A 57671-nucleotide genomic window follows, 5' to 3' on the forward strand; every position below is an offset into this window, starting at 1 on the left:
GGCGCAGCCGCGAGTCTCGAGGGCTGAACGGCGGGACCTTCGGGGGCCTCGACCCCGCGCCGCCGAAGGCGGCGCCAGAAGCACAGCACACAACAGTGGCCCGGTCCGAGGACCGGGCCACCGTTGTCCGTCGGGAACTAACCTGCCGGGACCGGGACCCAGCGCGGCCAGACGATCGACGGACGCGGGCGGTGAGCGGCGAGACTGTGGCGGGGTGCGATGGTGAAAAGGCTCAGCCAGGGGCGGCGGTTCTTCGCCAGATACGCCGCCACGGCCGGAATGGTGAGACAGTGCACTCGCCCCGGCGCCCCCAGCCGGTGCCGGCCTGTGCGGTGGTACCTGATGCGCATGCTCGTTCCTTTGCTATCCGTAACAGAAGCGGTGAATCGGGGCGTGCACTCAGGCCGAACACTAACGCAGTCGCTGGCGTAATCAGGACATTTGCGCCGTTCCACCACGCCTGGGCGTGTCGAGCGGGTAATGCGCGAAACCTCGTCGCCGCGCCGGTACGGGCGGATGCGAGACTGGGCGAATGTTACGAATCGGCCTCACCGGCGGTATGGGAGCGGGCAAATCGACGGTCGCGCGAGCGCTCGTGGAACGGGGCGCGGTGCTCATCGACTCCGATGTCATCGCACGGGAAGTGGTCGCGGTCGGAACGCCGGGGCTCGCCGCCCTGGTCGAGGCGTTCGGCTCGGATATCCTGGCCGCGGACGGCAGCCTGGATCGTCCGGCGTTGGCGGCCAAGGCGTTTCGTGACGACGAAGCACGCACCACCTTGAACTCCATCACTCATCCGCTGGTCGGGCAGCGCACGGCCGAACTCTTCGCCGCCGCCGCACCGGACGCCATTGTGGTCCAGGATGTTCCGTTGCTGGTGGAGAACCATATGGCGCCTTTCATGAATCTGGTGCTGGTGGTGGATGTCGCCGCGGAGACCCGGATCCGGCGCCTGGTCGAACTCCGCGGGGTGGCCGAGGACGATGCGCGGGCGCGGATCGCGGCGCAGGCGACCGACGAGCAGCGCCGGGCCGTCGCCGATGTGCTGCTGGACAACAACGGCCCCGCCGGCGAGGTCGAAGCCGCTGTGGCGCGGCTGTGGAACGAGCGGTTGATCCCATTCGAGGCGAATATGCGTTCCGGCAGCGCGGTGCGGCCGGCGCCCCGGCTCGCGGACCCGGACCCGGAATGGCCCGCGCAGGCGCAGCGGCTGATCGCGCGGCTGCGAGTGGCCGCCGGTGCCGCCGCGGTGCGGATCGACCATATCGGTTCCACCGCGGTGCCCGGTCTGCCCGCGAAAGATCTGCTCGACCTGCAGATCACCGTGCCGGACCTCGCCGCGGCCGACGGTATCCGCGACGCGCTGGCCGCCGCCGGATTCCCGGTGATCCCACAGCACATCCACGACAACCCGAAGCCGGGCGCCGGGGCCGAGATGGATCCGGGGCGCTGGGAGAAACGTGTGCACGGTAGCGCCGATCCCGGGCGCCCGGCCTATGTCCATCTGCGGGTCGCCGGTGGGCCCGGGCAGGTGTTCGCGCTCGCCTTCCGCGACTGGCTGCGCGCCGAACCGGCCGCGCGGGCGGAATACGTCGAGGTGAAGCGGAAGGCGGCGGCTGCGGCCGACGGGCTCGGCCGCGAGGAAGCCGTCGCCGCCTACCTGACGGTCAAGGAACCCTGGTTCGATGCGGTGTACCAGCGGGTGCTCACCTGGCGGGCCGCGCATCCGGAGTAGCCGTAGCGGACGTGCCCGGGCTGCGCGCCCGCTCCGTGGAACGGGCGGGCCGGGTCCCGTCGCGCCGGACGGTGGGTTACAGCCAGGTGAGCGGCATATCCAGCGAGGCCGTCCAGGCCAGGAAGTCGTGGCCGTGGGCGGCGATACCGTCGATGGCCCGGGTGGCCGTGGCCACCGCCCGCTCCGCGGCGCGGGCGTCCAGCAGGCCCACGGTGTGCGCGGCCAGGAGTTCGTCGATGTCGAGGAGTTCGGTCTCCCGTCCCGTGCGGACCACCAGGTCGAGATAATGGTCTACCGAGCGCCATTTCTTCGGCCCGACCTCGCCGAATTCGCCGATATCGAGGTAATAGTCCTGATCGCGCCGATGGGCCGGATGGAAATGGAACACCGTCGAGCGCAGGTTCAATTCGGGGAGCAGCCAGGACTCGATGTAGTGGAATTGCGGGTGGTCGGCGGTCCGCGCCATATAGAGCCCCCAGGGCTCGAGGTGGTAGCGCTCCACATCGCGGACGAAACCCTTCGGATCGGTGTTCGTCAGTTCCGCGATATCGAAGTACTCCACCTTCGGCCGGTGGACGTCCACGCTCGGTGCCTGTGTCACAGCTGCTGAATCTACCCACTGGGCGGCCCGGGCGAGTAGGGGCCGCCGCTCGTCCCACCGGGCCCGGCCGCGGGACGTGGGCTCCGGCACAGGTAGCGGGCGGGATTCTGTCGGTGTCCGCGCTTAGTCTTGGGGAATGGCATTCGCAACCGAACTCCGTGCGGCCGGCGTCAGCGGGACCGAGGCCGACGGGGCGACTCCGCTGGCCCGATCGGAGTTCCGCCCGGTCGGTGAGATCGAACGCACCGGTGGGCGGTTCGAGGTGGTCAGCCCGCATCGGCCGGCCGGTGATCAGCCCGCCGCGATCGAGGAACTGGAGCGCCGGATCACCGCGGGTGAGCCCGATGTGGTGCTGCTCGGCGCGACCGGTACCGGTAAATCGGCGACCACGGCGTGGCTCATCGAACGGCTACAGCGGCCGACACTGGTGATGGCTCCGAACAAGACGCTGGCGGCGCAGCTGGCCAACGAACTGCGCGAGATGTTCCCGCACAACGCGGTGGAGTATTTCGTCTCCTATTACGACTATTACCAACCCGAGGCGTATATCGCGCAGACCGATACCTATATCGAGAAGGACAGCTCGATCAACGACGATGTGGAGCGCCTCCGCCATTCGGCGACCTCCGCGTTGCTGTCGCGCCGGGATGTGGTGGTGGTCGCCTCGGTGTCCTGTATCTACGGTCTGGGCACACCGCAGTCCTATCTGGACCGCTCCGTCCTGCTCGAGGTGGGCTCCGAGGTCGACCGCGACGCATTCCTCCGGATGCTGGTGGACGTCCAGTACACGCGCAACGATATGTCGTTCACACGGGGCTCGTTCCGGGTGCGCGGCGATACCGTCGAAATAATTCCGTCCTACGAGGAGCTGGCGGTCCGGATCGAATTCTTCGGCGACGAGATCGAGGAACTCTATTATCTGCACCCGCTCACCGGGGACGTCGTGCGCAAGGTGGATACGGTGCGTATCTTCCCGGCCACACATTATGTGGCGGGACCGGAGCGGATGGAACGGGCCGTCGTCGCTATCGAGGCCGAACTCGAGGAACGCCTCGCCGAGCTCGAGCGCAAGGGCAAACTGCTCGAGGCGCAGCGGTTGCGGATGCGTACCCAGTACGACCTCGAAATGATCCGGCAGGTCGGATTCTGCTCCGGTATCGAGAACTATTCGCGGCATATCGACGGCCGGCCCGCCGGTTCGGCGCCGGCCACCCTGCTGGACTATTTCCCGGACGATTTCCTGCTGGTGATCGACGAATCCCATGTGACCGTGCCGCAGATCGGTGGGATGTACGAGGGGGATATGTCGCGGAAGCGCAACCTCGTGGAATACGGTTTCCGGTTGCCCTCGGCGGTGGACAATCGCCCGCTCACCTGGGAGGAATTCGCCGAACGGATCGGGCAGGCGGTGTATCTTTCGGCCACCCCCGGCGACTACGAGCTCGGCCGCACCGGCGGTGAGGTGGTGGAGCAGGTCATCCGTCCCACCGGCCTGGTCGATCCGAAGGTCGAGGTGAAACCCACCAAGGGGCAGATCGACGACCTGCTGCACGAGATCCGGTTGCGGACCGAGCGCGACGAGCGGGTCCTGGTCACCACGCTCACCAAGAAGATGGCCGAGGATCTGACCGACTATCTGCTCGGTCTCGGCGTTCGGGTGCGTTATCTGCATTCCGAGATCGACACCCTGCGCCGGGTCGAGTTGCTGCGGCAGCTACGGCTGGGTGAGTACGACGTGCTGGTCGGGATCAACCTGCTCCGCGAGGGCCTGGACCTGCCCGAGGTATCGCTGGTCGCGATCCTGGACGCCGACAAGGAAGGCTTCCTGCGCAGTACGAAGAGCTTGATCCAGACCATCGGCCGGGCCGCCCGCAATGTGTCCGGTGAGGTGCACATGTACGCGGACAAGATCACCGCCTCGATGCGCGACGCGATCGACGAAACCGAGCGCCGGCGCGCCAAGCAGCTCGCCTACAACGCGGAAATGGGCATCGATCCGCAGCCGCTGCGCAAGAAGATCGCCGATATCCTCGACCAGGTCTATTCCGAGGCCGGCGACGAGGTGGAGGTCGGCGGTTCCGGTCGTAACGCCAGCCGTGGCCGGCGGGCCCAGGGTGAACCCGGTCGGGCGGTCAGCGCGGGCATTGTCGAGGGGCGCGATATCAAGTCCATGCCGCGCGCCGAGCTGGCCGACCTGGTCGCCGAACTGACCGATCAGATGATGAACGCGGCCCGCGAGCTGCAGTTCGAGCTCGCGGGCCGGCTGCGCGATGAAATCGCCGACTTGAAGAAGGAACTGCGCGGTATGGATGCGGCCGGACTGCAGTGACCGGATCCGGACCGCGCCGGCCATCGGGTTCAGGCCTGCGTGGCCATCCATTCGTTCACGCGACGCTCGGCCTCCTCGCGGGAGACGTCCTCCACCCGGGTCATCACGACCCAGCGATGGCCGAAGGGGTCCTTCAGGGCCGCGTACCGGTCGCCGGTGACGAAGGTGGCCGGGTCCTCGGCCACCCGGGCGCCGTGCTCCCGGGCACGGGCGATCACCGCGTCGACATCGGGGCAGTAGTGGACCAGCGAGGTGTGTACCCAGTCGCCGGTGGGCGCCAGCACATTCTGGTCCGGTACCGGGAGCCCCAGCTGGATGGTGGAATCGCCGATCTTCAGTTCGGCGTGGGCGGGTTGCCCGTCGGGCATATCGTTGCGCGAGATCACTTCGGCGCCGAACACCGCGGTATAGAAGTCGATGGCGGCATTGCCGTCGGAGACCGCGATGAACACGGTGATGGAGTGGTAACCCGCGGGGATGGGATCGACTGTTTCGCTCATGCCCATGACTCTGCCGCGCCGGGGCCGTGGATTCTTGTAAGAAAGCGACAGCCCACGACAGCTCCGCCCGGGCCCATCGGCGCCCCCGGGCGGCGCCGTCCGGCGGGTGGCGATCACCCGCCGTCCCCGGCCGCCCGCGCCGCGCCGCGCCGCCGGACCGGATACGGGTGCGCGAACCCGCGCCCGGCCGCCCGGCGTTCGACGGCGCGCCCGTGCGAGTACCCACCGCGGTCGATACCTCCGTATCCGGTCGCGGCGGGCATCGGTTGCCGCCCGATCCGACCGCCCGGCGTCACCACTGCCGGGGCGGCCCGGGGCCGCGTGCTCGCGTCCGGACGGTGGTCGTTCTCCGGCTACCGGATACCGGTGCCGAGACGGACCGGCCCGTGTGGGGACGGCAGCGGCCGTGGCTGATACGCGGATACCGGCGACCGACGTGCCTGCGGCCGGTGACCGCAAGGCGATCCTGCATCCGCATGAGCAGGAGCGGTACCGCACGCTGAACCGCCTGCCGGCGGGCGGCGCGGTATCGGACTACGTGGACTGGTACTGGTCGGTGCGCTGGGATGTGCGCGGCCGGGCGCCCTACCACGCCGAGGTTCTGCCGTATCCCTGCGTACACATCACCTTCGAACGCGACGGCGACCACCGCGGTGGTTTCGTCAACGGTGTCTGCACCAGGAAGTACGTCCGCGAACTGATCGGCCGGGGGGAGACCTTCGGCGTCCGGTTCCGGCCCGGCGGCTTCGGTGCGTTCACCGGGCTCGATGTCGGTGCGTTCCGGGATCGCGCGGTACCGCTGGACGAGGTGCTGCCCGATACCGGCGACCTCGTCGACCGGGTACTCGCCGAACCGGGTGATCCCGGCCGCCGCCGCCTGGTCGAGGAAGATCTCGGCACCCGCGCGCGCCGGCACGACCCCAACTATCGGCTCGTGCTGACGATCGCCGCCGCGATGGCCGGCGATCCCGAGCTGACCCGGGTCGATCAGGTCACGGAGCGATTCGGGGTACCGGTGCGCACACTGCAGCGGCTGTTCCGCCGCTATATCGGTGCGGGACCGAAATGGGTACTGCGGCGATATCGATTACAGGACGCAGCCGATCTACTCGCCCGCGGTCGTATCGCGGATCTGGCGGCGCTGGCGGCCGAACTCGGTTATTTCGATCAGGCGCATTTCACCCGTGAGTTCACGGCCGAAGTCGGAATGGCTCCCCTGGAATATGCCAAGAATTCGTTACGCTCGCGCGATGAGGTGACCTCCCAGGTCATGCCGGCCTCATAATCGGAGACGCCGCACGGGCGAAGCGGTACCGTCGGCGACAGATGAGGAGCTGTACATGGATGTCGTGGTGTTGATCGGCCGCGTGATGTTCGTCATTCTGTTCCTGAGTTCGGCGCTGGGGCATTTCACCCAGACCAAGGCCATGGCGGGTTACGCGCGGGCCAAGGGGGTACCGGTGCCGGAACTGGCGGTACGGGGGTCCGGGCTGCTCATGCTGCTGGGCAGTATCAGTATCCTGTTCGGGATCTGGGCCGACCTGGGCGCACTGCTGCTGCTGATCATGCTGGTCCCTACCATGATCATGATGCACGCCTTCTGGAAGGAAACCGAGGCCGAGGCCACCCAGGCGGAGACGATCCAGTTCAACAAGGACCTCGCACTCGCCGGCGCCTGCCTGATGCTGTTCGCGTTTTTCGCGCACACCGGGGAATTGGGCCTGACGATTACCGGTCCGCTGTTCTCCCTCTGATCGCGCCCGGAATGGTGCCGTTGCCAGCCGGATGCGATGAGCACCGGCACTGTGAGGAAAGTCCTACGGCGCCAAGGGTGTTCGCATTCCTTGTGACCCCTCACAGGTTTACCCGCGCCGGTAGGAGAAGTGCCAGGTAGACGCGGCATTCGTCGTTCGTCCGGGGCGAAATGTGAAACGCCACCGCCGTCGAACAAGTCTGTGATGTACAACGAATCGGGATATTCGAGCCGATGTTCCGGCTATGGTCTACGCAGTCGCTGCGCCGTCGCCCGACATTCCACGAGCTTCCGGCGCAGCCGCGTTTATACCCCGCACAGTTGGAGGAGAGAATGACCGCCTACCGGACCATTGTCGTCGGTACCGACGGCTCGGACTCGTCGTACGTCGCCGTGGAAAAGGCCGCGTCACTGGCCGGAGCCGCGGGCTCGACGTTGATTGTGGCCTGCGCCTACTACCCGACCGACGACCGTGATGTCGCCGCCGCGAGCGATATGCTCAAGGAGGAGGCGTACCAGGTTCGTGGTTCGGCGCCCACCAACGAGATCCTGCGCACCGCCCGCGACAAGGCCAGTGCCGCGGGGGCCAAGGAGATCGTCGAGAAGGCCATTGTCGGTGAACCGGTGGAATCCCTGCTCGACCTGGTCAAAGAGACCCAGGCCGATCTGCTCGTGGTCGGTAACCGTGGCCTGAACACCCTGGCCGGTCGGCTGCTGGGCTCCGTGCCTTCCGATGTGGCGCGCAAATCGAAGTCCGATGTGCTGATCGTGCACACCGTGCGCTGATACCGCGATCGCGGACCACCCGCCCCACCCGGAACTCGGTTTCCGGGCGGGGCGGCGCGGTCGATCGGCGTCACTCGGCCAGTCGGCCCAACTCCGGGGGGAGATCTGCGCTGTGCACCACGGTGAGCCGTTGGGTGGCGCGGGTGATCGCGACGTACAGGTCGTTTCGGCCGCGCGGTGATTCGGCGATCACCGCGGCCGGTTCCACCAGATACACCGCGTCGAACTCCAGGCCTTTCGCTTCGGTCACCGTCAGCACGCGCACGTATTCGCTTGCCAACCCGGATAATTCGTCCACCAGGGCGGTCGGTGTCAGCACCGCGGCGGTGCCCGGGCCCCGCTCCTCGGCGAGTACACCGGAAAGCTTCGCCGGCAGGCGCGCCGCCGGGACCCGGTGCGCCCGTGGCGGCACGCCCGAATCGCGGACCGAGCGCGGCACCTCGGCGGTGGGGTCGATCGCGGCCAGTACGTCCGCCGCCACCGTCATGATCTCCGACGGGGTCCGGTAGTTGACGGTGAGCTCGGTGCGTTTCCACCGTTTGGCCACATACGGTTCCAACATATCCGCCCACGAGCTCGCGCCCGCCGGATCACCGGTCTGCGCGATATCGCCGACCACGGTGATCCATCGATTCGGGATCCGGCGCATCACCATGCGCCAGGCCATCTCCGACAGTTCCTGTGCTTCGTCCACGATCACGTGCCCGTAGGTCCAGGTGCGATCGCCCGCGGCACGTTCGGCGGTGGTCTGGCGGTTGCGCACCTGCTGACGTTCGGCCAGCTGGCTTGCGTCGATGAGGTCGTAGGCCATCAGGATCTCCGGGTCGAGTTCGTCCTCGAGGTCCTGCGGGGCCGATCCGGTCAGGATGTCCAGGGCGTCCTGTGCCTCGGCGAGCTGGGTGCGCCAGCGCCGCCGGGCGCGTTCGCGTTCCTCGGCGTCGTCGGTGCCCAGCAGTTCGGCGAGTTCGTCCAGCAACGGGGCGTCGGCGGCACTGAATTCGCCGGTACCGGTGCGCAGCAATTCGGCTCGGTCGGCCGGCTCGAGCACCTTGCCGGCGGCGCGCTCCAGCCGGTCCGGGTCGGCGAACAGATCGCCCAGCACCTGCTGTGGCGTGAGCATCGGCCACAACTCGGCCAGCACGCGCTGGACCTTCGGGTCGGCGCGCAACTCGTCGCCGATCTCGGATAGATCCGCAGCACTGAGCAGGCTGCGGCCGTTACCGGCCGGGTCGGCGCCCATGGTCTGCGCGAGCTGGTCGGTGAGCGCCTCGATCACCATCGACGCGAAGATGGGCCGCGCCAGGTTGTGCGGGCGACGCGAGGAGCGGGCCCGGCCGCGGGCCCGGGTGACGATCTTGCGGTCCAGGGTCACCGGGTATCCGTCGAAGCTCAGGGTGATCGGTTCACCCGGCACCTGCTGGCGGTCGCGTACGGCGTTCTTCAGGATGTCCAGCACACTCGTCGAGCCCTTCAGCTCCCCGGCGCGCAGCGAGTCGGTGAGCGTGGCCTTCACGCCCGGGTACAGATCGCCGATGGTGGACAGTAGGACCCCGGTTTCACCGAGGGACGGCAACACCTGACCGATGTAGTCCAGGAAGGTGGCGTTGGGGCCGATGATGAGTACGCCGCTCTTGGCCAGCTGCTGGCGATAGGTGTACAGGAGATAGGCGGCACGGTGCAGGGCGACAGCGGTCTTACCGGTGCCCGGCCCGCCCTGCACGACGAGCACGCTCTTGTGCTCGGCGCGGATGATCGCGTCCTGTTCGCTCTGGATCGTCTCCACGATGTCGGCCATCTGGCCGGTGCGGGCGGCGTTCAGCGCGGCCAGCAGGGCGCTCTCGCTGCCGACGCCGCCCTCGGAGGTCGTGACCCCGGCTCGGTGCGCGACCTCCAGATCGAGGTATTCGTCGTTGACCGCGGTCACCCGGCGGTTGCGGGAGCGGATATGGCGACGCCGCAACACTCCGTCCGGCGCCGCGGTGGTGGCCAGGTAGAACGGCCGCGCCAGCGGGGCCCGCCAATCGAGCAGCAGGGGTTCGTAGTCGTTGTCCTCGTCGAGGATGCCCAGCCGGCCGATATAGCGCTGTTCCGGATCGTCGTCCGCGGCCGTGAGATCGATGCGGCCGAAACACAGGCCGTGCTCGGCGGCGTCGTATTTGGCCAGGTCCTCGGTGTAGAGCTGCGTGAACGACTCCCGTTCGGTACGGGCCTGCGGGGTCCCCCCGGTTTCCAGCAGGACGGTGCGCAGCCGATTGTCGGCGTAGGCGCGCATCCCGTCGAGCCGCTCGTACAGCACCGACAGGTACGCCTGTTCGTGGTCGAGGTCCCGCATCGCCGGATCTGGAGGCGCCACCTCGGGAGCCGGTTCGGTGGGGCGTTCCTCGGTGCGGTTGTCGGGCAAGTTCTGACTCCTTCTCACCCACGGCGGGACGGGCTCGGCGGGACACGGCGGGATGGCGTGCACAGAGTTGTCGAGTCTACTGCGGGTTCGTATCGGATGTTGTTCGCGCAGGTCACATCGGCGGGATCACGAGACGTGCGAGTTGTCGCCGCGCATTCCGCGCCCGCGCGTGCCATCGCGCCGGCTCGGCGATTTGGCCTCGTACATGGCCACGTCGGCATCGTGCAGGACCGCTTCCGGGGTGCGCGTATCGCCGGGTTCCAAGGTGGTCACCCCGATGGACGCGTTCACCGCGATCCGGTGCCCCCGGGCGACGATCGGTTCGGCCATGGCGGCCCGCAATCGCCGGACCAGCGGTTCGAGCTCTTCATCGCCGGGCCGCCCGGCCAGCAGGACCAGGAATTCGTCCCCGCCGAGCCGGCCCACCAGATCCTCGCTGCGCAGCGCGCGCTGTAGCCGATGCGCGACGATCCGCAGCACCGTGTCGCCGATGGCGTGGCCCATGGTGTCGTTGATCGATTTGAAGCCGTCGAGGTCGATGAACATCACCGTGGACACCCGGTGCGTACCGCTGGCCGCGAGCGCTGCGGACAGCTGCGACAGGATCAGCGACCGGTTGGCCAGTCCGGTGAGCGGATCATGGGTGGCCTGGTATTCGAGCTGCCGGCGGCTGGCCAGGTATTCGGTGATATCGGCGAACGAGCACACCGCGGCCGTGCCCTGCTCGTCGGGATTCAGCAGCCGGCTCGATACCGCCAGCCAGCGGCGCTGACCGTCGGGGCGGACGATCGCGAAAACGTACGCGGTGACGGTTTCGCCGGTGGCCAGTGTGCGCGCCACCGGATGCCGTTCCCTGGGCATGGGTTGGCCGTTCGAGTCCAGCAGTTCCAGCGGCAGCGTGGTGATATTGGAGCCCACCAGCGGTATCCGGTCGTCTATTCCGAAGATCCGGCGGGCGGCGGGGTTGGCCGAGGCGATGGTCCCATCCCGATAGAAAACAGCCACCCCTTCTTCGAGCTGCGAGACCACCGTGGTGAAGTGCTGTTCGGCCCGCCGTTGGGCGCGTTCGGCCGCTTTCTGGGCCGTCAGATCGTGGATCACCACCTGGTAGGCGAGGCGATCGTGCCACGCGGTGAGCACCGAGACGGTCTCCACCGGAACCTCGCGCCCGTCCAGTGCCAGTAACACCATCTCGGTGGGTTCGGACGCGTTACCCGTCGCGGTCAGACCGGCGATGCGCTCGTACATGGGCTGGCGGAAATCGGGGTGCACGAAACGGGCGATGTGCTGCCCGAGGACCTCGGCGAGGTTCTTGGCGCCCATGATCCGCAGGGCCGCCGGATTGGCGTAGACGACGATGCCGCGTTCGTGCACACAGATGCCGTCGGGGGAGTGCTCGACCAGGGAGCGGTACCGATGCGCGAGTTGCTCGGCGGCGGACGCCCTGCGCTCTCCCATACCAACCCCCATCGTCGGCGGACCCGGACATTCAAACACGGCTCTACTCCGGTATCCACACGCATAAAATCGGACATAGTAGACGTGATCTGGATTGATCACGCCAAGACGTGTTCCCGGCGGTGCCGAGGGCGGGAACCGGCGAGGAGATTGTCATGGCGGGGACCGGATTCAGCATCGATCTTATGTCGATCATCGGGATCGGTGCGGTCACCGGATACGGATGGGGGCGGGAGACGTTCTGGGAGGGAATTCTGAGCGGGCGCTCCGCGGCCCGGTTCGAACCCGGCTACGGAATCGACCCCGCGACCGGGGGCTGGGCCGCGCTGGTGCCCGAGGGCGGCGATCCCGCCAACGGCACCCGGTACGGGCGCGCGGTGTTCGCGGCGGTCGACGAGGCGGTCGCCGATGCCCGGGCCCGCGGCTGGGAACCCGGCGCGCGAGTCGGGCTGGTGCACGCGGCCGTGCTCGGCGACGTCCGGCACCAGCGGGACTTCTCCGGTCCCGCCGGCACCGGGTTCCGTGGCCGGGACTTCCTGCGGCTGCTCCCGTCCACCCCGGCCTCGGTGGTGACCCAGGCGTTCGGGTTCACCGGCCCGGTGATGGGAGTGTCCGCCGCGTGCAGTTCGGCCAATGTCGCGATACTGCAGGCCCGGCTGTGGTTGGCCGCCGGGCTGGTGGACGAGGTGGTGTGCGTGGCCTCGGACCTGTCGGCCACCCCGGAACTGGTGCGGCAGTTCGCGAACCTCGGCGCCGCGGTGGTCGATGTCGAATCGCTGCAGGGATGCCGGCCGTTCCAGGAGGGCAGCCGGGGATTCAGTGTGGGGGAGGCGGCGGTGGGGTTCGTCCTGAGTCGCGGATCCGGCCGGGCCTACGCCCGGATCCTCGGCGGGGCGATGAACAGCGAAGCGCACCATGTGGTCTCGGTGGAACCGAGCCACGATCGGATCGTGGACTGCGTACGGGGCGCACTGTTCGACGCCGGTGTCGGCGCGGCCGATATCGGTTACCTCAACGCGCACGGTACGGGGACCGCCCAGTGCGACCGGGCCGAACGCGATGTGCTCGCCCGCGTGTTCGACGACCGGCCCGCGGTGTACTCGATGAAGCCGCTGGCCGGGCATTGCCAGTCCGCGTCGGGTGCCGTGGAGCTCGCGGCCGCGGCGCTGGGATACGAGCGCGGCGTCATTCCGGCGCCGCCCGCGGTGGCGCCGGCGCATCCACGGCTGCTGAGCGGGCCGGCACCGGCGGGTCCGGCGCTGACCGCGAAGCTGTCGCTCGGGATGGGCGGGAACAACTCCACGGTGATCCTGGGTCCGGCCGTCTGACGGCCGGACCGGGGGCGGGAGTGGCCGGTGCCACGCCCCCTGGACACCCCGGGTTGGCCTACTCTGGACTGGTGAGCCCGTCCGGCCGGCGCGTGCCGCCGGTTGCCGGCGCCCGCCCCGAGATCCTGCCGGGGCGCCCCCGATGAGGGTAGGCGCGGCAGTCGGGTCACACCCCGTGACCGCCCGGGACCGGCCGTCCGGCGAAACTTGTCGGTGGTCGGTCCTACCATCACCGCGGGCCCGCCGTGTGGCCCGGGCCGCGGATACCGGCCGGGCGGATCGGGCCGTTCACCGTGCTGTCGCGGCCACGGTATGACCCACACGCTGCGACGGGCGCGGCGGCACTAGCGACGACGAACGATGACGAGAAGGGACCGACCTGGTGGCGGAACGCCTGACTGTGCGCGGAGCACGGGAGCACAACCTCAAGGGAGTCGACCTCGATCTGCCCCGCGACAGTCTCATCGTCTTCACCGGTTTGTCCGGGTCGGGTAAATCCAGCCTGGCGTTCGACACGATTTTCGCGGAGGGGCAGCGCCGCTACGTGGAATCGTTGTCGGCCTACGCCCGGCAGTTCCTCGGCCAGATGGACAAACCCGATGTGGACTTCATCGAGGGGCTCTCACCCGCCGTCTCGATCGACCAGAAATCCACCAACCGCAACCCCCGGTCCACGGTCGGCACCATCACCGAGGTCCACGACTATCTGCGGCTGCTGTACGCCCGCGCCGGTGTCCCGCACTGCCCGGTGTGCTCGGAGCTGATCGCCAAACAGACCCCGCAGCAGATCGTCGACCAGGTCCTGGCCATGGAAACGGGCGTCCGGTTCCAGGTGCTGGCGCCGGTGGTGCGCACCCGTAAGGGTGAGTTCGTCGACCTCTTCGACCAGCTGCACGCGCAGGGATACGCCCGGGTCCGGGTGGACGGGGTGGTATATCCGCTCACCGATCCGCCGAAGCTCAAGAAGCAGGAGAAGCACGATGTCGAGGTGGTGGTGGACCGCCTCGCCGTGAAACCGACCGCCAAACAGCGACTCACCGATTCCATCGAAACGGCGCTGCGTCTCGCCGATGGCATCGTGGTGCTCGATTTCGTGGATCGGGACGAGCACGCACACGACCGGGAGCGCCGCTTCTCCGAGAAACTGGCGTGTCCCAACGGCCATCCCCTCGATATCGAGGACCTCGAGCCACGTTCGTTCTCCTTCAACTCGCCCTACGGCGCCTGCCCCGACTGCACCGGTCTGGGTATCCGCAAGGAGGTCGATCCGGAACTGGTGGTGCCCGATCCGGAGCTGAGCCTGGCCGACGGGGCCATCGCGCCGTGGTCGCGCGGGCAGAGCGCCGAATACTTCCTGCGACTGCTGTCCGGGCTGGCGGCGGCGCAGGGTTTCGACCTGGACACCCCCTGGCGGGACCTGCCGCCGCGGGCGCGTAAGGCGGTCCTCGAGGGCAGTTCCGACCAGGTGCACATCGTCTACACCAACCGCTACGGCCGCAAACGCTCCTACTACGCAGATTTCGAAGGGGTCATGCCGTTCCTGCAGCGACGGCTGGACTCCACCGAGTCCGAGCAGATGAAGGAGCACTACGAGGGCTATATGCGCGATGTGCCGTGCCCGGTCTGCAACGGCGCGCGATTGCGGCCGGAGATCCTGGCGGTCACCCTCACGGCGGATTCGGAGCGGAAGTCGATCGCCGAGGTCAGCGAACTGTCCATCCGCGACTGCTCACAGTTCCTGAACGCGCTGACCCTGGGCGAACGGCAGGCGGCCATTGCCGGGCAGGTGCTCAAAGAGGTGCAGGCGCGGCTGGGCTTCCTGCTCGATGTCGGTCTGGACTATCTGACCCTGTCCCGGGCCGCGGCCACCCTCTCCGGTGGTGAGGCGCAGCGCATCCGGCTGGCAACCCAGATCGGGTCCGGCCTGGTCGGGGTGCTCTACGTGTTGGACGAGCCGTCCATCGGCCTGCACCAGCGCGATAATCGGCGCCTCATCGAAACGCTGACCCGATTGAAGAACCTCGGCAACACGCTGATCGTGGTCGAGCACGACGAGGACACCATCCGGGCCTCGGACTGGGTGGTCGATATCGGTCCGCTCGCCGGCGAACACGGCGGCCGGGTGGTGCACAGCGGCACCTACGCCGACCTGCTCACCGACGAGAACTCGCTGACCGGGGCCTATCTGTCGGGCCGGGAACGGATCGAGATCCCGCTGGTGCGGCGCCCGGTGAACAAGAAGCGGCGGGTCACCGTGGTCGGGGCGACCGAGAACAATCTCCGGGGTATCGATGTGGCCTTCCCGCTGGGCGTGCTCACCGCGGTCACCGGCGTTTCCGGGTCCGGTAAGTCCACCCTGGTCAACGACATCCTGGCGACCGTGATGGCCAACAAGCTGAACGGCGCCCGACAGGTACCGGGCCGGCACACCCGGGTCAACGGTCTCGATCAGCTGGACAAGCTGGTGCGGGTGGACCAGTCGCCCATCGGGCGTACGCCGCGGTCCAATCCGGCCACTTACACCGGGGTGTTCGACAAGATCCGCAGCCTGTTCGCCTCCACCACCGAGGCCAAGGTGCGCGGATACCAGCCGGGCCGGTTCTCGTTCAATGTGAAGGGCGGTCGGTGCGAAGCCTGCTCCGGCGACGGCACGCTCAAGATCGAGATGAACTTCCTGCCGGATGTATACGTGCCGTGCGAGGTCTGCCACGGCGCCCGCTACAACCGGGAAACCCTCGAGGTGCACTACAAGGGCAAGACCATCGCCGAGGTCCTCGATATGCCCATCGAGGAGGCCGCCGAGTTCTTCGAACCGGTCACCTCCATCCACCGTTACCTATCGACCCTGGTCGATGTGGGGCTGGGATATGTGCGGCTCGGGCAGAGCGCGACGACGCTGTCCGGTGGTGAGGCGCAGCGCGTGAAACTGGCCGCCGAACTGCAAAAACGCTCCAACGGGCGGACGGTCTACATTCTCGACGAACCCACCACCGGCCTGCACTTCGAGGATATCCGCAAACTGCTCGCGGTGATCAACGGCCTGGTGGACAAGGGCAACACGGTGATCGTCATCGAGCACAACCTCGACGTGATCAAGACCGCGGACTGGGTGATCGATATGGGTCCCGAGGGCGGTTCGGGCGGCGGCACGGTGGTCGGTGACGGGACACCCGAGGACATCGCGGCCAACCCGGACAGCTACACCGGCCAGTTCCTGAACGAAATCCTGGCCGAGCCGGCCGCACCGGCACCCGCGGCCCCGGGTAAGGCCGCGGCGAAGAAGTCCGCCTCGGCGGCCCGCAAGGCCGCGGCACCGGCGAAAAAGAAGACCGCCGGTCCAGCGGAAGCCACCGCGGCGGCACCGGACCCACAGAAGGCGAAACGTCTCGCCCGCAAGGCCGCTGCCCTGCGCTGAGGGAGGGGCCGGGCACGTCCGGCTCGGCGCCGGGCGGCCCGGCTGCCGCCGGGCCCGATCTCTCGACGCCGGCGACTGCTGCCCACGCCGGAGGCCGGTCGCGCCGATTCGGCGGGACCGGCGAGACGCCGGTTACGGGTGCCGAACCAGGCGAGTTCGAGGTACGCACTGCCGGTCCGGAGCCGGGCCGGTGGCAGGGGCCCGAGTGCGGAGACCGTAACGCTCGGTCGTGCCGGTGGCCGCCGGTCCTATCGGGCAGCCGGAAGGTACTCGGTACCGCGGTCGGCAGGAATCGGCCCGGCGAGCGGCGGTACCCGGGGGCGCCGCCGCCCGTCCATCGGTCGGGGCCGAAGCACCCGTGGAGGTCAGTAGACGGGACCGGTGTACTTCTCACCCGGGCCGGCGCCGGGTGCGTCGGGTACGGCCGAACTCTCCCGGAACGCCTTCTGCAGTGACTGCAGCCCCTCCCGCAACGGTCCCGCGTGCGGACCGAGGTATTCCACCGAGGCGGTGATGAGTCCGGCCAGCGCGGTGATCACCCGCCGGGCTTCGTCCATATCGCGGCGCGGGCTGTTGTCCGGATCGTCGTCGCCGAGCCCGAGCTTTTCCGCCGCCGAGCTCATCAGCATCACGGCGGCACGGCTGATCACCTCCACGGCGGGGATTTCGGCCAGTTCGCGCACATCGCCTTCGGGCTGTTCGGTCATGATCCCAGGCTAGAGAACCGCCGACGGGGGTCAGCGCCCCGGTCCGGCAGCGCGCAGCATGCGCAACTGGCCGATCTCGGTCACGTTCTTCATCAGTTCGGCATCGACCCATGCGGCCAGATGCGCGACGGTCAGTCCGGCCTCCGCGGGCCAGGGGTAGGAGGTGGCGGCGTCGAGTTCCGCCTCGCCGGCGCGGTCGAGCACCGCGAGCCAATGCTCGCGCAGGGTATGCAGCCGGGCGAGGGCCGCGGCGATATCGCCCGCCCAGTACACCTCGGTGCGCTCGGGTACCGGCCTGCCTTCGGCGTGCGCGACGGCCGAACTCCACCACCAGTCGATATGCCAGGTGAGCCAGCCGATGGTCGGCACCGGTACGGGGTCGGGTTCGGTCTCCGCGAAATCCGGGCGCCAGCGGCCGTCGGCACCGCGGTGCACCGTCCAGCTCACCGCGGCGGGCGTCCAGTGCGTATCGTCGTCGGTCAGGGCCTCGAAATGCAGCTGGGACAGCGACCAGACCAGGTCGAATTGCCAGCGCAGTAGGTCACGTCGGCTGCTCACGGGCGTCGAGCCTGGCACAGTGCCGGCGGCGGGGCAAGCGGTTTACGGCCGGGGTCCGGGGGCGCGATTCGCCGGATCGGAACCCGGACTGTTAGACTTTTCGGCGACGACCGCCCCGGTCCTGTCCGGGGCAGACAAGTGGAGCCCGACTCCCACCGTTGCCGGCGAGTGATCGCCTGGTCAAACGGTCCGGTCGCCCGCCCTTCCCGGGTGGGTCCGCGATCCCGCTCCGGCGTGATCGCCGCGCAGGCGTGTACGACCTGCGTGGACCGGTCGACATCGGGCCTCGTGGCGGTGAAATACCGCACCGGGGCCTTCGTGTTGAACAAGGGGTTCATTGCGAGCGGTCGTCGGACGACACCGCTAGACCTAGGAGGCCCCATCAGCACTGAGACCCGCATCAACGATCGCATCCGTGTTCCCGAGGTTCGGCTCATCGGACCCGGCGGTGAACAGGTTGGGATCGTGCGTGTTGAAGATGCACTACGCGTCGCCCTGGAAGCAGACCTCGACCTCGTAGAGGTCGCGCCGGACGCACGTCCGCCGGTTTGCAAGATCATGGATTACGGCAAGTTCAAGTACGAGACCGCGCAGAAGGCGCGCGAGTCCCGGAAGAACCAGGTCCAGACCGTGATCAAGGAACAGAAGCTGCGGCCCAAGATCGACGATCACGACTACGAGACCAAGAAGCGCAATGTGGTGCGCTTCCTCGAGGCGGGGTCCAAGGTCAAGGTCACCATCATGTTCCGGGGGCGCGAACAGTCCCGGCCCGAACTCGGTTTCCGGCTGTTGCAACGGCTGGCCTCCGACGTGGCGGAATTGGGTTTCGTCGAGACCTCGGCCAAGCAGGACGGTCGCAACATGACGATGGTCCTCGCCCCGCACAAGGGCGCGAAGACGCGGGCCAAGGCCGCCGAGGATTCGGTCCGGTCGCAGCCCGGCAGCGCGGCGCCGAATGCCGGTCGGCCGGTCGCGCAATAACAACGGCTTCTGCCGTGCACACTGCGGCGCTCCGCCGCACATATCGCGGCGAACGCCGCAGCGGTATTGCGTCGAGCCCGCAATAACGCTGATCAGTACACCTGGTCCGCCCCTGCGCGGGCACGACACAGATTGAGGTTGCCATGCCGAAGATGAAGAGCCACAGCGGCGCTTCGAAGCGTTTCAAGGTGACCGGTAAGGGCAAGCTGCGCCGTCAGCAGGCCAACCGCCGGCACCTGCTCGAGCACAAGCCCACCCGCCGGACTCGTCGTCTGGACGGCACGGAGTCGGTCGCCGCGTCCGACGTCCGCCGTGTGAAGAAGCTGCTGGGTATCTGATCCCCTTCCCGGGACCGATACCGTCCGGTACCGCATCCGCGACCGGACGCCGAAGAACCGACCCACTCGGGTGCGCTCGACCGGGCACCCCCAAGATCGATTAGGACTGACCAGTGGCACGCGTCAAGAGGGCCGTCAACGCTCAGAAGAAGCGCCGTTCCATCCTCGAGGCCTCCAAGGGCTATCGCGGGCAGCGCTCGCGCCTGTACCGCAAGGCCAAGGAACAGCAGCTGCACTCGCTCACCTACGCCTACCGGGACCGCCGGGCCCGCAAGGGTGATTTCCGCAAGCTGTGGATCGCCCGGATCAACGCCGCGGCCCGCGCCAACGACATCACCTATAACCGTTTCGTGCAGGGCCTGAAGGCCGCCGGTGTGGAGGTCGACCGCAAGAACCTCGCCGAGCTGGCCGTCTCCGATGCCGAGGCGTTCGCCGGTCTGGTCGCCGTCGCCAAGGCCGCGCTGCCCGAGGATGTCAACGCCCCGGCTGCCTGAGTCGTCGTTCCGGGTTCGGACCACTGTCCGGCCCGATGTGCAGAAGACCCCCTCCCTCGGGAGGGGGTCTTCTGTGTTTTCCGGGGGCCGCAGGTCGGGTGCGGTGGCGCCCGGTTCAGAAAGGTGATGCCCGCACTTCGGTGGCGTGGCCGGACTTGCGGTGGGCGGGGATGTCCGCTATTACTTAGCCATATGGCAAAGTATTCGGAGTCGCTGGACGGTGTGTTCGCCGCCCTGTCGGACCCTTCCCGGCGGCGGGTTGTCCAGCGACTCGGCGCCGGTCCGGCCAGCGTCGGCGAACTGGCCCGGGATCTGCCGATCACTCTGCCGTCGTTCATGAAGCACCTGCGCGTGCTGGAGGACAGCGGGCTGATCCGGACGGTCAAAACCGGGCGGGTGCGCCGGTGCGAGCTCGATCGCGACCGGTTCGCACTGATCGACGGCTGGCTGGCCGAACAGCGGCGCGTCTGGGAAGACCGCACGGACCGACTCGAACACTTCCTGCTGACAACCGAGGAGCCCACTGATGAATCCTGATCTCGACCTGTCCCTGCACCGGGTGATCCGCGCCCCGCGCCGCAGTGTGTGGAACGCCTGGACCGACGCCGGCAGCCTCGCCCGCTGGTGGCTGCCCGCCCCGGCCCGCTGCCGGGTCGAACGGCTGGAGGTCCGACCGGGCGGCGCCTTCGTGACCACGATGAGCGCGGATGGCGGCGACTTCGTCCCGCACCTGGACGCCTGCTTCCTCCTGGCCGACGAGCGGGAACGCCTGGTCTTCACCACCGCGCTCGACAGCGGCTGGCGGCCGGCCGCCGGGGAGATCGTGATGACCGCGGAGATCACTCTGCGTGACCACCCGGACGGTACCGACTACCACGTCCTGGTCCGGCACGGCGATCCGGCCGCGCGGGCCCGGCACGAGGAGCTCGGTTTCGCGCACGGGTGGGGCACGGTCACCGATCAGCTCGCCGCGCTCGTCGAGAGCGAGGTGCGGGCATGAAACTCGTGCTCACCGAATTCCTCACCCTCGACGGAGTCGCGCAAGGGCCGGGCTCGCCGACCGAGGACACCAGCGACGGTTTCGACCGCGGCGGCTGGCTGGTTCCGTACCTGGACGAGGTCTTCGTGCGGCGGACCTCCGAATGGCTCGACGCCGCCGACGGACTACTGTTCGGCCGCCGGACCTATGAAGCCTTCGCGCGCGACTGGCCCGCGATCACCGACCCCGGCGACCCGTTCGCGAAGCGGATGAACACCCTGCCGAAATACGTGGTCTCCAGCATCCTGACCGAGGGAGAGTGGGACCCGACCACCGTGCTGCCGGGGGATCCGGTCGTCACGGTCGCCGAACTGTTGCGCCGGCCCGGTCGTGAACTGCAGATCCACGGCAGCTCCCGGTTGGGTGACGCCCTGCTCGCCGCCGGACTGGTCGATACCGTCCGGTTGACCGTCGCGCCCACCGTGTTGCGGACGGGCCGGCGGCTGCTGGCCGGCGCCGGGCCGGCCACGGGTCTGCGCCTGACCCGCCACGAGGCGACGCCCAGCGGCCTGCTCCTGCTCGAATACGAGGTCACCGGTCCCGCACCGCTCGCCGAATTCGACGGGGTCTCCCAGTTCGCCTGACCCAACCCTCACGTGTCACCTGCCTGGTCGCGCCCGAGGTCCCGAATCCGGGGCGCGGGTGCGACCGGGTTGGTACTGTGACTGCTCGCAACGATGAGGCCGAGGAGTGATCATGAACCGCAGGGTGCTGAATATTGTTGCCGCGGGTGTAGTTTCGCTGGTATTCGGCCTGCCACCGGCCTCGGCTGCCGCAGCGGGGATCGCGGTGCGGCCCGCCCAGCCCACCGAGCGGATCGAGGCGACGACGGCACCGTTCGATCCGATCTGCCCGCTGTGCTTCGTACGCGAATTCCTGGAGACCTTCTCCTAGTCTTCTCCGGAAAGTTCGACGCCGAGTTCCGCGGCCCAGCCGTCGGCCCAGGCCGAGATCGGCCGGAGATGGCCGAGGAGCCGGTTTCCGGGCTCGGTGAGTGTGTACCCCGCATCGACTCGTTCGACGAGACGGGATTCGGTGAGTTCGTGCAGTCGGCGGGTCAACAGGCTGGAGGACATGTTGTCGCACCGTGCCCGCAGATCACGGAAGGTCACGGGGTGCGCGGCCGAGTGCAGTTCCCACAGCACGCGCAGCGCCCAGCGCCGGCCGATCAGATCCAGTAGGGCCATGACCGGCCGGCCGGTGGACGATCCGCGGACCGGCCTTCCGGGTTCGGGGATCGAGGACACGGATTCGGTTTTCATTCGGGCCGCACGGGCAGCGGTGAGCGCTCGAGCCGGGTTCGCATCGCGGCAATCGCCGTGCGTAGAACCGCCAACGGCCGGAGGAACAGCGTGATGTGGACGAGCCGACCGGTCGAATCGCGCTCTTCGTGGAGGAGGCCGTGGAGCTCGTCGCCGCCGATGGATGCGGTGAAGCGGCTGAACGTGGTGGTATCGCCCTCCTGCTGTTCGATCAGGGTGGGGTTTTCGATGACCTCGCCGATCATTGTGAGTATGTGCAACGCCGCGTCTCGACCGCGATAGTCGGTCACCGGGCTGGAGAACACCACAGCGTCGGCGACGGCTGCCGCCAGAACGTCGGTTCCGCCGGTCCGCCATGCCGTGAGTACGGGTGAAGTGGTTCGCATGCCTCTAAAATAGAGGCATGCGGGAGGTTTGTCACCGAGCGCACGGCGGTGGCGGCCCGCCGATGCGGGCGCCGGCACCCTTTACGATCTCCTGGTGCCCGACCGATATGAACCCATCGACGTGCGGAATCCCCGCGTGGTCGCCGCCGTCAAACTCCATCGTGGCGTTGCGCGCAAGCGGGCCGGCAGATTTCTGGCCGAGGGCGCGAATTCGGTCGGCGCCGCCCTCGCGGCCGGCCGGGTCCGCGAACTCTTCTACTCCGCCGAGGGCGCCACTCGGGAACATGCGCTGATCGCCGGAGCCGAGGCCGACGGTGTGCGCACCACGCTGGTCTCCGACCGGGCCGCGCAGGCACTGGGGGAGACGGTCACACCGCCCGGCCTGGTGGCCGTCTGTGATCTGGTCGATGTGCCGCTGGACCGGATTCTGTCCACGGATTCCGGGGTGAGTGTTCCGCGAATACTGGCGGTGCCGGTGGCGATTGCCGATCCGGGCAATGCGGGCACCCTGATCCGGGTGGCCGACGCGGTCGGCGTGGACGCCGTGGTGCTGGCCGGTGACAGCGTGGATCCGCACAACGGAAAATGCGTACGCTCCTGCGCGGGCAGCCTCTTCCACGTCCCGATCGTGCGCGCCCGCGATACCGCCGCGGTGCTGGACCGTATCGAGGCCGCGGGCATCACCACCGTGGCGACCACCGCCGCCGGCGAAGTCGATCTCGAAGACGCCGGCGAACTGTTCACCCGGCCGGTTGCCTGGTTGTTCGGTAACGAGGCCCACGGCCTGGACCCGGAGGTCGCGCACCGGGCCGGGCACCGTATCCGGATCCCGATCCGGGGGCGGGCCGAAAGCCTGAACCTGGCCACGGCCGCCGCGATCTGCCTCTACGCGAACTCGCGGACCCGCTTCGGCTGCGGCTGACCACGGCGTCGGCCGAGGCGAGCGGTCCCGGTCCGGAGCGGCGCGGATTTACGTTCCGTGCTCGTACAGATCGGTGAGGATGTCCTGGGCCCAGTCGGCAGCGATGGCCTCCGGGCCGGTGACGCGCAGCGCGGCCATCACGGTGAGCAACATGCCGGTCGAGAGGAATCGCCGGGTGTCGGCGATCGAGGCGCCGGTGAGTTCCCGGACGAGCCGGTAGATGCGGCCGTACCGGTCGCGGACGACCGGGCCGATCTCGGGATCGCCGGCCGCCGCGAAGGCGTGCAGTAGCACCTGCAGCAGGGTGCGCTCGGCGAGGAAGCGCTCGTAGGCCTCCGGCAGCGCGTCCAAGGCGGTGTCCGGTCCGGCCCCCGCGGCGGCCTCGGAGAAGACCTCCTCGATGCGATCGCAGACCTGGGCGACGGCAGCGAGGAACAGGCGCTGTTTGGAGCCGAAGAGGCGGATGACGTACGGCTGGGAGACACCGGCCCGGCGGGCGATCTCGTCGGTCCGGGTGGCCGCGTAGCCGGATTCCGCGAAGGCCTCGACCGCCGCGGTCAGTACTTGAGCCCCCCGTTCACCGGCGGTCATCCTGGTCCGGCTCGTCGATTCCGGCATGGTCCTCCTCGTCGTTTCGTGCGCTCTTGACATGTTATCAGTCGATGCATACCGTCATGAACAAATTAGTTATCAGTCGATTACAACAAGGACTGGACATGACCGAGATCCTGAGTTCACCAGCTACGACACCACTCGCGGCCCCGAGGGTCACGCCGACGGCCGACCCCGGGCGGCGACCGCTCGCCGCCGTGCTCGCCGCGGTCGGTATTCCGATGTTCATGGTCACGTTGGACAATCTGGTGGTCACCAACGCGCTCCCGGTGATCCGCGCCGAACTGAACGCCTCGCTCGGCGACCTCCAGTGGTTCGTCAACGCCTACACCCTGTCGTTCGCCGCCCTGCTGCTCACCGCCTCCGCCCTCGGCGACCGGCTGGGCCGTCGCCGCGTGTTTTTGGCGGGTATCGCGGTGTTCACCGCCGCCTCGGCGGCCTGCGCGCTCGCCACCGATCCGGCGATGCTGGTCGCCGCGCGGGTGGTGCAGGGCTTCGGCGGCGCCGCGGTGATGCCGCTGTCGCTGACCCTGCTCTCCGACGCGGTACCGGAGCGGCTGCGCAGCGCGGCCATCGGGATCTGGGGCGGTATCGCCGGGCTCGGCGTGGCCGTGGGCCCGCTGCTCGGCGGTGCCGTGGTCGACGGATTGAGCTGGCAGTGGATCTTCTGGGTCAATGTGCCCATCGGCGTCCTCGTGCTGCCGCTGGTGGTCTGGGCACTGCGTGAATCGCGGGGCGGCGGCGGCCGCCTGGACCCGGTGGGACTGATCCTGGCTTCGGCGGGCGTGCCGGCGGTCGTCTGGGGCGTCGTGCACGGCGCCGACGACGGCTGGAATTCGGGCGGGGTGCTCACCGCGCTGATCGGCGGCGCGGGCCTGCTGGGCGCGCTCATCGCCTGGGAGCACCGGGCCGCGGCCCCCATGCTGGCGCCCCGGCTTTTCCGGATCCGGGCCTTCGGCGTCGCCAATATGGTGGCCTTCGCCTTCTCGATCGGCGTTTTCGGGTCGATCTTCCTACTCGCCCAGTTCTTCCAGGTGGTGCAGGGTTACAGCCCGCTCGAATCCGGTATCCGGACCATGCCGTGGACCATGGCGCCGATGGTGGTGGCCCCGCTCGCGGGCCTGGTGATCGACCGCGTCGGGGCCCGGGTCCTGCTGGTCACCGGGCAGGCACTGCTCGCGGTGGCGCTGGCCTGGATGGCCGCGATCACCTCGGTGGACGTCGGCTACGGCACGTTCGTGGCGCCGCTGCTGCTCGCGGGAGTAGGGATGGGCCTGACCTTCGCGCCGCTGGCGACCGTGGTGATGGGGGCCGTACCGGAGGCCGATCGGTCCGTGGCCTCGGGCACCAACAACACGGTGCGCGAGGTCGGCGTGGCGGTGGGCATCGCGGTCCTGGCCTCGGTGTTCGCCTCGTACGGCGCGTACACGGACCCGCAGAGCTATGTCGACGGGCTGGTACCGGCGGTCTGGGTCGGGGCGGGGATCGTCGCAGCCGGGGCGCTGGCCGCCGCACTGCTCCCGGGTCGGACGATCGTGCGGGAACCGGTGAACTGACCAGTACCGTCCGCCGCGGCGGGCGGGAACCGGCACCGGATGGATCGATCGGCGGCGCGCTCCGGCGCGTCGCCGATCAGCGTTCGCGGACCGAGACCAGCGATTCCGGGGCGCCGGCGGGAACGGCCGGGCCGGGCGTGCGCTGCCGCCGGCTCGCGGTGGCGTACAGCACGACCAGCAGCAGGCTGAACCAGACGTAGCCGTTGCCGATCACCTTGTCCCAGGCCGACCAGTCCAGCTCCCGGCCGTCGTTACCGGGCAGGTCGCTGTGTTTGGCCAGCACGAAGACCACCGCGGTGGCAACTGCCGCGGCATACCAGCCGCGCGCCTGCGACCAGGGCCGGGTCGTCGCGTAGCCGATCATCGCCAGCAGCGCGGGTGCCACCCATACCCAGTGGTGCGACCAGGAGATGGGCGAAACGAGCAGCGCTACCACCGCGTTGACCGCCAGCGCGATCATCGGGGGTGCCCCGGTCCGCCGGATGGCCGCCACCGCCACCGCCACGAGCGCGAGGGCGGCGAGCAGCCACAGCGCTGTGGCCAGGGCGCCGGTGACCTCGAAGCGGGCCAGCACGGCCTGAATGGACTGGTTGGTCTGGAACTCCGACCCGCTCAATCCACCGACATTGCCGAACCCGCCGAACCAGTACCGCACCGATTCGTCGGGCATCACCGCGAAACCGATCGCCGTGGCGATCGCACCGCTGATCGCGGCCGTCACGGCGGCCTTGTAGTCCTTACGGATCAGGAAATACAGGACGAAAGCCGCCGGGGTCAGTTTGATCGCCGCGGCGATACCGAGCAGCATCCCGCGCGGCCAGCGCGGATTGCGGGTCAGGCAGTCGGCGGCGACCAGACCCATCAGGATCAGATTGACCTGGCCGAAATCCAGGGTGGACCAGACCGGCTCGAGCAGCAGCGCGAGCGGGGTCGCGGTCGCGGTGACCACCAGGGCGAGTCTGCGCTGGTCCTGACCCGGCCAGACCTGCCGGGCCACCAGGAACAAAGTCATCGCCAGCGCGCCGATGGAGACCACCAGGTAGGTGACCACCGAGGCGGCCCACGGCAGCAGTGCGTAGAGTCCGAGCGCCAGCGCGGCGAACGGCGGGTAGATGAACGGGAGGCTGATATCGGCGGCCGTCTCCGGGAGATGACCGTAGAGATCGCCGCCGGCCCGCCACTCCTCGACCCCGAGCCGATAGACCTCGAGGTCGATGTACTCGCCGCTGATGGCGCGGAACGGATCGATCGGGTGCGACATACACACCCACGTCACGACCACCGCCAGGAGCGGCAGCAGCCAGGCCGCCTGCCGGCGGGCACGTCCGGCGAGCGTCTCGGTGCGGGTCAAGGCGTTCGTCATCGGAGGGGACTTTACCGGTTGACGGTGTCGATGTACCGGGCAGTGAGCGGCGGGGGATATCGGCGTGAGCCCGGTGGGGGCCATCGAATACGATTCCACCAGCAGCAATACGGGCGCCGGAGCCGACCGGGCCCGCTCACCGACGCCCAGGGGAGAGACGAGTAGACCGTGGCCGACGACACCGACGCAGGCGCAGCGACCGGCGGGCAGGAATCCGCCCTCACCGAAGAAGCCCTGGCCGCCGCGGCCGCGGCGGCCGAGAAGGACTTCGCGGCCGCCGCCGATCTGGACGCGCTCGCGGGCGCGAAAATCGAGCATATGGGCGGCCGGTCGCCGATCGCGCTGGCCCAGCGGTCGCTGGGATCGCTGCCCGGATCGGAGAAGGCCGACGCCGGTAAGCGGGTGAACAAGGCGCGGGCGCGGGTATCGGAGGCGTTCGAGGAGCGGCAGCGGGTGTTGCTCGCCGAACGTGATGCCGCGGTGCTGGTCGCCGAGGCGATCGATGTCACGCTCCCGGCCGACCGGGGGCCGGTGGGAGCCCGGCATCCGATCACCGTCATCTCCGAGCAGGTTGCCGATGTGTTCGTCGGAATGGGCTGGGAGATCGCCGAGGGACCGGAGGTCGAGACCGAGCATTTCAACTTCGACGCGCTCAACTTCCTGCCCGATCACCCCGCGCGCACCATGCAGGACACCTTCCATATCGCACCGGCCGGTTCGCGCCAGGTGCTGCGCACCCACACCTCCCCGGTGCAGGTGCGGTCCATGCTGGAACGCGACTTGCCGATCTATGTGGTGTGCCCGGGCCGTACCTTCCGCACCGATGAACTCGATGCCACCCATACACCGGTGTTCTCCCAGGTCGAGGGGCTGGCCATCGACAAGGGCCTGACCATGGCCCATCTACGCGGCACGCTGGACGCTTTCGCGCGGGCGCTGTTCGGACCCGACACCACCACCCGGATCCGGCCCAACTACTTCCCGTTCACCGAACCCTCGGCCGAGGTCGATGTGTGGTTCCCGGACAAGAAGGGCGGCGCCGGCTGGGTCGAATGGGGCGGCTGCGGCATGGTCAACCCGAAGGTGCTGATCGCCAGCGGTATCGACCCCGACGAGTACAGCGGTTTCGCCTTCGGGATGGGGCTGGAGCGGACTCTGCAGTTCCGCAACGGCATCCCCGATATGCGCGACATCGTCGAGGGCGATGTGCGATTCACCCTGCCCTTCGGTATCCGGTCCTGAACTTCCGAGCGAGAGAGCGAACGTCACAGTGCGAGTAGCGCAGTCCTGGCTGACCGAAACGATCCGCCGCACCGTCCCCGGCTGGTCGGTGACGCCGGAAGAACTCGACGCCGGATTCGTCCGGGTCGGGCTGGAAGTCGAAGAGATCGACACCCTGGAGCGAGTGGGCGGGGAGATCGAACACCCGCTGGTGGTCGGCCGGGTCGCCGAGATCACCGAACTCACCGAGTTCAAGAAACCCATCCGGTTCTGCAAGGTCGATATCGGCGCGGAAGAACTCCAGGAGATCGTCTGCGGCGCGTCCAATTTCGCCGTCGGTGATCTGGTGGTCGTGGTGCTGCCCGGCGGTGTGCTGCCGGGCGGTTTCGCCATCTCCTCCCGCAAGACCTACGGGCACGTCTCCCACGGCATGATCTGCTCGGTCGCCGAACTCGGTATCGGCAAGGACCATTCGGGCATCCTCGTCCTGGAACCCGGTACGGCCGAACCCGGCACCGACGCCAACGAACTGCTCGGCCTCGGCGATACCGTCATCGAACTGAACATCACCCCCGACCGCGGCTACTGCTTCTCGGTCCGCGGTCTGGCCCGCGAACTGGCCTGCGGTTTCGACCTCGAATACGCCGACCCGGCCGTACGCACCCTGGGCGAAGGCGACGAGGCCTGGCCGGTCCGGGTGGAACCGGAAACGCGGTGCACACGTTTCGGGGTCCGCCGGGTGACCGGTATCGATCCGGACGCGGTGAGTCCGTGGTGGTTGCAGCGCCGGCTGCTGCTCTCGGGCGTGCGCCCGATCTCCCCGGCGGTCGATGTCACCAATTACGTGATGCTGGAACTCGGTCAGCCGCTGCACGCGTTCGACGCCGCGAAACTCAGCGGCGGTCTCGTGGTGCGCCGGGCCCGCACCGGTGAGACCCTGCGTACGCTCGACGATGTCGAACGCGAACTCGACACCGAGGATGTGGTGATCGCCGACGACACCGGTGCGGTCTCGCTCGCCGGTGTGATGGGTGGCGCGACCACCGAGGTGGGCGCGGAATCCACCGATATCGTCCTGGAAGCCGCGACCTGGGATCCGCTGTTCATCTACCGCACCGCCCGCCGCCACAAACTGGTGTCGGAGGCGAGTAAACGCTACGAGCGGGTGGTCGATCCGGAACTCAACCTGGCCGCGCTGGACCGGGCCGCGACTCTGCTCGCCGAGATCGCCGGGGGCACCGTGGAGCTTACCCTCACCGATATCCGGCTGCCGCTGTCGCCGCCGGAACCCATCCGTATGGATATCGACCTGCCCGACCGCGTGGCCGGCGTGCAGTACGCCCCCGGCACCTCCGCGCGCCGGCTCACCCAGATCGGCTGCCATGTCGAGGTGGCGGTCGACGAGACCAGTGGTCATGGTCAGCTGGTGGTCACCCCGGCGAGCTGGCGGCCCGACCTCGTCCAGCCCGCCGACCTGGTGGAAGAGGTGCTGCGGCTGGAGGGCCTGGAGCAGATTCCGCTGGTGCTGCCGCAGGCACCGGCCGGGCGCGGACTGACTGCCGTGCAGCGTCGTCGTCGCGCGGTGAGCCGGGCGCTGGCTTTCGCGGGTTGTGTCGAGGTGCCGCCGCCGGTGTTCCTGCCCTCGGGTGTTTTCGATACGTGGGGTCTGGATGAGGACGACCCCCGCCGGACGACCACCCGGGTGCTGAACCCGCTGGATGTCGAGCGTGCCGAACTCGCCACCACCTTGCTGCCGGGTCTACTGGAGATCGCGGTCCGCAATATCTCCCGCGGTGCGCGCGATCTGTCGCTCTACGGGATCGCCCAGGTGGTGTTGCCCGGGCCGGACACCAAACCTGTCGAACCGCTGCCGGTGGACCGCCGCCCGACCGATGCCGAGATCGGCGAACTGCTGGTCTCGCTGCCCGATCAGCCGCAGCATGTCGCGGTGGTGCTCACCGGACGCCGGGAGCCCCGTGGTCCGTGGGGGCCGGGGCGGGCGGCCGAAGCCGCCGACGTTTTCGCGCTGGCGGATGTGATCGCCGAGGCCGCCGGGGTCGCGCTCGAACGCCGGCCCGGTAAGCGGTTGCCGTGGCATCCGGGGCGATGCGCCGAGCTGACGGTGGACGGCACCGTGGTCGGCTACGCCGGTGAACTGCATCCGGGTGTACTGGAACGGTCCGGTCTGCCGCCGCGCACCTGCGCCCTGGAACTCGATCTGGACGCGCTTCCGTTGCGCGAGTCCCGGCCCGCGCCGGCCATTTCACCGTTCCCGGCCGTGCTGCAGGATGTCTCGGTCAGCGTCTCCGCGGATGTCCCCGCGGCGGCCGTCGAGACGGCGCTGCGAGCCGGTGGTGGTGAACTGCTCGAGGATATCTCGCTGTTCGACGTGTACGCGGGTGCGCAGGCAGGGGAGGGGCGTAAATCGCTCACCTACGCCCTGCGTTTCCGGGCCGCCGACCGCACCCTCACCGAGGACGAGGCCAGTGCCGCCCGCGACGCCGCCGTGACCGCCGCCTCGGACGCCGTGGGCGCGGTGATCCGTTCGTAGGTAGGGCTTGTTCTCAGGCAACGTGGTTCGGTCCGTCCGAACGGGCGGGCCGGACGTCGTAGGGTGGTTGCATGAGTGAACCGAGCGCAGGCGATCCGGGCGCGCTCGCCGCGCGGTTGGCGGCCCTGCCCGACGAGCAGTTGCTGGCCGTCCTGGTCGTGGCCGCCGCGGGCCGCGACAAGCTGGCCCCCCTGTACGAGGCCGCCACGAGACTGCTGTCCGAAACCGGGCAGGGTGGGTCGGTGCCCGGTGTGATTCCGGGCACCCCAGCCGCGACCGGCTATGGATCCTCGCCCGATCTCTCCTCGTCGTCGCAGGTCGGCGGGGGTGTGGGTGCGGAAGCCGGGCAGGGCGCAGCAGCCGCCGGCTCGGTCGGTGGCTACACCCGCTCCGGTGTGCCGACGTTCGGGTCCGTACGCGATAAGGTCGAGCGGCGTATCGGCACCGCGTTCGGCGCCCGGGCACTCGACCGGCAGAGCCCGGCCGGGCGCGGCGCCGACGAACAGTGGGAAGCGCGTGAACAGGCCGCGCGGGAACGTCTGGCACAGATTCGCACCTCCCTGCACGAGGGCGAAGAGGCGTGAGGCGATACCTCCGCCTTCGCTGCGGCCTCCGCCGACCGCATGAAGCCGCTCCGAAGGAGGATCTGTGATCGAGGTGGATGCTGCACGGGTGCTTGCCGACCGGCTGCTCGACGCCCAAGTGCAATGGCTGCTCGACGAAGTGAGTGGCGACCGGTTCGCCGAGGTCGTGGCTCGTGATGTGGCCGCTGTCCTGGACGTCGCGGGCACGGTGAACGCGGGGGAGGTGGTCGAGGCCGAACAGCTCGAACAGACGGTGGCCGTACTCGTCGACAAGGTCGGCGGCGCCGCTGTACTGGCCGATACCGTCGGCCTGTTCGCCGACGCGATCTACGACAGTATCGCCGCCAACGAGGATCACACGCTCGGTGATCTGGTCGAACGTGAGCCGGTCGAAGCGCTGCTGCAGAAGATCGTGGATATGCACCAGACCCAGGAACGGGTTCTGGAACGCCTGACCGACAGCCCGCTGGTCGCCACCGTCGCCTCCAAGTTCGTCGACAAACTGGTCGGGGATTTCGTGGAGGTCAACCGGCAGCGCGCGGAGAAGATCCCCGGTATGGGCACCCTCATGTCGATCGGGCAATCCGCCGCCGACCGTGCGCGCAAGGCCGCCGAATCCAACACCATCCTCGGCGATATCGCCGGTAAGGGCGCCATGTACGCGCTCAAACGCACCAACAACGCGATCCGCGAGATGCTGCGGGACGCCCCGGTGCACGACGCGACCATGGAGTTCTGGGATCTGCACGCCGGCGAACCGATCAGCGGCCTACGGGAGTACCTCACCAAGAAGGATCTCAACGAGCTCGTCTTGCTCTGCTACCGGATAGCGGTGACCACCCGCGAGAAGGAGTATTTCGGCCTGCTGGTAGCCGAATGCGCGCAGGTCTTCCACGAGAAGTATCGCGATCACACGCTCGCCGCGCTGCTCGGGGAGTTGGGTCTTACCGGCGAGGACATCGTCACCGAGATCCTGCGCTACGGGCCGGCGGTCGTCGAAGCGGCCAAACGGGACGGGGTGCTGGCCGGGCTGATCCGGGAACGCCTGGAGCCGTTCTACTACTCGGACGAGGTATTGAAGATCCTGACCCCGGCCGGGTAGCGCCACGGATCCGATCAGGAGTTCCAGTCGCTGCCGCTGTCCGATCCGGAGTCCCGCAAGATGAGCGCAAGGGTCTCCGGGTCCACGGGACGTTCGGGCAATTCGTCCGGTTCGGTGGCATTTGCTCGCGCGAGTGGCAGGAGTTCGTCGTAGCCATCCTCGCCCGGGCGTAGTTCCTCGTACCCGCGGTAGTGGATACCGTCTTCTGTCCTACCGCGCAGGGGGAGCCGAATGGTGACACCGTCCGGTGCGAGTTCGGGCGGGCTGGTGTCGTCAGAGTACGCGGTCAAAGTAGGCCTTCAGTCGGTCGGCGAGGACTCTGTCACCCAGGGTGAACTTCTCCAGCTTAGCGGTGTCGCCGTACATCCAGGCGGTGAAGCCCTCGGCGAAGGCTTCCGAGGGCTCGTCGAAGTAGCGGTTCCACCCGCGGCGCCCGCCCAGCGCCTGGAGCATATCCGCGTGCAGGCTTCGCCACTCCGGACTGCTGCTCAGCCATCGTCCACCTGTTCCGTAGGCGGCGTCCGTGGCATGTCCGAATTCGTGCCACACGACGTTCTGGCTACCCGAATCTCCAACGCTGTTGATGACGATCCGCCGGGGCCCGCCCATATACACACCTTGTACGGTGTTCCAGCTGGTACCCGGTTTCCGGCCGTACGGTGTGTTGCCGCGCAGGCTGTCGGTACCGGGCATATCCAGCAGCGGCCGGCTGCCGATAACGATGCCGCCTCCGGGAATCGCGTTCATATGATCGCTGACCCGCTGGTAGATATGGCGGGGAACGCGGGCGAGTTCCCTGATCACCTGTTTCGTCTCGGGCGATGCGTCCATGATGTCCACGAACGGCCCGCCCTCCGGTTGCGGGAATGCGACGGTGAACTCGTATCCGCCGCCGAGGTCGACGTGGTTACCCGGGTGCAGCGTCATCTGCAGGCCGGGCGTGATCGTCCGGCCGTCGATCCGAGTGCCGTTGCTGGAGCCTTCGTCGCGGATCCAGACACGGCCGGAAGGATGGACGCCGAGCGTGGCGTGACGACGAGAGGTCTGCTCGCCGCTCGGGACCCCGGTCGGCAGATCGGAGTTGTTGCGGCCGAGAACCATCGGCTCTCCGCCGCGCGGTAGCTCGAAAGAACGATCTCCGTGCATGCTGTTGAGTTTCACAGTCGTGTTCTTCGGTGCCACCGGGCTTTCGCCGTCCGCGTACTGGGCACTGCCCACCCAGTCTCCGAACCGGACGTTATCGCCCGGACGCAGGTTCACCGGTGGTGCGTCCGGATCGACCTTTACGCCGTTGATATAGGTCCCCTGCTCGGAGTGGTTGTCCCGCACCATCAGGTTTCCGTAGGAGTCCCGGAAGATCGTCGCGTGCCGCGGGGACACCGACTGGTTCGTGAGCAGCTGATCCGCGATCGGTGAGGCCGGATCGCGACCGATGAGCAGTTCCTCGCCCCGGCGCAGGTGCAGTGGCGGTGCGTCCCGGCTATCGGACAGGCGCAGTGCGAGCGGTTTCTCGTTGCCCAGCTCGAGCCGAGATCGGTGACCATCCACCAACAATTCGTCCTCGGGACCTATATACCGCTTCTCGCCGGCCTCGAGGGTCCGGCCGTTCACCTGGGTGGGCGGGGGGAGATCCGGTTGCGGATCGCGGACCCAGACCCGGCCGTCCGGGTCACGTCCGACGAAGACATCGCGAACCTCGGTCTTGAATTGCTGGACGAAATTGCTGGGGCCGTCCGATTCGCTGACCCAATAGCGGACCGGGACAGACACCTCCTGCCCCGGATCCAGCCGGATCGGCGGCAATCGGAGTTCCGGCGCGAAATGCACAACCGCGGGCGGATGTACGGATGCTCCACCCAGGTGCGCGGGCGCGAGGAAAGCAGGGCCCAGCCCGACTTGATCGCCATCGTTCAGGGTCACCCGCTGATTCGGGGCGATCCGGTCGCCGTTGACCCAGACCCCGTTCGAGCCGGGATGGTCCCGGATCCATACCCGGCCTTCGTAGTCCATGCCCAATGTCGCATGCTCTGCGGAGATTCCCTGGTGCCCGCTCAGCTGCCGTGCGAACGGTGAGGTCTGGTCGGTCCCCAGCAGTACCGACCGACCGGGCTGCAACTGCATCGGGATCGCTTCCGGCCCGTTGCCGAAACGCATCTGCAGCGGCGGTGCTTCGACGCTGCCGTCCGCCGGCAGGAACTGCGCTTCACCACGGGTCAGCCCGAACCGCACCGAGTCGCCGGGGCGCAATGTGCGTTTCTCGCCCGGGGCGAGCGGCTCGTCGTTGACCTTGGTGCCGTTTCTGGACCCGTCGTCCTGGATCCACACGCGGCCGTCGTCGTCCATGCCGACTACGGCGTGATCCTTCGACATGGTCCGCAGGTCGGCGCTGTTCGGTCGTTGGACGAAGTCCCGGCCGATACCGACTTCCTGCCCGCGGTGCAGTCGCAGGGGTGGTGCGTCGTTGCCGAACAGCCGGACGTCGGCCATCTGGCGCCGGAAATCGAGGCCGAGGTCGTACTGGCGGCTGAGCATGAGTTGCTGGCCGTCGTAGACACGTACCCATTCACCGCCGGTCATCTGTTTGCCGTCGATGAATGTCCCGTTCAGCGAATTGTCGTCGCGGAGGAAGACGTGACCGGCGTCGTCGACTCTGATGGTGGCGTGCCGGCGCGACACGTACTCGCTCGCCACGTTGTGCAGGAGCGCGTCTCGGCCACTGCCGAGGACGTACTCGGTGCCCGGCATCAGTCGCAGCGACAGTTCGTTTCCGCCCGGTGGGGTGAACACGACATCGACGTGACCGCTGTCCGGGTGGCGGAAGAATTGGGTCTGTCCCGGCGGAGGCGGCGCTCCGGCCAGTTCGTAGGCGTCGCGATCGGGCGGCCGGTTGTCCGATTCGATGCGCTGGAGCGGCCGAGTAGGCGGACCGTCGAACGACTCTTCGCGCGGAACCGGGGTCCCGTCGACCGGCTGTTCATCCGCGGCGGCGCGGCGGCCGATATTTTCGGGAGGCGGGGTGGATTCGGATCCGCTGACCCGGTTTCCGGGAGCGCGGATCTCCCCAGGGTCGACTCGGGGAACCGATCGATCCTGCCCCGCGGGCGGCCGAACCTGTGCGCGCTGGTCTCCGGATTCGGGCCGGCCGTCCCGCGGCGCAACGATATTCTGGTTGGCCCTGCGCTCGGCGGGAATGTGCTGCTGAGTGTCCGCTGTCACCCTGCGGGCTTGCCCGGGTGCGTCGCCGGGAGGGTGGGGCGGCGGAACCACGCCCCCCGAATCGGCGGCGGACGGGGGCCGAGCCGCGTCGGCCATCCCGTCCAGTCGCTGGAGGACTCCGTCGTGCCACTCGCTGCGTCCCAGTGCGGAGAATGCCGGCCGCAGCTCTTCGACGCGCTGCTGTATCTCCGAGACCTGAGCCGGGGAGAAATCGTGCTCCCGCCACTGCACGGTGCCCTCGGCGGGACCGTAGTCCAGGAACTGTTTGGCGAAAGCGCCGATGCGGCCGTCCGGTTCGAAAGCCAGACTGTGGTCGATACCCCAGACATTGCCCGTCGGATCGATCATCCAGTTCTCGGCGCCGCGGTCGGGGACATCGATCAGGGCATCGAGCAGTCCGAGCCGGTTCGCCGAGGGTGTGCCGTGGAAGCGATTTTCCGGCGTCCAGTCTGTCGGATACGCGTCATGGGCGTTCTTGCCGGGGACCACCTCCATATAGACGTGGCGCCCGTCGATGTGCACGGCGGGTACCCGGGCACCGACCGCGTCGCCGACGACCGAAGCGAGGAACTCCGCGTGCGCGTGCTGCGGATCGGATACGACCTTGTGCACCACCTGGCTGCCGTCCGGAAAGGTGAGCAGTTCCATGGTTCTCGCCGAGTTCTCGGCGGTGCTGTGTCGCGCCATGGGTTCCGCGAGCGGCGGCTCCCCGGCGAGAAGCTCGTCGACGCGTACCCCGAACTCCATGTGCCGCCGGGCGATCGGGGGAAGGTCGAGGTTCCCGCCGGCCCCCGTGGCACCCGCTCGATGCACGCGCAGTGCGCTACCCGCAGCCCCGACGAAGCCGCCGCCGAAGCCGACCACCGCCGATTCGCGGACCATCTTGAACATATCGCCGAAACTGTGGATCTCGTCGAAGTGGATGATCAGCGAGGGCACGGCCCCCGCGATGCCGCCGGTGACACCACCCGCCCCACCGATGAGCATGGTTCCGCCGAGATGAGCGGTGAAGCGGCCGATATCGGTGGTGGCCCGCCCGCCGAAACGTTCCAGCACGCGCGGCGCGACACGTCGCCCGACCTCGGCGCCGACCACGCCGCCGAGCACGCCGCCGGCCACCATCTCGAGCAGTGCGCCGGTGTCGAACTTGTCGCGGGCTCCGGTTTCGAGATCCCATAGCTGGGCTCCGACACTCATCCCCACGCTCGTGAGAGCGCCGATCTTCGCCGCGTGCGCTGCCCCGTGCAACGCGGCACGGCGTGCCGCACCGGCGGCGGCCTGCGTACCCGCGGTGGTCGCCAGTCGCACGACGGCGGCACGCATCGCCTGCTCGGCGGCGATTCGATCGGCCAGCGCCTTGTACCCACCGCCGTAGAAGAACAGCAGTGCGTCGTAGGCGAGCTGCACACCGAGTACGATGCCGGTGACCACCAGCAGATGCTGCGTCTGTTCAGTGATGTCGGCGATATCGTGGCACTGGTTGCCCATATCCGTGCACACCGCGGCCTGATTGCGCATCGCCGCGACGACTGTGCGGTTCCGCTGGGCGAGTTCGGCCTGGGAGGCACCGTCCAAGGCGCTCTCGGCCTGCTTTCCGCCGATCTCGTACTGGTCGGCAGCTACGGTCAGTCCTTTGCCGGTTTCGATGTACCGGTCGCCGCGGGCACGCGTGGGCTCCACGAGAAGTTCGGGCCAATGCCCGATCACCAGGTCGCGGACCGCGGCCGGTACCTCGGCCAAGAGCGCGGTCGCGTTCATTACCGTCTGCCCCCGGTAGTATCATCGTTCGATCGGACATCAACGTGAATTGTCCGAGATCTCCCATTATTCGATGACCGGCGACATTGCGCCTCTCAAAGGCTGTTTTGTAGGGGTTTCCCTATTGGTGAGACGCCCGTTCGTGTGCTCGATGGCCCGCCGGGCGTCGCCACGGGCTTCGACTCCCGGCCGTATCCTGGCCTTTCCGCTGCCGAGAGGTCTGCTGCCTCGGAGCCAGGGCGGAGCAGCACGGTGAGGGAGCACAGGTGAGCGAGCAGTTTCGAGCCGATCCTGACCGATTGCGTTCGGCGGCACCGGCTTTCGACCAGATCGGCGCGGAGGTCGCGGCATTGGTGCACCGATTGGAAGAACTGGTGACCACCGATCTCGCTCCGTGGGGAAACGATGACACCGGACGGGCGTTCGGCGAGCAATTCGCTCCGGAGGAACAGCAGACGCTGTCAGAGCTGAGAATCCTCAGCGAAACCGTGCAGCAGACCGGGCCGGACCTGCGGCAGGTCGCGGCGAATTTCGAGCAGCAGGATCTGCTGGGCAGCCAGGCTGTGCGGACCGCCGGTCCGCCGGTGCCGACCGGCGTGAATCCGGTGCAGACGAACTATGTCTCTCCCGTCGTGGGTTTCGTCTCCGATCCCTCGGCTTCCACCGCGGTTCCCGCCGCCGAAGTAGCGCCGACGGACCCCGGTCGGAACGAGACGGTCGCGGGGGCTTCGGGGCTGGTGCCCACAGGGTCTTCGGTACCTGGGGACACGGGCCCCGGCCGGGCTCCGGCCGGTGATCCAGGTTCGGCACCGGGTGGCGACGCCCGGGCCTCGGACGCACAGCAGTCACGATCGCCCGAACAGCAACAGAGTCCTGGCGAGCGGGATCTCCGGGATGGGCCGCAGACCGCTCCCACCGGGGTGCCCGCGGTACTACCCGGTGCCGCGGGGCAGGCCGCAACCGCGGGTCCGCCGCCTTCCGCCGTCTCCCGCGGCTCGGCGAACACACCTGCCGATGTGACCCGTCCGGCCCGCGCCGGATCCGCGAACCCCTCTGGCTCCCCGTGGTCGAAAACCCCGCCTGGTGGTTCACCCCGGGTCACCGCGCCCGGGTCCAGCGCATCCGATATGCCGCCACGGATGCCGGGACGTCCACTACAGCGGTCCTCCGAGAAACCCGCGGAACCGGAACGCCGGCCGGCCGAAGAAGCGGTGGAACCCATAGCTGCCCGACTGGCCCGGGAACTGGCCGAACGGCACGGTGTCCGGGCATTCGGATTCGATACGCCGGGTGTGCCCCGTGAGGTGCTGATGGAGATGGTCGCCGCGGTGCACGATGTCCTACCGCGGCATCCGGCGATCGCTCTGGCCGCCATCGGTATCGCCGAGCTGGCGGACGGAGCCGCGACACGCCTGGACCCCGAGCCGTCGGATCCGGCGCCCGCGCCGGATGATCACCCGGATACGGGCACCGGCCACCCCGTGTGCATAACCCTGGCGGTCCGGGCGGCCGTGGAACCGGCGGCGCTGGAACGCGCGGTTCGATCGGACGAGGAAGCGGGTGTGCTCGCCCCGGGTTGCGCCCAGCGGCCGGTGTACTCCGCCGTGGTCCGTGAACTGGGGCGGGCGCTCGACGTGGCCGGTGGTTTCCGGGCGCGTACCGGAACCCGGCATGCGCTCGTCGTCACGTATCTGCCGCTGGTGAGCCGGGATGCCGCCGGATCGCTGGCCCGCACCGTTGCCGGGTTCGGGCAGTGGCGCGCACAGCTGAGCGGCGGTTTCCGCGCCGGTCGGTTCGATCCCGAGGCGGCGCTGGCCGAGGCCTTCACCGAGGTGGTGCTGGATGTCGCCCGGGCCTCACCGCAGGCCCGTGCCCTGCACCGGCTGCTGGTCGACAGTGCGAGTGCGGCGCGGCCCCGCAGCGATCCGCCGGGAGACCCCGGGCGGTGAGGACCGTGCCCACACCGGACCATCACTCACCGCCGGGCCACAACCGCCCGTTCGACCGCCCCGAAGGCGATATCGCTGGGCTTACCGAGTCCGGTCAGCGCTGCGGAAGGTCACCGCGGAAGATATGCCCCCGATCAGCGTTCGGACAGGTTTCTACGAAGCATGATTCGGATGAGCGGTCCGCGCTCGCCCGGACTCAGGAGGAGTGCACCTGCTGGGTGTCCTTCTCGACCAGTTCGGGCCGCCCGGCCTGCTCGGCGAGCAGATCGCGGATCTCGGTCAGCAGGGCGATATCGGCCGGGGTCGACGGTTCGGCGTCCACCTTGTTGCGGGCGTAGAAGCGCTTCTGCATGGACTTCATCGGCAGGATGAGGGCGAAGTACAGCACCGCGGCGACCATGACGAAATCGATGGCGGCGCTGATGATCGGGCCGAGTGCGATGAAGGTGGCGGGTTTGCCCGCGAGCAGTGTGACACCGAAACCGAGCTGGCCGCTGCCGCCGAGGACGGCCAGCAACGGCTCCACCACACCCTTGGTCACCGAACTGACCACCGCGGTGAAGGCGGTGCCCATCACGACGGCGACGGCCAGATCGATGACGTTCCCGCGCATGAGGAAGTCTTTGAAACCTTTGAGCATCAATCCACTCCGTATCGAACGCTGCTGTTCACCGCCGGTCCCGGCCTCGGCCGCTGAGCGGTACCGCTGCGATCGAGGTTCCGGCGCTACACCGCAGGTGATAGTGGCAGCCAGGATTGCGCCGCGCAAACCGGCAGCGATCGGATGTGCGCCCTGCTCACCGGAATCCGTGCCCGGGGTGGTGTTGCCGGACCGGCGGTCCGCGCCGGACCGCGTTAGTGTCGAGGCATCGCCGGGGAAAAGCTGTCAGGAGGAACCGTGGCATCGACGACACTGCTGGGCCGGGCGGTCCGGGGCTTCAACACGGGGGTGGTCGCCCTGCTCGACGCCCCGGTGCTGGGCCCCCTGCTGGGTAAGGGGTTCGTGGAGATCGAGTACGTGGGGCGGCGGTCGGGCCGGACGTTCCGGACCCCGGTGAACTACTCGAAGAAGGACGGCGGCCTGCTCATCGGTGTCGCCATGCCCGACAAGAAGACCTGGTGGCGCAACTTCCTCGGCGAGGGCGCGCCCATCGTGCTGCACTTCCGCGACGGCGATCGGCGCGGGCAGGCGACCGCCCGGCGCGACGAGAAGGGCCGTGTCGGCGTAAGGGTCCGGTTCGACGAGCCCGGCTGAGTTCGGCGCGGGTATCGAGAGTGCGGGCGGGTCGTTGCCGCGGGGCACGGAAAACAGGTGTGCGGCAGGCCGGGCGAGCCGGTAGTCTTCCTGCCGTGTCGAGCCCGGAGGCATCCAGAGCAGGGCTGTCGGTCATCCCCGTCAGCCCCTGACCTTTCGCTACCCGTTCGCCGTGCCGCCTTCCGGCCGCACGGTCATGCGGTGATTCCCGGGCGCTGACCGGGGTGACGAGACGTTTCCTGTCTCTTCCACCTCGGAGCCTGTCATGCCTTTCGCTCTCTATTTGCTCGCCCTGGCGGTTTTCGCCATGGGCACTTCGGAATTCATGCTCGCCGGTCTCGTACCGGATATCGCGGCCGATCTCGGTGTGGACCTCGGTGCCACCGGCCTGCTGACCTCGGCGTTCGCCATCGGAATGGTTGTGGGCGCACCGCTGATGGCGGGTCTCGCCCGAAACTGGCCGATCCGGTCGAGCCTGCTGGGTTTTCTGCTGCTGTTCCTGGCCGCGCATATCGCCGGAGCGGCGACCGGCAGTTTCTCCGTCCTGATCGGCACCAGGGTGGTCGCTGCCGTCGCGAACGCCGGGTTCCTCGCGGTCGCGCTGACCGCGGCCGCGGCGCTGGTCCCCGCCGGACGGCAGGGCCGGGCGCTGGCGATCCTGCTGGGCGGTACCGCCCTCGCCACGGTGGCGGGGGTGCCGGGCGGGGCACTGCTCGGGGCGATGCTCGGCTGGCGGGCCACCTTCTGGGCGCTCGCGCTGCTGTGCCTGCCGGCCGCGGCCGGGGTTGTCCTGGCCGGAATGCCCGGCCGCTCGGGGCGGACCGCCACCGACCTCCGTCGCGAACTCACGCAGTTGCGACGTCCGCGGTTGCTCGCGGTCATGCTGCTGGGCGCGCTCGTGAACGCGGCGACCTTCGGCGGCTTCACCTTCCTCGCGCCGTTGGTCACCGGGACGGGTGGGCTCGGTGTGCTCTGGGTGCCGGTGGCGCTGGTGCTCTTCGGCGTGGGTTCCTTTGCCGGGGTGACGGTCGCCGGGCGGCTGTCCGACGAGTACGCCGCGGTGGTGATCGCGGTCGGCGGCCCGCTGCTGTGCGGTGGCTGGTTCGCGCTCGCGCTGACCGCCGACCGTCCAGTCGCCCTGCTCGTCCTGGTGTGCGTGCTGGGCGCGCTGTCGTTCGGGGTGGGGAGCACGCTGATCGCGCGGGTGCTCTACGAGGCCGCGGGCGCGCCGACCATGGCGGGCTCCTATGCGACGGCGGCGTTGAACGTCGGTGCCGCGGTGGGGCCCGCGCTGGCGGGGCTCGCCCTGGGGACCGGTTGGGGTGACCGGGGGCCGATGTGGGTGAGCGGTGTCCTGGTGGGAGTGGCGTTGCTGCCGGCACTGTGGTTCCGCGCGATACTCACCGCGTCGGCGCCCCGGTAGGGCGGCGGACCCGCTGTGCGAGCGCGGTTTATCGGCCGGTGAACAGCAGGTGGTGTAAACGGAACGTAACAGTGTCCAGAGTTCGACGACACACGACCGGAATCGGTGTGCCGACCTCCTGCCGTTCGTTAATCTCACCTGACCATCCGGATCGGCCGAGTGGTGTGGCGCAGCGGCCAGGGGTGATGGAGGTCGAGCGTGGGTACACCGTCGGCGATCGATAGGCGGGCCCGCGGCCCGCGTCTGTATCACGTACACCAGGAGCATCCGCTGGCCGTGGCGCTGCTCGCGGAACTCGCCATCGACCACAGCATCCGCTACGGCGGTACGGCCGGTGCGATCCACCGGCGCCTCCGGGACTGCCCGGCCGCCGATTACTCCGCCCCCGACGGTGATCTGCTGGTGCTGGTGGACCACGGCGGCCCGGTCGCGGGCGGCGGATTCCGCCGCGTCGATCCGACGACCGCCGAGGTCCAACGTGTCTGGACCGCGCGCGAGCACCGGCGCGGCGGACTCGCGACCCAGGTGCTCGCGGAACTGGAAGCCGAGATGGTCCGGCTGGGCTATCAGGAGGCGTTCGTCACGGCCGGCGACCGGCAGCCCGAGGCACGGGCGCTCTACCGGGCGGCCGGATACGCGGAGGTGGGTTCCGGTGCCACCTGCCTCTTCCGCTTCGCGAAAGCGCTCGGTGCCGGCGCGCGGCAGCTCGGCACGACAACGCCGGGTGCCGCGGCGCGGATCCGCGGCCGGGGTCGCCGGCGCGGGTGAGCCGGGCAGCCACCGCGGGGCGGCGGCGCAGCGACGACGGAACATCGCGGACGGGCCGAAAAGATACGGTGGCCGCGGCGGCAGCGACTCCGGAGGATCGAGGCGGGCCGCCAGGGAGGTCCGGTGGCAGTATTCTGGCGGCCGGTCTCGGCCCGCCGCGGCCGGAAAGGATTCTCGTGCTCGCGTCCGTACTCTTCGCCGTGCTCGCCGCCGGTCAGCTGGCGCTCGCCGGCCGGTGCGCGCGCCGCTTCCGGGCGACCGGCGACCGGCTGGTCCTCGTGCCCGCCGTGGTGTGCGCGGCCTTGGTCTACGACAACGCGGTACTCGCGGCGGGTCGCTGGATCGGCGCCGGTGCGACGCTGGAGAGTTGGTCGGCGCCCCGCTTCGTCGCCCATATCGTGCTCACTCCGCTGTTGATGCCGTGGGCGTGCGCCGCCGCGGCGCGGGCCGGGGTCGAAGGGGCGCGGACACGGTGGGTACGGGCCGCGGTCGCGGCGGTGACGGCGGCGGTGATCGTGGTGGGGGTGGCCGGCGAACTGACTCCGCTCACGCTGGAACCGCGGGAGTGGGCGGGCACCGTGCGCTACACCACCGCGCACGCGTCGGTGGGCGGACTGCTGCCGCCGGTGGTGACGGTGGTGGTTGTGCTGGTGGCGGCCGTGGCGGTGTGGCGGGCGCGGGGTTACCGGCTCTGGACCGTGACCACCGTGATCATGACGGTGGTCTCGGCGGCCATGCCACCCATGCTGCTCACCAACTGCGCCGAACTGGTATTCACCGGAGGTGTCGTCGCGACCGCGCTATGGCTGGCGCAGCCGTCCCGGGCGCGCGGCGCGTTGAGCGAATTTCCGGCAGAGCGATGAATCCCGGGCCCGGGGGGTCACCCAGAACCCCCCGAGCAGCCCTACGGCGTGCGCGACTGTGGTTTCGCCGATCCCCCTGGGGAAACTTCTTGCGTTTCTCTCAGCCGCTGGGCTGAGCGGTAGGAGGGGCGTCACCTGTGCCGATAGCCGGGTGCCGCGGCGTCCGGCGCACACAGCCGGGCCCGGCCGTGTGCGTCGTCACAGCTACCGGCACGGTGGCCGTCCATACTTCTGATCATGGGCGATGCGCAGACCGCTGAAGGAAACGACGCGACCCTGCCGCTGCGCGAGGACATCCGGTTCCTCGGCGGCGTGCTCGGCGACACCATTCGCGATCACGAGGGCCCCGAGGTCTTCGACCTCGTGGAGCGGGTGCGAGTGGAGGCGTTCCGAGTCCGGCGGGCGGAGGTGGAGCGCAGCGCGGTCGGCGAAATGCTGGCCGGAGTCGATATCGCGGTGGCACTGCCGCTGATCCGGGCGTTCAGTTATTTCGTCCTGCTGGCCAATCTCGCCGAGGACATCCAGCGCGACCGCCGCCGCGCCGCGCACGAGGCAGCGGGCGAAGCCCCGCAGGACTCCTCCCTGGCCGCCACCTACCGGAAACTGGATGCGGCCGCGGTGCCGGGGGAGCGGGTCGCGGAATTGCTGGCCGACGCGCTGGTGTCCCCGGTGATCACCGCGCACCCCACCGAGACCCGGCGCCGTACGGTGTTCGACACGCAGACCCGGGTCACCGAATTGATGCGCCGGCGGCAGCGGGCCCCGGAATCCGAACGGAAACAGCTCGAACTCGAGATCCGGCGGCAGGTACTCACTCTCTGGCGTACGGCGCTGATCAGGTTGTCGCGGCTGCGTATCCAGGACGAGATCGCCGTCGGCCTGCGGTACTACGAACTCACGTTGTTCGATGTCATCCCCGCCATCAACGCGAGCGTGCGTACGGCGCTGGGGTCGCGCTGGCCCGAGCAGCGGTTGCTGCCGAAACCCATGTTGCGGCCCGGTTCGTGGATCGGTGGGGACCGGGACGGTAACCCGTATGTGACGGCGGAGGTGGTGCGCACGGCGGCTGCGCAGGCCGCGGGGGTGGCGTTCGCGCGCTACCTGCGCGACCTGGTGCAGTTGGCGAAGACGCTGGCGCTGTCGGCGCGGCTGGTCCCGGTGACCGCGGAACTGCGCGCGCTCGCCGATTGCGGCTATCCGGACCCGAAGACCTACGCCGACGAGCCGTACCGGCGGGCGCTCTACGGCATCCGGGTCCGGCTCACCGCGACCGCGCGCCGCGCCGTCGCCGCGCTGGACCCCGAGGCGGCGGGTCCCTGGGAGTTCGAATCGTCCGCAGCCGGCGAGGGCACCTCCGGTGCTCCCTACGGCACTCCCCAGGAGTTGCTCGACGATCTCGACGCCGTCGATGCCTCGCTGCGCGCCGGCGGGGACGCATTGCTCGCCGACGACCACCTCGCGGCGCTGCGCTGTGCGGTGGAGACCTTCGGGTTCCATCTGCAGGGCCTGGATATGCGTCAGAATTCCGAAACGCATGAGCAGGTTGTCGCCGAACTGCTGGCCTGGGCGGGTGTACATCCGGATTATCCGAGCCTGTCCGAGTCCGAGCGGGTAGACCTGCTCACCCGGGAACTGCGTACCCGCCGGCCGCTGCTGGGGCCGCGGGCACGGATCGGCGAGCAGGCGGCCAAAGAGCTGGGAGTCGTCCGCGCGGGCGCCGCCGTGGTGGCCGCGCTGGGCCCGGACGCGGTCCCCAACTACATCATCTCGATGTGTACCTCGGTCAGCGATCTGCTCGAGGCCGCCCTGCTGCTCAAGGAGGGCGGGCTGCTCGATCCGGGGGACGCGGACAGCGGACCCTCGTGCCCGGCCGGGATCGTGCCGCTGTTCGAGACCATCGAGGATCTGGCGGCCGGTGCGTCGACGCTGGCCGCGGCACTACAGGTGCCGGAGTACCGGGAGCTGGTGGCGGCGCGCGGAATGCGCCAGGAGGTGATGCTCGGCTACTCCGATTCGAACAAGGACGGCGGATACCTGGCCGCGAACTGGGCGCTGTACCGGGCGGAACTGGACCTGGTAGAGCTGGCGCGCGAACACGGGATCCGGTTGCGGCTGTTCCACGGCCGCGGTGGCACCGTCGGGCGCGGCGGGGGCCGCAGCTACGACGCGATCCTCGCGCAGCCCGCCGGCGCCGTGCGGGGTTCCCTGCGGCTGACCGAACAGGGCGAGGTCATCGCGGCGAAATACGCCGAACACGGCGCCGCGCACCGCAACCTCGAATCGCTCATCGCGGGCACCCTCGAATCGACGCTGCTGGATGTCGAGGGGCTGGGCGCCGACGCCGAACCCTCCTACGCGCTCATGGACGAACTCGCGGACCGGGCTCGCGCCGCCTATGCGCGCCTGGTGCACGAAACCCCTGGCTTCGTGGAGTATTTCCGGCAGTCGACCCCGGTCGCCGAGGTGGGCGACCTCAATATCGGTAGCCGTCCCGCCTCCCGTAAACCCACCAACTCGGTCGCGGATCTGCGGGCCATTCCGTGGGTGATGTCCTGGAGCCAGGCCCGGGTGATGCTGCCCGGCTGGTACGGCACCGGGACCGCGCTCGAGGAGTGGATCGACGGCGATCCGGACCGGCTCGCCCGGCTCTCGGACCTGTACCGCCGCTGGCCGTTCTTCCGGACCGTGCTGTCGAATCTCGCGCAGGTGATGGCGAAGAGCGATCTCGATATCGCCGCCCGATACGCGGAACTGGTCGACGATATCGATCTGCGCAAGCGCATCTTCGGGATGATCGAGCGGGAGCATGCCCGGACGGTCGCCGTCCATGCCGCCATCACCGGCAACGATCATCTGCTGGCCGACAATCCGTCGCTGGCGGAGTCCATCCGTAACCGATTCCCGTATCTGGAACCGCTGAACCAGATGCAGGTCGAACTGCTGCGCCGGTTGCGTGCGGGGGACGATTCCGAACTGGTGAAACGCGGCATCCTGCTCACGATGAACGGTTTGGCCACGGCCCTGCGCAACTCGGGCTGACCCGTGCCGGCCGGCGGTACGGGTACCGGTGCGGGCTTTGTTCGTCTCGGATCGGGCTCGGCGTCATCCGCGGCGGCGCCGGTCGTCGTACCGTCGGCTGTATGACGACCTGGAGTGAATTCACCGCCGAGGCGCCGCGGATCAGCGAGATCTTCCGTCGTCGCCACACCGCGACCAGCAATCTGTGCATGCTCGCCACCCTGCGTTCGGACGGATTCCCCCGGATCAGTCCGGTGGAGCCGCTCATCTTCGAGGAGAAATTGGTGATCGTCGGGATGCCGGGCACCACCAAATTCCGGGATCTCGCGCGCGATCCGCGCTTCTGTCTGCACACCGCGACCGAGGACACGATGGTGTCCGACGGGGACGCCAAACTGTTCGGTCTGGTGATCGATGATCCGGATACCGCGTTGCATGCGCGTTTCGCCGACTATCTGTACGAGGACAGCGGTCTGGATCTGCGGAACCAGCCGTTCGAGCACTTCTTCGTGGCCGACTTGACCTCGGCGTCGGCGGTCGAGGTCGGCGATGATCTGCTGCGGGTCACCATCTGGAAACCGGGCGAGGGCGAGCGCGTGGTCGAGAAGCGTTAGACCGCGGTGCGGGTTCTCCCTGCCGGGCCGGTGTCCGGCCGGTCGTCACTGCCCGGTGAAACGGGGCGTGCGCCGCTCCAGCATGGCGGCGACGGCTTCGTCGTGATCGGCGGTGTGGTGCGTGAGGGCCTGCATGGCGGCGGAGAGCTCCAGTAGTGTTTCCAGGCTCTGCTGCTGGCCCTCGCGCAACAGGCGTTTGGTCATCCGCAGCGCGTGCGGTGGATTGACCGCGATCTCCGCGGCGAGCCGGTGCGCGGTGTCGAGCAGCCGATCGGGTTCGACGACCTCGTTGACCATTCCCCAGTCGAGTGCGGTGGCGGCGTCGATGGCGGCGCCCGTGAACGCCAGTTGGCTGGCGCGGGCCATCCCCACCGCCCGCGGCAGCAGCCAGGCGCCGCCGTCCCCGGGGATGAGGCCCAGGCGGACGAAGCTTTCCGCGAAGGTGGCGGTGGTCGCGGCGATCCGCATATCGCACATGAGGGCGAGATCGCAGCCGGCGCCGATCGCCGGGCCGTTCACCGCGGCGATGGTGGGGATCTCGCAGTGGTACAGCGCCTTGGGGATGCGCTGAATACCGTGCCGGTAGCCTTGCCGCAGGTCGGCCGGGGCGCCGCCGAACATGCCGGCCTTGTCCCGCATGTGCTTGACATTGCCGCCGGCGCTGAACGCCGTACCCGCTCCGGTGAGGATGGCCACCCGGATCGAATGGTCGCGGTCGGCGGCCCGGACGGCGTTCTCCAGGGCCTCGATCGTCGCCTCGTCGGAGATCGGATTGCGTTGCTCGGGATTGTCGATGGTCCAGACGACGACGTCGCCGGTGCGCTCCACGCGCACGGGTGCGGTCACGGTAACTCCTCGGGCCACGGTGCTGCGGTCATCGGCAACAATGCCCGATCGGTTCGGGCGGGGCGAGTGCGAGGTGCGGTTCGGCGCGGCGGCCCGGGTCTCCCCGGGGCACGCGGCCGCTCGTGTGGGTGTGTCGCCGGGAGCTGCCGCGACCGGTCCGTTCCGGTGGTTGCGTTCGTGCGCCAGCCGCGCGGTGAGGCCGACGAGGGTGCGGGTGCGTGACTCGAGCCGTGCGAGTGAGGTGCCGAGTTCGCTGTCCGGGACGGTGGTGAGGTCGCAGGAGAGCAGTGCGTCGACGACCTGCTCCAGGGCGCCGAGCCGGTCTCGAAGCCTGCCATTCGAACACATGTTCTAAATGTTAGCCGATGTCGTGAGGGTGTCGACGGGTGTGGAAATGGGGTCGGGGGACCGGTTTGTGAATGAGCTTGCATGGTCGTGCATAATCATGACATGGCTGATCTCACGGATATGCCCGACCGGAACGGACCCTTGCGCGTGGCCGTCGCCGGTGCCAGTGGTTACGCGGGCGGGGAAGTGCTGCGTCTGTTGCTGGGGCATCCGGAGTACCGAGCCGGGCGCCTCCAGATCGGGGCGCTGACCGCCGGTAACAACGCGGGTACCGCCCTGGGCGCACTGCAGCCGCAACTGCTGCCGCTGGCGGACCGGATCCTCGCCCCGACCACGGCCGCCGAACTGGCCGGACACGACATCGTGTTCCTCGGCCTGCCGCACGGACAGTCGGCGGCACTGGCGGCCGAGCTACCGGAATCCACGGTGATCATCGACTGCGGTGCCGATTTCCGGCTCACCGACCCGGCCGCCTGGGATCGCTACTACGGCGGACCCCATGCGGGGAGCTGGCCGTACGGCCTGCCGGAACTGCCCGGGGCGCGGGAGTCGTTGCGGGGCGCCACCCGGATCGCGGTCCCCGGCTGCTACCCGACGGTCAGCAGTCTGGCGCTGGCTCCCGCGGTCGCCGCGGGCATCGTCGAGCCGACGGTGCACGTCGTCGCCGTCAGCGGCACCTCCGGGGCGGGCCGCAAACTCGATGTCGGCCTGCTCGGATCCGAGGTCATGGGGTCCGCACGGGCCTACGGCGTGGCCGGTGCGCACCGGCACACCCCGGAGATCACGCAGAACCTGTCGGCGGTCGCCGGTGCCCCGGTCCGGGTGTCGTTCACCCCCGTACTCGCGCCCATGCCGCGCGGAATTCTCGCCACCTGCACCGCGCCGGTGCGGGTGGACGCGGCCGAGGCACGCGCCGTCTACGAGAAGGCCTACGCCGACGAGCCCTTCGTCCATCTGCTGCCCGAGGGCATCCTGCCCCAGACCGGGTCGGTGCTGGGCGCCAACTCTGTCACGCTGCAGGTCGCCGTCGATGCCGACGCGGGTCTACTGGTGGTGATCGGTGCGATCGACAATCTGACCAAGGGCACCGCCGGCGGTGCGGTGCAGTCCATGAACCTCGCGCTCGGCTTCGACGAAACCGCCGGGCTGTCCACCGTAGGAGTGGCACCGTGACCACCGACCAGAACGGAAACCTCGTGCACAACCAGGGCGTCACCGCACCGCTGGGCTTCCGGGCCGCCGGGATCGCCGCGGGTATCAAGGCCAAGGGCGGCCCCGATCTCGCGCTCGTGTTCAACGAGGGCCCCGACTACGCGGCGGCCGGTGTTTTCACCACCAACAAGGTGAAAGCCGCACCGGTGCTGTGGTCGCAGCAGGTCCTGAAGGCCGGACGGCTGCGCGCGGTGATCCTGAACTCCGGTGGGGCCAACGCCTGCACCGGACCCGAGGGCTTCCAGGACGCCCATCGCACCGCCGAGGAACTCGCCGCGGCGCTGAGCAACTGGGGCACCGAAACCGGGGCGGGAGAGATCGCGGTGTGCTCCACCGGCCTCATCGGCGACCGGCTGCCGATGGACAAACTGCTGCCCGCGGTCACCGAGATCGTGCACGAGATGGGCGGCGGGATGTCCGGTGGCACCGATGCCGCGCACGCCATCATGACCACCGACACCGTGCCGAAAGAAGCATCCCTGCACCATCCGGACAAGTGGAACGTCGGCGGAATGGCCAAGGGCGCGGGCATGCTCGCCCCCGGCCTGGCGACCATGCTGGTCGTGCTGACCACCGATGCCGTGGCGAGTGCCGAACAACTCGACACCGCGCTGCGGCGCGCCACCCGGCTCACCTTCGACCGCCTCGATGTGGACGGCGCGATGTCCACCAACGATACGGTCCTGCTGCTGGCCAACGGCGCCAGTGAGTCCACGCCCACCCAGGACGAACTGGATGCGGCCGTGCTCGCGGTCTGCGACGATCTGGCCGGTCAGCTGATGGCCGACGCCGAAGGTGTCACCAAGCGGGTACTGGTCACGGTCGAGGGCGCGCGCAGTGAGGACGACGCACTCGTCGCGGCCCGGATCATCGCCCGGGACAGCCTGGTCAAAACCGCCATGTTCGGCTCCGACCCGAACTGGGGTCGAGTACTGGCCGCGGTGGGCACCGCGCCCATCGAACTGGACCCGGACCTGATCTCGGTGTCGTTCAACGGCTTCCCGGTCTGCGTCGACGGCACGGGCGCGCCCGGCGCGCGCGAGGTCGACCTGTCCGGCGCCGATATCCATGTGGTCGTCGATCTGCGCCTCGGCGACGGCACCGCCACGGTCCGCACCACCGACCTGTCCCACGGCTACGTCGAAGAGAATTCGGCCTACAGCTCATGACCGACGCGCTGCACGAACTGTCCGCGCTGGACAAAGCTCATATCCTCGCCGGGGCGCTGCCCTGGCTGCAGAAATTCCGAGACAAGATCGTGGTCGTGAAATACGGCGGTAACGCCATGATCGACGATGGCCTGAAACGCGCCTTCGCCGCCGATATGGCCTTCCTGCGCACCGTCGGCGTGCACCCGGTGGTGGTGCACGGGGGCGGACCGCAGATCTCGGCCATGCTGAAACGCCTCGGCCTCACCGGGGAGTTCCGGGGCGGGTTCCGGGTCACCACACCGGAGGTGATGGATGTGGTGCGGATGGTGTTGTTCGGCCAGGTCGGCCGGGAACTGGTCGGGTTGATCAACGCGCACGGGCCCTACGCCGTCGGGATCTCCGGTGAGGACGCCCGGCTGTTCACCGCGACCCGCCGCACGGTATTCGTGGACGGGGAGGCCACCGATATCGGACTCGTCGGCGATGTGACCGATGTGCACCCGGATTCGGTGCTCGATCTCATCCGCGCGGGCCGGATCCCGGTGGTGTCCACGATCGCCCCCGACGCCGACGGTGTGGTGCACAACATCAACGCCGATACCGCGGCCGCCGCGCTGGCCGAAGGGATCGGCGCCGAGAAACTGGTGGTGCTCACCGACGTCGAGGGCCTGTACACGAATTGGCCCGACCGCTCCTCGCTGACCAGCGTGATCGACACCGACGCGCTGGCCGACCTGCTGCCGTCCCTGGACGCGGGGATGGTCCCCAAAATGGAGGCATGTCTGCGCGCGGTCCGCGGTGGCGTATCGGGCGCACACGTCATCGACGGTCGCCTACCCCATTCGGTACTGCTGGAGCTTTTCACCGGGGAGGGAATCGGGACCATGGTCACACTGCCGGCGAACGAGGAAAACGGAGTCAGAGCATGAACACTGCGGAACTGCGGCAACGCTGGTCGAACGTGATGATGCGCAACTACCCCACGCCGGAGGTCGTACTGACCCGGGGGACCGGCGCGGTGGTGTACGACGCGGACGGCAACCGCTACGTCGATTTCGTGGGCGGGATCGCGGTCAACAGCCTCGGTCACGCACATCAGGCCATTCTGAACGCGGTGATGGACCAGCTCGGCACGCTCGGCCACGTCTCGAACCTGTACGGCAGCGAACCGGTGATCGAGCTCGCCGAGCGGCTGCTCGGGCATTTCGGTGACGGTGACGGTCGTGCCTTCTTCTGCAACTCGGGTACCGAGGCCAACGAGGCGGCCTTCAAACTGGCCCGGCTCACCGGCCGCCGCAAGATCATCGCCTGTGACGAGGCGTTCCACGGCCGCACCATGGGCGCGCTCGCGCTCACCGGCCAGCCGTCCAAACGCGCGCCGTTCGAACCCATGCCGCCCGGAGTGGTGCACATCCCCTACGGCGACGCGCGGATCCTGGAGCGCGCGGTCGATTCCGATACCGCCGCGGTCTTCCTCGAGCCGATGCTCGGCGAGAGCGGTGTGGTGGTACCACCGATGGACTATCTGGTGCGCGCTCGGGAGATCACCGCGCGGGCCGGGGCGTTGCTGATCCTGGACGAGGTGCAGACCGGTATCGGCCGCACCGGCAAAATGTTCGCGCACCAGTCGTTCGGTATCACCCCCGATGTCATCACCCTCGCCAAGGGGCTGGGCGCCGGTCTGCCGATCGGGGCGGTGCTGGCCATCGGGCCGGCGGCCGAACTGTTCACGCCCGGTATGCACGGCACCACCTTCGGCGGTAATCCCGTCTGCGCGGCCGCGGCCCTGGCCGTGCTGCGCACGCTCGAGGACGACGGGCTGCTCGAGCACGTGGAATCGGTGGGTAAACGGCTCAGCGACGGGATCGCGGTGCTCGAGCATCCGCTGATCGCCGATGTGCGCGGGGCCGGACTGCTGATCGGGATCGGGCTGACGGCTCCGGTAGCGCCCCGGGTCGAGGCCCACGCGCGGGCCGCCGGGTATCTGGTGAACCCGGCCAAACCCGATGTGATCCGGTTGGCGCCGCCGCTGGTGCTCACCGAAACCCAGGCCGACAATCTCGTGCTGGATCTGCCGGGGATTCTCGACGAGGTGCTGGCCGAAACGAAAGGACCGCGCGGATGACCGCCTCCCCACCACCGGCCACCGCTGTCCGCCATTTCCTGCGTGACGACGATCTGACACCCGCCGAGCAGGCAGAGGTGCTGGCGCTGGCCGCCGAACTGAAGAAAAGCCCGTTCGCGCACCGTCCGCTGGAAGGCCCGCGCGGTGTCGGGGTGATCTTCGACAAGAACTCCACCCGCACCCGGTTCTCCTTCGAGCTGGGTATCGCCCAGCTCGGCGGGCACGCGATCGTGGTGGACGGCCAGACCACCCAGCTGGGGCGCGAGGAAACGCTGGCCGATACCGGGCGGGTCCTGTCGCGTTATGTCGAGGCCGTCGTCTGGCGGACCTTCGGCCAGCAGCGGCTGGAGGAGATGGCATCCACCGCCACGGTTCCGGTGGTCAACGCGCTGTCCGACGAATTCCATCCCTGCCAGGTGCTGGCCGATCTGCTCACCATCACCGAGCACAAGGGCGGTCTGCGCGGGCTGCGGCTGGCCTATTTCGGGGACGGCGCCAACAATATGTCCCATTCGCTGCTGCTGGGCGGGGCCACCGCCGGACTGCACGTGCGGATCGCCGCCCCCGCGGGTTTCCTCCCGGCGCTCGCGGTGATCGAAGCCGCCGAAGCCCGTGCCGCCGAAACCGGCGGCAGCATCGTCGTCACCGAGGACCCGCTGATCGCGGCCGCCGGCGCCGACGTGCTGGTCACCGACACCTGGACCTCCATGGGTCAGGAGAGCGACGGCCTGGACCGGATCGGCCCGTTCCGGTCGTACCAGGTGAACACCGAGTTGCTGGCGCGGGCCGGTGCCGATGCCATGGTGCTGCACTGCCTGCCCGCGCATCGCGGCGAGGAGATCACCGACGAGGTACTCGACGGGCCGCAGAGCGTGGTCTGGGACGAGGCGGAGAACCGGCTGCACGCGCAGAAAGCGCTGCTGGTGTGGCTGCTGGCACGCAAGGACGCACGACGACGATGAGCGAGGCCCGAATAGATTCGACGGGACCGGTCACCGCCGCCACCCGCGCCGGCCGGCAGTCGCGGATCATCGCGCTGCTGGCCGCGCATCCGGTGCGCAGTCAGACCGAGCTCGCCACCCTGCTCGCCGCGGAGGGGATCGAGACCACCCAGGCGACGCTGTCGCGTGATCTGGACGAACTGGGCGCGGTGAAACTCCGGGCCGCCGACGGCGGCGCCGGGGTGTACGTGGTGCCGGAGGACGGCAGCCCGGTGCGCGGGGTCACCGGTGGCACCGGGCGATTGGCCAAACTGCTCGGTGATCTGCTGGTCTCCACCGATTCCAGCGGTAACATCGCGGTCCTGCGCACCCCGCCGGGCGCCGCGCATTTCCTGGCCAGCGCCCTGGATCGGGCCTCGCTGCCCTATATCGTCGGCACTATCGCCGGGGACGACACCATCGCGGTGATCGCGCGCGAGCCCCTCACCGGCGCCGAACTGGCGGCGAAGATCGAGAACCTCGCCTGACCCGCGCGGCCGCACCCGGCCGGTCAGTACCTGGGTCCGCCGGCCCGCACGGACGTGCGATACGACACCCACCGCCCGGTAGCGCGGGACACGACGCAGCCGAACGCGACCGCCGACAGCACCAGCAACGGACCGGTGAGCGCCAGGACCGCCGGCTCCCGCGCGGCGACGGCGGCCACCGTTCCGGCGATCGCCGAGAGCACGCCGATCACCGAGCTCACCAGCGTCAGCACGCGACCCGATCGTCTGCCCGTCAGCAACAGCAGGCCGGCGCCGACCCACAGCAGGGAGACGACCCCGATGAACACGAGTGCGAGCACCGAATAGACGAGGTCCGCGCGCCCGGCCGGAGCGCCCTGGGTGACCGTCCGGGCTGTCTCCACCAGCCCGACACAGAAGACGAACACCGGGAACACCGCGACGAGCAGGGTGGCAAGACCGGCGGTGACAGCGGTCCCGCGTCCCGGCTTCGGGCCGGCTGCCTGCGGCTGCGGCCACGACCGGGCGCCCGGCTGCCGCGGGCCCGTAACCGGCGGCCGCGGATCGGTCACCACCCGCTGCCGTACCGGCCGCGGTTGCGGCCGGGAGATGTGGCTCGCGCGGAATTCCGGCGGAGCCGGGGCGAGCGCCGGTGGCGCGGCCGGTACGGATGTCGCCGGGGGCGCCGCGATATGCCTGCCCCCCAGGGCATCACGGACGGCGGTGGTGAACTCGCCGCAGCTGCGGAACCGTTCGTCGCGCTGTTTGGCCATGGCGCGGGCCACCAGCGCGTCGACGGAGGTGGGCAGGTCGGGGCGGGTGGCGGTGAGCCGCGGCGGTGGTTGCGAGATATGCCCCATCACCACCTGGCCGGGGTTCGTGGCGGCGAACGGGGGCCGACCGGAGAGCACCGCGAACAGGGTGCAGGCCAGCGAGTACTGATCGGAACGGTGGTCGACCGCCGCACCCGACAACTGTTCGGGGGAGCCGTAGGCGAGGGTGGCGGTGAACGCGCCGGTGGCCGTCAGTTTCGTATTGGCGTCGGTGAGCCGGGCGATACCGAAATCGGTCAGCACCGCATGCGATTCCCGCAGCGACTCGGCATCGGCGATGAGGATGTTGGCCGGCTTCACATCACGGTGCAGTACGCCCCGGCTGTGCGCGTAGTCGAGTGCCGCAGCGGTCTCGCCGAGTAACCGGATCGCGGTCGCGGGCGGATGCGCGCGGGCGTCCCAGGTCGCTGCGTCGCTGCCCCGGATGTATTGCATGGCGATCCACAGGTGCCCGTCGTCGGTGCCACGGTCGAACACTCCGACGATTCCCGGATGCTCCAGCCGGGCGACGACATCGGCTTCCAGTTCGAACCGGCGGGTGAGTTCGGTATCGGTGCTCACCTCCCGGTTGAGCAGCTTCAACGCGACACTGCGTGGTAGCCGCGGATGGCGGGCGAGGTACACCGTTCCCATACCGCCCTGACCCAGCACCCCTTCGATCCGGTATCCGGCGAAGGTCGTGCCCACCCCCAGCACCGCCGCTCCTTCCGCTCCCGTCCGAACGCCGTGACGCTACCGCACTTTCGGGTGCGGGACCCGTATAGGGGAGCTGCCGGGTAATGAGCGGCGCTCAGCGGTTGTTGACCAGATCCTGCAGGAACGGGGTGGCCATCTCGATACCGGATTTGCCGAGTGCCAGGGCGGCGTTGCCGAGGGTGACGACGTAGTAACCGATCGTCTCGTAATTGTCCTGCGCCCACTGCTGCAACATCTGCACGGTTCGTCCTCCTCTGTCTGTCGAGCGCCGATCGATGTGATCAGCGTCTCATAAGGCAGGTGGGCGGGGAAGGGTCGAACGCCGATCGCGACCGATCCTGGGCTCGATATACCGCCAGGTAGTGGGCATTGCCACCCCGATTATGAATGAGATTGCACCATCGTGCATAATCATTTGTAGCGGCGGCGCGAGCCGATACGGCAACGGGACAGCATACTGCTGGGACGACGGCGGGCCGCGCACGCAGAACATCACCCCGCACCACCGAACATCATCCGAGGAGCACCAGAACATGTCCGATCGCGTCGTACTCGCCTACTCCGGTGGGCTGGACACCTCCGTGGCCATCAGCTGGATCGGCAAGGAGACCGGCGCCGAGGTCGTGGCCGTGGCCATCGACCTGGGGCAGGGCGGCGAGGATATGAACGTGGTGCGTCAGCGCGCGCTGGACTGCGGCGCCGTCGAAGCGGTCGTCGTGGACGCCCGCGACGAGTTCGCCGACGAGTACTGCTTGCCGACCATCCAGGCCAACGCGCTCTACCAGGGTGAATACCCGCTGGTATCGGCCATCAGCCGTCCGCTCATCGTCAAGCATCTGGTGGAGGCCGCCAAGTTCCACGGTGCGGACACCGTGGCGCACGGCTGCACCGGAAAGGGCAACGATCAGGTCCGCTTCGAGGTCGGAATCGGCGCCCTGGCGCCCGACCTGAACGTGATCGCCCCGGTCCGCGACTACGCCTGGACCCGGGAGAAGGCCATCGCCTTCGCCGAGGAGAACAAGCTCCCGATCAATGTCACCAAGAAGTCGCCGTTCTCCATCGACCAGAACGTTTGGGGCCGCGCGGTCGAGACCGGGTTCCTCGAGGACCTCTGGAACGCGCCCACCAAGGACGTCTACGACTACACCACCGACCCGACCGTCAACTTCGAGGCGCCCGACGAACTCATCGTCACCTTCGAACGCGGCATTCCGGTCGCCATCGATGGCCGCCAGGTCAGCGTGCTCGAGGCGATCACCGAATTGAACAGCCGCGCGGGTCGGCAGGGTGTGGGCAGGCTCGATATGGTCGAGGACCGGCTCGTCGGTATCAAGAGCCGCGAGATCTACGAGGCCCCCGGCGCCATCGCGCTGATCACCGCGCACCGCGCGCTCGAGAACGTGACCCTGGAGCGGGAGCTCGGCCGCTACAAGCGGCAGGTCGAGCAGCGCTGGGGTGAGCTGGCCTACGACGGCCTGTGGTTCTCGCCGCTGAAGCGGGCGCTGGACGCCTTCGTCGTGGAGACCCAGCAGCATGTGTCCGGCGATATCCGGATGGTGCTGCATGCCGGGAACGTCACGATCAACGGCCGGCGCAGCGACCAGTCGCTCTACGACTTCAACCTGGCCACCTACGACGAGGGCGACAGCTTCGACCAGTCGCTGGCCAAGGGTTTCGTGCAGATCCACGGCCTGTCCTCCAAGGTCGCGGCCAAGCGGGATCTGAACCAGAAGTAACGCACAGCGCAGCCGGTACGGCCAACCGAGACGTGGGAGAGGTAGTGGGCACCAACGAGGGCGCGTTGTGGGGTGGGCGGTTCGCCTCCGGTCCCGCCGAGGCGATGGCGGCGCTGAGCAAATCGACCCAATTCGACTGGGCACTGGCGCCCTACGATATCCGCGCCTCCAAGGCGCATGCCCGAGTGCTGAACAAGGCCGGGCTGCTGTCGGAGGCCGATCTGAGCGCCATGCTCGCCGGCCTGGACCGGCTCGCCGCCGATGTCGCCTCCGGCGCCTTCGCGCCCGCGGAATCGGACGAGGACGTGCACGGCGCGCTCGAGCGCGGACTCATCGACCGGGTCGGCCCGGAGCTCGGCGGGCGGTTGCGCGCCGGTCGTTCCCGCAATGACCAGGTCGCCACGCTGTTCCGGATGTGGTTGCGGGACGCG

General features: G+C 68.8%; 52 protein-coding genes (1 of these 52 running past the window's edge). 35 read left to right on the top strand and 17 right to left on the bottom strand.

Annotation, left to right across the window (positions count from 1 at the left end):
* Positions 1–137: 137 nt before the first annotated feature.
* Positions 138–350 carry a hypothetical protein gene (locus AB0H42_RS29125; RefSeq protein WP_357061851.1) on the bottom strand — a complete coding sequence of 71 codons (213 nt, stop codon included), beginning with the start codon at positions 348–350 and terminating at the stop codon, positions 138–140.
* 182 nt (positions 351–532) lie between these two features.
* Between AB0H42_RS29125 and coaE the strand changes: the two genes are divergently transcribed.
* Positions 533–1735, top strand: a complete 1203-nt coding sequence (gene coaE / locus AB0H42_RS29130; protein WP_357061853.1) for a dephospho-CoA kinase — start codon at positions 533–535, stop codon at positions 1733–1735.
* Positions 1736–1811: 76 nt separating this feature from the next.
* On the opposite strand, the gene AB0H42_RS29135 is transcribed toward coaE, so the two are convergent.
* Positions 1812–2336, bottom strand: a complete 525-nt coding sequence (locus AB0H42_RS29135) for a DUF402 domain-containing protein (protein WP_357061855.1) — start codon at positions 2334–2336, stop codon at positions 1812–1814.
* A gap of 136 nt (positions 2337–2472) precedes the next feature.
* Here AB0H42_RS29135 and uvrB point away from each other — a divergent pair, with 136 nt between their 5' ends.
* Positions 2473–4665 (top strand): excinuclease ABC subunit UvrB, encoded by a 2193-nt coding sequence (gene uvrB / locus AB0H42_RS29140; protein WP_357061858.1) that lies wholly within the window; start codon positions 2473–2475, stop codon positions 4663–4665.
* Between the two features lie 29 nt (positions 4666–4694).
* On the opposite strand, the gene AB0H42_RS29145 is transcribed toward uvrB, so the two are convergent.
* Positions 4695–5165 carry a VOC family protein gene (locus tag AB0H42_RS29145; protein WP_357061860.1) on the bottom strand — a complete coding sequence of 157 codons (471 nt, stop codon included), beginning with the start codon at positions 5163–5165 and terminating at the stop codon, positions 4695–4697.
* A 406-nt stretch (positions 5166–5571) separates the two neighbouring features.
* Between AB0H42_RS29145 and AB0H42_RS29150 the strand changes: the two genes are divergently transcribed.
* The 3 genes from AB0H42_RS29150 to AB0H42_RS29160 all read left to right on the top strand — a co-directional run bounded on the left by AB0H42_RS29150 (position 5572) and on the right by AB0H42_RS29160 (position 7704).
* Positions 5572–6450 (top strand): helix-turn-helix domain-containing protein, encoded by an 879-nt coding sequence (locus AB0H42_RS29150; protein ID WP_357061863.1) that lies wholly within the window; start codon positions 5572–5574, stop codon positions 6448–6450.
* A gap of 55 nt (positions 6451–6505) precedes the next feature.
* Positions 6506–6919: a DoxX family protein gene (locus AB0H42_RS29155; RefSeq protein ID WP_357061865.1), complete on the top strand. Its 414-nt coding sequence runs from the start codon at positions 6506–6508 to the stop codon at positions 6917–6919.
* 332 nt (positions 6920–7251) lie between these two features.
* Entirely contained in the window at positions 7252–7704 is a 453-nt protein-coding gene (locus tag AB0H42_RS29160) for a universal stress protein (RefSeq protein ID WP_357061868.1), read from the top strand.
* A 70-nt stretch (positions 7705–7774) separates the two neighbouring features.
* On the opposite strand, the gene AB0H42_RS29165 is transcribed toward AB0H42_RS29160, so the two are convergent.
* Together AB0H42_RS29165 and AB0H42_RS29170 are read right to left on the bottom strand one after the other, a co-directional pair.
* Positions 7775–10036: an ATP-binding domain-containing protein gene (locus AB0H42_RS29165; RefSeq protein WP_357061992.1), complete on the bottom strand. Its 2262-nt coding sequence runs from the start codon at positions 10034–10036 to the stop codon at positions 7775–7777.
* Between the two features lie 195 nt (positions 10037–10231).
* A complete protein-coding gene (locus AB0H42_RS29170) occupies positions 10232–11563 on the bottom strand; it encodes a diguanylate cyclase (RefSeq protein WP_357061871.1) in 1332 nt (443 codons plus the stop codon).
* 155 nt (positions 11564–11718) lie between these two features.
* On the opposite strand from AB0H42_RS29170, the gene AB0H42_RS29175 reads away from it, so the two are divergent.
* Positions 11719–12891, top strand: coding sequence for a beta-ketoacyl synthase N-terminal-like domain-containing protein (locus AB0H42_RS29175; protein WP_357061873.1), 1173 nt, complete (start codon positions 11719–11721; stop codon positions 12889–12891).
* A gap of 382 nt (positions 12892–13273) precedes the next feature.
* Positions 13274–16306: an excinuclease ABC subunit UvrA gene (gene uvrA, locus AB0H42_RS29180; protein WP_357061876.1), complete on the top strand. Its 3033-nt coding sequence runs from the start codon at positions 13274–13276 to the stop codon at positions 16304–16306.
* Between the two features lie 365 nt (positions 16307–16671).
* Here the strand turns inward: uvrA and AB0H42_RS29185 are convergent, their stop codons facing one another.
* Both AB0H42_RS29185 and AB0H42_RS29190 read right to left on the bottom strand, forming a co-directional pair.
* Positions 16672–17013, bottom strand: a complete 342-nt coding sequence (locus AB0H42_RS29185; RefSeq protein ID WP_030523712.1) for a DUF1844 domain-containing protein — start codon at positions 17011–17013, stop codon at positions 16672–16674.
* Positions 17014–17043: 30 nt separating this feature from the next.
* Positions 17044–17571 (bottom strand): DinB family protein, encoded by a 528-nt coding sequence (locus tag AB0H42_RS29190; RefSeq protein ID WP_357061879.1) that lies wholly within the window; start codon positions 17569–17571, stop codon positions 17044–17046.
* Positions 17572–17907: 336 nt separating this feature from the next.
* Between AB0H42_RS29190 and infC the strand changes: the two genes are divergently transcribed.
* From infC to AB0H42_RS29225, 7 genes are all read left to right on the top strand, one after another.
* Positions 17908–18552 carry a translation initiation factor IF-3 gene (gene infC / locus AB0H42_RS29195; protein ID WP_030523710.1) on the top strand — a complete coding sequence of 215 codons (645 nt, stop codon included), beginning with the start codon at positions 17908–17910 and terminating at the stop codon, positions 18550–18552.
* 143 nt (positions 18553–18695) lie between these two features.
* The gene (rpmI, locus tag AB0H42_RS29200) at positions 18696–18890 is read left to right on the top strand and encodes a 50S ribosomal protein L35 (protein WP_030523709.1); all 195 of its coding nucleotides are present in this window, start codon (positions 18696–18698) and stop codon (positions 18888–18890) included.
* Between the two features lie 113 nt (positions 18891–19003).
* On the top strand, positions 19004–19384 hold the full coding sequence (rplT, locus tag AB0H42_RS29205; protein WP_030523708.1) for a 50S ribosomal protein L20: 381 nt from the start codon (positions 19004–19006) through the stop codon (positions 19382–19384).
* A 192-nt stretch (positions 19385–19576) separates the two neighbouring features.
* The gene (locus AB0H42_RS29210) at positions 19577–19921 is read left to right on the top strand and encodes a metalloregulator ArsR/SmtB family transcription factor (protein ID WP_265806994.1); all 345 of its coding nucleotides are present in this window, start codon (positions 19577–19579) and stop codon (positions 19919–19921) included.
* Positions 19911–20384, top strand: coding sequence for an SRPBCC domain-containing protein (locus AB0H42_RS29215; RefSeq protein WP_357061882.1), 474 nt, complete (start codon positions 19911–19913; stop codon positions 20382–20384). The genes AB0H42_RS29210 and AB0H42_RS29215 overlap by 11 nt, the downstream gene beginning before the upstream one ends.
* Positions 20381–21007, top strand: a complete 627-nt coding sequence (locus tag AB0H42_RS29220; protein ID WP_265806996.1) for a dihydrofolate reductase family protein — start codon at positions 20381–20383, stop codon at positions 21005–21007. The genes AB0H42_RS29215 and AB0H42_RS29220 overlap by 4 nt, the downstream gene beginning before the upstream one ends.
* Before the next feature lie 112 nt (positions 21008–21119).
* Complete coding sequence (locus AB0H42_RS29225; RefSeq protein WP_357061886.1) at positions 21120–21317, top strand: hypothetical protein; 198 nt, start codon at positions 21120–21122, stop codon at positions 21315–21317.
* Here the strand turns inward: AB0H42_RS29225 and AB0H42_RS29230 are convergent.
* Together AB0H42_RS29230 and AB0H42_RS29235 are read right to left on the bottom strand one after the other, a co-directional pair.
* The gene (locus tag AB0H42_RS29230; protein WP_357061889.1) at positions 21314–21685 is read right to left on the bottom strand and encodes a helix-turn-helix domain-containing protein; all 372 of its coding nucleotides are present in this window, start codon (positions 21683–21685) and stop codon (positions 21314–21316) included. The genes AB0H42_RS29225 and AB0H42_RS29230 overlap by 4 nt on opposite strands.
* On the bottom strand, positions 21682–21975 hold the full coding sequence (locus tag AB0H42_RS29235; RefSeq protein ID WP_357061892.1) for a hypothetical protein: 294 nt from the start codon (positions 21973–21975) through the stop codon (positions 21682–21684). The genes AB0H42_RS29230 and AB0H42_RS29235 overlap by 4 nt, the downstream gene beginning before the upstream one ends.
* A 190-nt stretch (positions 21976–22165) precedes the next feature.
* Here AB0H42_RS29235 and AB0H42_RS29240 point away from each other — a divergent pair, with 190 nt between their 5' ends.
* The gene (locus AB0H42_RS29240; RefSeq protein WP_357061895.1) at positions 22166–22993 is read left to right on the top strand and encodes an RNA methyltransferase; all 828 of its coding nucleotides are present in this window, start codon (positions 22166–22168) and stop codon (positions 22991–22993) included.
* A 48-nt stretch (positions 22994–23041) separates the two neighbouring features.
* On the opposite strand, the gene AB0H42_RS29245 is transcribed toward AB0H42_RS29240, so the two are convergent.
* Complete coding sequence (locus AB0H42_RS29245; protein WP_357061898.1) at positions 23042–23611, bottom strand: helix-turn-helix domain-containing protein; 570 nt, start codon at positions 23609–23611, stop codon at positions 23042–23044.
* A 98-nt stretch (positions 23612–23709) separates the two neighbouring features.
* Here AB0H42_RS29245 and AB0H42_RS29250 point away from each other — a divergent pair, with 98 nt between their 5' ends.
* Entirely contained in the window at positions 23710–25161 is a 1452-nt protein-coding gene (locus AB0H42_RS29250) for a DHA2 family efflux MFS transporter permease subunit (protein ID WP_357061901.1), read from the top strand.
* A gap of 76 nt (positions 25162–25237) precedes the next feature.
* Here the strand turns inward: AB0H42_RS29250 and AB0H42_RS29255 are convergent, their stop codons facing one another.
* The gene (locus tag AB0H42_RS29255; protein ID WP_357061904.1) at positions 25238–26524 is read right to left on the bottom strand and encodes a glycosyltransferase 87 family protein; all 1287 of its coding nucleotides are present in this window, start codon (positions 26522–26524) and stop codon (positions 25238–25240) included.
* Between the two features lie 168 nt (positions 26525–26692).
* On the opposite strand from AB0H42_RS29255, the gene pheS reads away from it, so the two are divergent.
* From pheS to AB0H42_RS29275, 4 genes are all read left to right on the top strand, one after another.
* Positions 26693–27766 carry a phenylalanine--tRNA ligase subunit alpha gene (gene pheS, locus AB0H42_RS29260; RefSeq protein ID WP_357061907.1) on the top strand — a complete coding sequence of 358 codons (1074 nt, stop codon included), beginning with the start codon at positions 26693–26695 and terminating at the stop codon, positions 27764–27766.
* A 28-nt stretch (positions 27767–27794) separates the two neighbouring features.
* The gene (gene pheT / locus AB0H42_RS29265) at positions 27795–30296 is read left to right on the top strand and encodes a phenylalanine--tRNA ligase subunit beta (RefSeq protein ID WP_357061910.1); all 2502 of its coding nucleotides are present in this window, start codon (positions 27795–27797) and stop codon (positions 30294–30296) included.
* A 71-nt stretch (positions 30297–30367) separates the two neighbouring features.
* Positions 30368–30880: a hypothetical protein gene (locus AB0H42_RS29270; RefSeq protein WP_357061912.1), complete on the top strand. Its 513-nt coding sequence runs from the start codon at positions 30368–30370 to the stop codon at positions 30878–30880.
* A 64-nt stretch (positions 30881–30944) separates the two neighbouring features.
* Positions 30945–31982: a hypothetical protein gene (locus AB0H42_RS29275; protein WP_357061914.1), complete on the top strand. Its 1038-nt coding sequence runs from the start codon at positions 30945–30947 to the stop codon at positions 31980–31982.
* 14 nt (positions 31983–31996) lie between these two features.
* Here AB0H42_RS29275 and AB0H42_RS29280 read toward each other — a convergent pair whose 3' ends face one another.
* Both AB0H42_RS29280 and AB0H42_RS29285 read right to left on the bottom strand, forming a co-directional pair.
* A complete protein-coding gene (locus tag AB0H42_RS29280) occupies positions 31997–32272 on the bottom strand; it encodes a hypothetical protein (protein WP_357061917.1) in 276 nt (91 codons plus the stop codon).
* The gene (locus AB0H42_RS29285) at positions 32256–36956 is read right to left on the bottom strand and encodes an FHA domain-containing protein (RefSeq protein WP_357061920.1); all 4701 of its coding nucleotides are present in this window, start codon (positions 36954–36956) and stop codon (positions 32256–32258) included. The genes AB0H42_RS29280 and AB0H42_RS29285 overlap by 17 nt, the downstream gene beginning before the upstream one ends.
* Positions 36957–37222: 266 nt before the next feature.
* Here AB0H42_RS29285 and AB0H42_RS29290 point away from each other — a divergent pair, with 266 nt between their 5' ends.
* On the top strand, positions 37223–38905 hold the full coding sequence (locus tag AB0H42_RS29290) for a hypothetical protein (RefSeq protein ID WP_357061922.1): 1683 nt from the start codon (positions 37223–37225) through the stop codon (positions 38903–38905).
* A gap of 196 nt (positions 38906–39101) precedes the next feature.
* On the opposite strand, the gene mscL is transcribed toward AB0H42_RS29290, so the two are convergent.
* The gene (mscL, locus tag AB0H42_RS29295) at positions 39102–39545 is read right to left on the bottom strand and encodes a large conductance mechanosensitive channel protein MscL (RefSeq protein ID WP_357061925.1); all 444 of its coding nucleotides are present in this window, start codon (positions 39543–39545) and stop codon (positions 39102–39104) included.
* Positions 39546–39803: 258 nt separating this feature from the next.
* Here mscL and AB0H42_RS29300 point away from each other — a divergent pair, with 258 nt between their 5' ends.
* From AB0H42_RS29300 to AB0H42_RS29325, 6 genes are all read left to right on the top strand, one after another.
* Positions 39804–40160, top strand: coding sequence for a hypothetical protein (locus AB0H42_RS29300; protein ID WP_357061927.1), 357 nt, complete (start codon positions 39804–39806; stop codon positions 40158–40160).
* Between the two features lie 265 nt (positions 40161–40425).
* Positions 40426–41583, top strand: coding sequence for a Cmx/CmrA family chloramphenicol efflux MFS transporter (locus tag AB0H42_RS29305; protein WP_357061930.1), 1158 nt, complete (start codon positions 40426–40428; stop codon positions 41581–41583).
* Between the two features lie 198 nt (positions 41584–41781).
* Positions 41782–42351, top strand: a complete 570-nt coding sequence (locus tag AB0H42_RS29310; protein WP_357061932.1) for a GNAT family N-acetyltransferase — start codon at positions 41782–41784, stop codon at positions 42349–42351.
* A 176-nt stretch (positions 42352–42527) separates the two neighbouring features.
* Entirely contained in the window at positions 42528–43214 is a 687-nt protein-coding gene (locus AB0H42_RS29315) for a hypothetical protein (protein WP_357061935.1), read from the top strand.
* A 237-nt stretch (positions 43215–43451) separates the two neighbouring features.
* Entirely contained in the window at positions 43452–46253 is a 2802-nt protein-coding gene (gene ppc / locus AB0H42_RS29320; RefSeq protein WP_357061937.1) for a phosphoenolpyruvate carboxylase, read from the top strand.
* A 101-nt stretch (positions 46254–46354) separates the two neighbouring features.
* On the top strand, positions 46355–46846 hold the full coding sequence (locus AB0H42_RS29325) for a pyridoxamine 5'-phosphate oxidase family protein (protein ID WP_357061940.1): 492 nt from the start codon (positions 46355–46357) through the stop codon (positions 46844–46846).
* 45 nt (positions 46847–46891) lie between these two features.
* Here AB0H42_RS29325 and AB0H42_RS29330 read toward each other — a convergent pair whose 3' ends face one another.
* Positions 46892–47692: a crotonase/enoyl-CoA hydratase family protein gene (locus tag AB0H42_RS29330; RefSeq protein ID WP_063131482.1), complete on the bottom strand. Its 801-nt coding sequence runs from the start codon at positions 47690–47692 to the stop codon at positions 46892–46894.
* Between the two features lie 468 nt (positions 47693–48160).
* Here AB0H42_RS29330 and argC point away from each other — a divergent pair, with 468 nt between their 5' ends.
* Genes argC through AB0H42_RS29360 form a run of 6 tightly spaced genes read left to right on the top strand, consistent with a single transcriptional unit; the run spans position 48161 to position 53996 of the window.
* The gene (argC, locus tag AB0H42_RS29335) at positions 48161–49213 is read left to right on the top strand and encodes an N-acetyl-gamma-glutamyl-phosphate reductase (protein ID WP_357061994.1); all 1053 of its coding nucleotides are present in this window, start codon (positions 48161–48163) and stop codon (positions 49211–49213) included.
* Complete coding sequence (gene argJ / locus AB0H42_RS29340; RefSeq protein WP_357061942.1) at positions 49210–50421, top strand: bifunctional glutamate N-acetyltransferase/amino-acid acetyltransferase ArgJ; 1212 nt, start codon at positions 49210–49212, stop codon at positions 50419–50421. The genes argC and argJ overlap by 4 nt, the downstream gene beginning before the upstream one ends.
* Positions 50418–51332, top strand: a complete 915-nt coding sequence (argB, locus tag AB0H42_RS29345) for an acetylglutamate kinase (RefSeq protein ID WP_357061945.1) — start codon at positions 50418–50420, stop codon at positions 51330–51332. Before argJ ends, argB begins: the two co-directional genes overlap by 4 nt.
* Positions 51329–52528 (top strand): acetylornithine transaminase, encoded by a 1200-nt coding sequence (locus tag AB0H42_RS29350; RefSeq protein ID WP_357061948.1) that lies wholly within the window; start codon positions 51329–51331, stop codon positions 52526–52528. The genes argB and AB0H42_RS29350 overlap by 4 nt, the downstream gene beginning before the upstream one ends.
* Positions 52525–53490: an ornithine carbamoyltransferase gene (argF, locus tag AB0H42_RS29355; protein WP_357061950.1), complete on the top strand. Its 966-nt coding sequence runs from the start codon at positions 52525–52527 to the stop codon at positions 53488–53490. Before AB0H42_RS29350 ends, argF begins: the two co-directional genes overlap by 4 nt.
* Positions 53487–53996: an arginine repressor gene (locus AB0H42_RS29360; RefSeq protein ID WP_357061953.1), complete on the top strand. Its 510-nt coding sequence runs from the start codon at positions 53487–53489 to the stop codon at positions 53994–53996. The genes argF and AB0H42_RS29360 overlap by 4 nt, the downstream gene beginning before the upstream one ends.
* 23 nt (positions 53997–54019) lie before the next feature.
* Here the strand turns inward: AB0H42_RS29360 and AB0H42_RS29365 are convergent, their stop codons facing one another.
* Together AB0H42_RS29365 and AB0H42_RS29370 are read right to left on the bottom strand one after the other, a co-directional pair.
* Positions 54020–55504: a protein kinase gene (locus AB0H42_RS29365; protein ID WP_357061956.1), complete on the bottom strand. Its 1485-nt coding sequence runs from the start codon at positions 55502–55504 to the stop codon at positions 54020–54022.
* Positions 55505–55598: 94 nt separating this feature from the next.
* Entirely contained in the window at positions 55599–55745 is a 147-nt protein-coding gene (locus tag AB0H42_RS29370) for a hypothetical protein (protein ID WP_357061959.1), read from the bottom strand.
* Between the two features lie 292 nt (positions 55746–56037).
* Here AB0H42_RS29370 and AB0H42_RS29375 point away from each other — a divergent pair, with 292 nt between their 5' ends.
* Both AB0H42_RS29375 and argH read left to right on the top strand, forming a co-directional pair.
* The gene (locus tag AB0H42_RS29375) at positions 56038–57240 is read left to right on the top strand and encodes an argininosuccinate synthase (protein ID WP_357061962.1); all 1203 of its coding nucleotides are present in this window, start codon (positions 56038–56040) and stop codon (positions 57238–57240) included.
* Positions 57241–57272: 32 nt separating this feature from the next.
* Positions 57273–57671, top strand: partial view of an argininosuccinate lyase gene (gene argH, locus AB0H42_RS29380; protein WP_357061965.1) — the start only. The gene runs 1023 nt beyond the window's last position; 399 of the gene's 1422 nt are visible here — the first part of the coding sequence; its start codon is at positions 57273–57275; its stop codon lies off the right edge, out of view.

The sequence above is a fragment of the Nocardia sp. NPDC050799 genome, assembly GCF_040654015.1.
GTDB lineage: Bacteria > Actinomycetota > Actinomycetes > Mycobacteriales > Mycobacteriaceae > Nocardia.

Bases quoted from the DNA above. Each gene is read 5' to 3' on its own strand.
- mscL (WP_357061925.1), bottom strand. From the start codon at position 39,545: ATGCTCAAAGGTTTCAAAGACTTCCTCATGCGCGGGAACGTCATCGAT.
- AB0H42_RS29360 (WP_357061953.1), top strand. From the start codon at position 53,487: ATGAGCGAGGCCCGAATAGATTCGACGGGACCGGTCACCGCCGCCACC.
- AB0H42_RS29215 (WP_357061882.1), top strand. From the start codon at position 19,911: ATGAATCCTGATCTCGACCTGTCCCTGCACCGGGTGATCCGCGCCCCG.
- argB (WP_357061945.1), top strand. From the start codon at position 50,418: ATGACCGACGCGCTGCACGAACTGTCCGCGCTGGACAAAGCTCATATC.
- AB0H42_RS29325 (WP_357061940.1), top strand. From the start codon at position 46,355: ATGACGACCTGGAGTGAATTCACCGCCGAGGCGCCGCGGATCAGCGAG.
- argF (WP_357061950.1), top strand. From the start codon at position 52,525: ATGACCGCCTCCCCACCACCGGCCACCGCTGTCCGCCATTTCCTGCGT.
- argC (WP_357061994.1), top strand. From the start codon at position 48,161: ATGCCCGACCGGAACGGACCCTTGCGCGTGGCCGTCGCCGGTGCCAGT.
- AB0H42_RS29245 (WP_357061898.1), bottom strand. From the start codon at position 23,611: ATGCCGGAATCGACGAGCCGGACCAGGATGACCGCCGGTGAACGGGGG.
- AB0H42_RS29305 (WP_357061930.1), top strand. From the start codon at position 40,426: ATGCCTTTCGCTCTCTATTTGCTCGCCCTGGCGGTTTTCGCCATGGGC.
- AB0H42_RS29125 (WP_357061851.1), bottom strand. From the start codon at position 350: ATGCGCATCAGGTACCACCGCACAGGCCGGCACCGGCTGGGGGCGCCG.
- AB0H42_RS29155 (WP_357061865.1), top strand. From the start codon at position 6,506: ATGGATGTCGTGGTGTTGATCGGCCGCGTGATGTTCGTCATTCTGTTC.
- AB0H42_RS29255 (WP_357061904.1), bottom strand. From the start codon at position 26,524: ATGACGAACGCCTTGACCCGCACCGAGACGCTCGCCGGACGTGCCCGC.
- AB0H42_RS29160 (WP_357061868.1), top strand. From the start codon at position 7,252: ATGACCGCCTACCGGACCATTGTCGTCGGTACCGACGGCTCGGACTCG.
- AB0H42_RS29375 (WP_357061962.1), top strand. From the start codon at position 56,038: ATGTCCGATCGCGTCGTACTCGCCTACTCCGGTGGGCTGGACACCTCC.
- AB0H42_RS29285 (WP_357061920.1), bottom strand. From the start codon at position 36,956: ATGAACGCGACCGCGCTCTTGGCCGAGGTACCGGCCGCGGTCCGCGAC.
- uvrB (WP_357061858.1), top strand. From the start codon at position 2,473: ATGGCATTCGCAACCGAACTCCGTGCGGCCGGCGTCAGCGGGACCGAG.
- AB0H42_RS29270 (WP_357061912.1), top strand. From the start codon at position 30,368: ATGAGTGAACCGAGCGCAGGCGATCCGGGCGCGCTCGCCGCGCGGTTG.
- coaE (WP_357061853.1), top strand. From the start codon at position 533: ATGTTACGAATCGGCCTCACCGGCGGTATGGGAGCGGGCAAATCGACG.
- AB0H42_RS29210 (WP_265806994.1), top strand. From the start codon at position 19,577: ATGGCAAAGTATTCGGAGTCGCTGGACGGTGTGTTCGCCGCCCTGTCG.
- AB0H42_RS29230 (WP_357061889.1), bottom strand. From the start codon at position 21,685: ATGAAAACCGAATCCGTGTCCTCGATCCCCGAACCCGGAAGGCCGGTC.
- AB0H42_RS29185 (WP_030523712.1), bottom strand. From the start codon at position 17,013: ATGACCGAACAGCCCGAAGGCGATGTGCGCGAACTGGCCGAAATCCCC.
- AB0H42_RS29220 (WP_265806996.1), top strand. From the start codon at position 20,381: ATGAAACTCGTGCTCACCGAATTCCTCACCCTCGACGGAGTCGCGCAA.
- AB0H42_RS29250 (WP_357061901.1), top strand. From the start codon at position 23,710: ATGACCGAGATCCTGAGTTCACCAGCTACGACACCACTCGCGGCCCCG.
- rpmI (WP_030523709.1), top strand. From the start codon at position 18,696: ATGCCGAAGATGAAGAGCCACAGCGGCGCTTCGAAGCGTTTCAAGGTG.
- AB0H42_RS29175 (WP_357061873.1), top strand. From the start codon at position 11,719: ATGGCGGGGACCGGATTCAGCATCGATCTTATGTCGATCATCGGGATC.
- AB0H42_RS29165 (WP_357061992.1), bottom strand. From the start codon at position 10,036: ATGCGGGACCTCGACCACGAACAGGCGTACCTGTCGGTGCTGTACGAG.
- AB0H42_RS29170 (WP_357061871.1), bottom strand. From the start codon at position 11,563: ATGGGAGAGCGCAGGGCGTCCGCCGCCGAGCAACTCGCGCATCGGTAC.
- AB0H42_RS29350 (WP_357061948.1), top strand. From the start codon at position 51,329: ATGAACACTGCGGAACTGCGGCAACGCTGGTCGAACGTGATGATGCGC.
- AB0H42_RS29225 (WP_357061886.1), top strand. From the start codon at position 21,120: ATGAACCGCAGGGTGCTGAATATTGTTGCCGCGGGTGTAGTTTCGCTG.
- ppc (WP_357061937.1), top strand. From the start codon at position 43,452: ATGGGCGATGCGCAGACCGCTGAAGGAAACGACGCGACCCTGCCGCTG.
- AB0H42_RS29145 (WP_357061860.1), bottom strand. From the start codon at position 5,165: ATGAGCGAAACAGTCGATCCCATCCCCGCGGGTTACCACTCCATCACC.